40 protein-coding genes and 2 tRNA genes (1 of these 42 running past the window's edge) are annotated in these 57,671 nt (G+C 62.4%); 18 read left to right on the top strand and 24 right to left on the bottom strand.

Going from position 1 to position 57,671, the window contains the following annotated elements; genetic code table 11:
* The 3 genes from pglZ to QP305_RS06870 all read left to right on the top strand — a co-directional run.
* Positions 1-1,262 carry the 3' portion of a BREX-1 system phosphatase PglZ type A gene (gene pglZ / locus QP305_RS06880; RefSeq protein WP_284904681.1) on the top strand. Its footprint begins 1,231 nt before the window's first position, so 1,262 of the gene's 2,493 nt are visible here — the last part of the coding sequence; its start codon lies off the left edge, out of view; the stop codon is at positions 1,260-1,262.
* 8 nt (positions 1,263-1,270) lie between these two features.
* Positions 1,271-3,382 carry a BREX system Lon protease-like protein BrxL gene (brxL, locus tag QP305_RS06875; protein WP_284904680.1) on the top strand — a complete coding sequence of 704 codons (2,112 nt, stop codon included), beginning with the start codon at positions 1,271-1,273 and terminating at the stop codon, positions 3,380-3,382.
* Between the two features lie 179 nt (positions 3,383-3,561).
* Complete coding sequence (locus QP305_RS06870) at positions 3,562-4,335, top strand: hypothetical protein (RefSeq protein WP_284904679.1); 774 nt, start codon at positions 3,562-3,564, stop codon at positions 4,333-4,335.
* Positions 4,336-4,400: 65 nt separating this feature from the next.
* Here the strand turns inward: QP305_RS06870 and QP305_RS06865 are convergent, their stop codons facing one another.
* Together QP305_RS06865 and QP305_RS06860 are read right to left on the bottom strand one after the other, a co-directional pair.
* Complete coding sequence (locus QP305_RS06865) at positions 4,401-4,613, bottom strand: hypothetical protein (RefSeq protein ID WP_284904678.1); 213 nt, start codon at positions 4,611-4,613, stop codon at positions 4,401-4,403.
* A gap of 50 nt (positions 4,614-4,663) precedes the next feature.
* Positions 4,664-6,418 carry an ATP-binding cassette domain-containing protein gene (locus tag QP305_RS06860; protein ID WP_284904677.1) on the bottom strand — a complete coding sequence of 585 codons (1,755 nt, stop codon included), beginning with the start codon at positions 6,416-6,418 and terminating at the stop codon, positions 4,664-4,666.
* A 386-nt stretch (positions 6,419-6,804) separates the two neighbouring features.
* On the opposite strand from QP305_RS06860, the gene QP305_RS06855 reads away from it, so the two are divergent.
* Complete coding sequence (locus tag QP305_RS06855) at positions 6,805-8,448, top strand: RNA-binding domain-containing protein (protein WP_284904676.1); 1,644 nt, start codon at positions 6,805-6,807, stop codon at positions 8,446-8,448.
* Here the strand turns inward: QP305_RS06855 and QP305_RS06850 are convergent.
* Positions 8,445-9,368, bottom strand: coding sequence for a trimeric intracellular cation channel family protein (locus tag QP305_RS06850; RefSeq protein WP_284898950.1), 924 nt, complete (start codon positions 9,366-9,368; stop codon positions 8,445-8,447). The two genes, QP305_RS06855 and QP305_RS06850, sit on opposite strands and share 4 nt — an antisense overlap.
* 231 nt (positions 9,369-9,599) lie before the next feature.
* Between QP305_RS06850 and QP305_RS06845 the strand changes: the two genes are divergently transcribed.
* Together QP305_RS06845 and QP305_RS06840 are read left to right on the top strand one after the other, a co-directional pair.
* Positions 9,600-9,830, top strand: a complete 231-nt coding sequence (locus tag QP305_RS06845; protein ID WP_087070256.1) for a hypothetical protein — start codon at positions 9,600-9,602, stop codon at positions 9,828-9,830.
* A complete protein-coding gene (locus QP305_RS06840) occupies positions 9,811-10,449 on the top strand; it encodes a hypothetical protein (protein ID WP_284904675.1) in 639 nt (212 codons plus the stop codon). The genes QP305_RS06845 and QP305_RS06840 overlap by 20 nt, the downstream gene beginning before the upstream one ends.
* Positions 10,450-10,480: 31 nt before the next feature.
* Here QP305_RS06840 and QP305_RS06835 read toward each other — a convergent pair whose 3' ends face one another.
* Both QP305_RS06835 and QP305_RS06830 read right to left on the bottom strand, forming a co-directional pair.
* The gene (locus QP305_RS06835; protein ID WP_284904674.1) at positions 10,481-11,506 is read right to left on the bottom strand and encodes an endonuclease/exonuclease/phosphatase family protein; all 1,026 of its coding nucleotides are present in this window, start codon (positions 11,504-11,506) and stop codon (positions 10,481-10,483) included.
* A 22-nt stretch (positions 11,507-11,528) separates the two neighbouring features.
* On the bottom strand, positions 11,529-13,598 hold the full coding sequence (locus QP305_RS06830; RefSeq protein ID WP_284904673.1) for an acyltransferase family protein: 2,070 nt from the start codon (positions 13,596-13,598) through the stop codon (positions 11,529-11,531).
* 162 nt (positions 13,599-13,760) lie between these two features.
* Between QP305_RS06830 and QP305_RS06825 the strand changes: the two genes are divergently transcribed.
* Positions 13,761-14,813 carry an ABC transporter ATP-binding protein gene (locus QP305_RS06825; protein ID WP_284904672.1) on the top strand — a complete coding sequence of 351 codons (1,053 nt, stop codon included), beginning with the start codon at positions 13,761-13,763 and terminating at the stop codon, positions 14,811-14,813.
* Positions 14,810-15,721 (top strand): hypothetical protein, encoded by a 912-nt coding sequence (locus tag QP305_RS06820; RefSeq protein ID WP_284904671.1) that lies wholly within the window; start codon positions 14,810-14,812, stop codon positions 15,719-15,721. Before QP305_RS06825 ends, QP305_RS06820 begins: the two co-directional genes overlap by 4 nt.
* A gap of 355 nt (positions 15,722-16,076) precedes the next feature.
* Here the strand turns inward: QP305_RS06820 and QP305_RS06815 are convergent, their stop codons facing one another.
* Positions 16,077-17,267, bottom strand: a complete 1,191-nt coding sequence (locus QP305_RS06815; RefSeq protein WP_284904670.1) for a Fic family protein — start codon at positions 17,265-17,267, stop codon at positions 16,077-16,079.
* 438 nt (positions 17,268-17,705) lie between these two features.
* On the opposite strand from QP305_RS06815, the gene hrpA reads away from it, so the two are divergent.
* On the top strand, positions 17,706-22,226 hold the full coding sequence (gene hrpA, locus QP305_RS06810) for an ATP-dependent RNA helicase HrpA (protein WP_284904669.1): 4,521 nt from the start codon (positions 17,706-17,708) through the stop codon (positions 22,224-22,226).
* A gap of 166 nt (positions 22,227-22,392) precedes the next feature.
* Here hrpA and QP305_RS06805 read toward each other — a convergent pair whose 3' ends face one another.
* From QP305_RS06805 to QP305_RS06785, 5 genes are all read right to left on the bottom strand, one after another.
* Positions 22,393-23,091: a hypothetical protein gene (locus QP305_RS06805; RefSeq protein ID WP_284904668.1), complete on the bottom strand. Its 699-nt coding sequence runs from the start codon at positions 23,089-23,091 to the stop codon at positions 22,393-22,395.
* A 53-nt stretch (positions 23,092-23,144) separates the two neighbouring features.
* Positions 23,145-24,275, bottom strand: a complete 1,131-nt coding sequence (locus QP305_RS06800) for a hypothetical protein (RefSeq protein ID WP_284904667.1) — start codon at positions 24,273-24,275, stop codon at positions 23,145-23,147.
* Between the two features lie 86 nt (positions 24,276-24,361).
* Complete coding sequence (locus tag QP305_RS06795; protein WP_284904666.1) at positions 24,362-25,015, bottom strand: low molecular weight protein-tyrosine-phosphatase; 654 nt, start codon at positions 25,013-25,015, stop codon at positions 24,362-24,364.
* 397 nt (positions 25,016-25,412) lie between these two features.
* Positions 25,413-26,534 (bottom strand): ABC transporter ATP-binding protein, encoded by a 1,122-nt coding sequence (locus QP305_RS06790; RefSeq protein WP_016441963.1) that lies wholly within the window; start codon positions 26,532-26,534, stop codon positions 25,413-25,415.
* A 286-nt stretch (positions 26,535-26,820) separates the two neighbouring features.
* A complete protein-coding gene (locus QP305_RS06785) occupies positions 26,821-27,774 on the bottom strand; it encodes a LysR family transcriptional regulator (protein ID WP_158319014.1) in 954 nt (317 codons plus the stop codon).
* A 424-nt stretch (positions 27,775-28,198) separates the two neighbouring features.
* Here QP305_RS06785 and QP305_RS06780 point away from each other — a divergent pair, with 424 nt between their 5' ends.
* A complete protein-coding gene (locus QP305_RS06780; protein WP_284904665.1) occupies positions 28,199-29,728 on the top strand; it encodes an MFS transporter in 1,530 nt (509 codons plus the stop codon).
* Positions 29,728-30,762 carry an L-idonate 5-dehydrogenase gene (locus tag QP305_RS06775; RefSeq protein ID WP_284904664.1) on the top strand — a complete coding sequence of 345 codons (1,035 nt, stop codon included), beginning with the start codon at positions 29,728-29,730 and terminating at the stop codon, positions 30,760-30,762. Before QP305_RS06780 ends, QP305_RS06775 begins: the two co-directional genes overlap by 1 nt.
* A gap of 593 nt (positions 30,763-31,355) precedes the next feature.
* Here the strand turns inward: QP305_RS06775 and QP305_RS06770 are convergent.
* The 9 genes from QP305_RS06770 to QP305_RS06730 form a co-directional block, all read right to left on the bottom strand.
* On the bottom strand, positions 31,356-32,768 hold the full coding sequence (locus QP305_RS06770; RefSeq protein ID WP_284904663.1) for an N-acetylglucosamine-6-phosphate deacetylase: 1,413 nt from the start codon (positions 32,766-32,768) through the stop codon (positions 31,356-31,358).
* The gene (locus QP305_RS06765) at positions 32,769-33,539 is read right to left on the bottom strand and encodes a glucosamine-6-phosphate deaminase (protein WP_026429182.1); all 771 of its coding nucleotides are present in this window, start codon (positions 33,537-33,539) and stop codon (positions 32,769-32,771) included. It abuts the gene before it with no gap.
* Positions 33,540-33,636: 97 nt separating this feature from the next.
* On the bottom strand, positions 33,637-34,311 hold the full coding sequence (locus QP305_RS06760) for an N-acetylmannosamine-6-phosphate 2-epimerase (RefSeq protein ID WP_284904662.1): 675 nt from the start codon (positions 34,309-34,311) through the stop codon (positions 33,637-33,639).
* Between the two features lie 137 nt (positions 34,312-34,448).
* Complete coding sequence (locus tag QP305_RS06755) at positions 34,449-35,537, bottom strand: ROK family protein (RefSeq protein ID WP_284904660.1); 1,089 nt, start codon at positions 35,535-35,537, stop codon at positions 34,449-34,451.
* A gap of 9 nt (positions 35,538-35,546) precedes the next feature.
* Complete coding sequence (locus QP305_RS06750; protein ID WP_026429179.1) at positions 35,547-36,467, bottom strand: dihydrodipicolinate synthase family protein; 921 nt, start codon at positions 36,465-36,467, stop codon at positions 35,547-35,549.
* Positions 36,468-36,471: 4 nt separating this feature from the next.
* Complete coding sequence (locus QP305_RS06745) at positions 36,472-37,344, bottom strand: ABC transporter ATP-binding protein (protein ID WP_087070239.1); 873 nt, start codon at positions 37,342-37,344, stop codon at positions 36,472-36,474.
* A gap of 16 nt (positions 37,345-37,360) precedes the next feature.
* Positions 37,361-39,469, bottom strand: a complete 2,109-nt coding sequence (locus QP305_RS06740; protein WP_434736389.1) for a dipeptide/oligopeptide/nickel ABC transporter permease/ATP-binding protein — start codon at positions 39,467-39,469, stop codon at positions 37,361-37,363.
* Between the two features lie 2 nt (positions 39,470-39,471).
* Entirely contained in the window at positions 39,472-40,428 is a 957-nt protein-coding gene (locus QP305_RS06735) for an ABC transporter permease (RefSeq protein WP_087070237.1), read from the bottom strand.
* 163 nt (positions 40,429-40,591) lie between these two features.
* Positions 40,592-42,193, bottom strand: coding sequence for an ABC transporter substrate-binding protein (locus QP305_RS06730; protein WP_087070236.1), 1,602 nt, complete (start codon positions 42,191-42,193; stop codon positions 40,592-40,594).
* Positions 42,194-42,495: 302 nt separating this feature from the next.
* Between QP305_RS06730 and QP305_RS06725 the strand changes: the two genes are divergently transcribed.
* Together QP305_RS06725 and QP305_RS06720 are read left to right on the top strand one after the other, a co-directional pair.
* Positions 42,496-43,500 (top strand): FadR/GntR family transcriptional regulator, encoded by a 1,005-nt coding sequence (locus QP305_RS06725; protein WP_284904659.1) that lies wholly within the window; start codon positions 42,496-42,498, stop codon positions 43,498-43,500.
* Between the two features lie 711 nt (positions 43,501-44,211).
* Positions 44,212-49,545, top strand: a complete 5,334-nt coding sequence (locus QP305_RS06720) for an exo-alpha-sialidase (protein WP_284904658.1) — start codon at positions 44,212-44,214, stop codon at positions 49,543-49,545.
* Between the two features lie 224 nt (positions 49,546-49,769).
* Here the strand turns inward: QP305_RS06720 and QP305_RS06715 are convergent, their stop codons facing one another.
* A complete protein-coding gene (locus QP305_RS06715) occupies positions 49,770-50,972 on the bottom strand; it encodes a sialidase family protein (protein ID WP_284904657.1) in 1,203 nt (400 codons plus the stop codon).
* 479 nt (positions 50,973-51,451) lie between these two features.
* Here QP305_RS06715 and QP305_RS06710 point away from each other — a divergent pair, with 479 nt between their 5' ends.
* Together QP305_RS06710 and QP305_RS06705 are read left to right on the top strand one after the other, a co-directional pair.
* Positions 51,452-52,012: a GNAT family N-acetyltransferase gene (locus tag QP305_RS06710; RefSeq protein ID WP_284889966.1), complete on the top strand. Its 561-nt coding sequence runs from the start codon at positions 51,452-51,454 to the stop codon at positions 52,010-52,012.
* A 57-nt stretch (positions 52,013-52,069) separates the two neighbouring features.
* Positions 52,070-52,157, top strand: a tRNA-Ser gene (locus QP305_RS06705).
* A gap of 292 nt (positions 52,158-52,449) precedes the next feature.
* On the opposite strand, the gene QP305_RS06700 is transcribed toward QP305_RS06705, so the two are convergent.
* Entirely contained in the window at positions 52,450-53,106 is a 657-nt protein-coding gene (locus QP305_RS06700; protein WP_284904656.1) for a DUF3800 domain-containing protein, read from the bottom strand.
* A 178-nt stretch (positions 53,107-53,284) separates the two neighbouring features.
* On the opposite strand from QP305_RS06700, the gene QP305_RS06695 reads away from it, so the two are divergent.
* A complete protein-coding gene (locus tag QP305_RS06695; protein WP_284904655.1) occupies positions 53,285-53,458 on the top strand; it encodes a hypothetical protein in 174 nt (57 codons plus the stop codon).
* Positions 53,459-53,575: 117 nt separating this feature from the next.
* On the opposite strand, the gene QP305_RS06690 is transcribed toward QP305_RS06695, so the two are convergent.
* The gene (locus QP305_RS06690) at positions 53,576-53,860 is read right to left on the bottom strand and encodes a type II toxin-antitoxin system RelB/DinJ family antitoxin (RefSeq protein WP_284904654.1); all 285 of its coding nucleotides are present in this window, start codon (positions 53,858-53,860) and stop codon (positions 53,576-53,578) included.
* 282 nt (positions 53,861-54,142) lie between these two features.
* Here QP305_RS06690 and QP305_RS06685 point away from each other — a divergent pair.
* Positions 54,143-54,215: transfer RNA gene (locus QP305_RS06685), tRNA-Arg, on the top strand.
* A gap of 87 nt (positions 54,216-54,302) precedes the next feature.
* Here QP305_RS06685 and QP305_RS06680 read toward each other — a convergent pair.
* Positions 54,303-54,746: a hypothetical protein gene (locus tag QP305_RS06680; RefSeq protein ID WP_284904653.1), complete on the bottom strand. Its 444-nt coding sequence runs from the start codon at positions 54,744-54,746 to the stop codon at positions 54,303-54,305.
* Positions 54,747-55,049: 303 nt separating this feature from the next.
* Here QP305_RS06680 and QP305_RS06675 point away from each other — a divergent pair, with 303 nt between their 5' ends.
* Positions 55,050-57,440 (top strand): YPDG domain-containing protein, encoded by a 2,391-nt coding sequence (locus QP305_RS06675; RefSeq protein ID WP_284904652.1) that lies wholly within the window; start codon positions 55,050-55,052, stop codon positions 57,438-57,440.
* Positions 57,441-57,671 lie beyond the last annotated feature (231 nt).

Below are 57,671 nucleotides of genomic sequence, written 5' to 3'. Positions count from 1 at the left end.
TTGATTCCGCTGACAGGTGGCAGAGTAAAGAGCTGAGCTTCCAAAAAGATTTCTATGAAAAATATGTTCGCGCTCTCACGAAAAACGGGGCAAAGAAGGCAGTCATAATTATTTCCGACGCACTCAGATATGAGATCGCAGAAGAGCTTGGCTCCCGCATCCGCCAAGAAGATGGCTATACGGCTGAACTCACTGCGATGCTAGGTGTTCTACCTAGTTATACCCAACTTGGTATGGCGGCACTACTGCCCAATCACGAATTGTCCTACTCTACAGATGCGAAAACGGTTCTTGTTGACGACCAGCGGTCCGACGGAACCATCAACCGCGCCAAAATCCTTAACACTGTGAATGGCACCGCGATCCAAGCTGAAGATGTCTTTCGCATGAAAACTGGAGAACTACGCGAGTTACATAAACAACATCAGTTTATTTATGTTTACCACAACCGAATTGACAAAGCAGGGGACGATAAGGTATCAGAACATACTGTTTTTGAGGAAACCGAGGCAACTATTGACGAACTCGCGATGCTCGTTACGAAGCTAACCAGCGGTAACGCTACAAATTTCTTTGTTACTGCCGACCACGGATTTTTATACCAGTACAAACCACTTGACGATAGCGGCTTCCTCTCCAATGATCCTCACGGAGATAACCTCCTCGTGAAAAATCGTAGATTCGTTATTGGCCACGGGCTTAAAGAGGATGACTCCTTCAAGAAGCTCACAGCTTCGCAAATCGGAGTACAAGGGGACCTAGAATTCCTTATCCCTAAATCTATCCATCGGCTCCGGAGAAAAGGCTCAGGCGAACTATATGTTCACGGGGGTGCCAGTCTCCAGGAAATCGTTGTACCAGTTCTCGCCATCAATAAGAAACGCGCGAGTGATACCCGAGAGGTCGAAGTCAAAATCCTCCCTGAAACAAATAAGATCACAACTGGCCAGGTAGTGGTACAGCTATTGCAAGCCGAAGCCGTTACCGACAAGATCAAACCTCGTACACTGCGGGCGGCTATCTATGCGGGCGACGTACTGATCTCGAGCAGACAAGAGCTCCTCTTCGATCAGACATCACCCGATGTTAGGGATCGCTATCAAAGCGCCAATATTCTTCTCACTCAAGATGCAGATCAGTTCAATGCGGCAACCGTCCAATTCCGTTTGGAAGAACGAATTCCCCATACCACTCAGTGGCGCCTGTACGCGAGTGCACCGTATACACTCCAGCGGTCTTTTACAATGGATTTTGATTTTTAGGAGAAACGATGAGTGCTGATGATTTTCTCGCTGGGGATGTGACCGTTCCTGAGTCTCGCGAGCAGAGCGTGTCGCTACATATTGATCTTGATAAAAAGATCAATACGGCGTTTCCCGGAGTCGTTGTTCGCAAAGATCTAGTTAAAGCGGTAAAAGGCAACGCGATTGTACCAACCTATGTGCTTGAGTACCTGCTCGCTCAGTACGCGGCAACTGATGACGAAGCCACCATCCAAGCGGGCATCGATGCGGTTCGTAAAATTCTAGCAACCCATTACGTTCACAGGAATGAAGCCGAGCTAATCAAGTCGACGATTCGGGAGAAGGGCCGCCACCGCATTATCGACCGCGTAAGCGTCACTCTCAACGAAAAAACCGATACCTACGAAGCGGCATTCGAAAATCTTGGCATTCGGGGAGTGCGCATCAGCCCCGAGACGGTCAAAGCAAATGAAAAACTACTCGTGGGTGGGGTGTGGTGCATCTGCGATATGGAGTACTTATATACCGACAACTATAAGGACGTTCCCTGGCTCCTCGGCTCTCTCAAGGCGATCCAGCTTTCCAGATTTGACTTTGACGGCTACCTTGCCGCACGAGCCCAGTTCACCACCGAAGAATGGATCAACCTGCTCATCCAGTCAATAGGGTTCGATCCCGAGCTATTCGGATACCGCGCTAAACTCCTTCAACTCACTCGGCTTGTACCGTTCGTTGAACGCAACTACAACCTCATTGAGCTCGGCCCCAAAGGGACTGGAAAATCCCATATATACTCGGAATTTTCGCCACATGGCATGTTGATTTCGGGCGGAGAAGTAACTGTTGCCAAGCTATTCGTCAACAACAGCAGCGGAAAAATTGGATTAGTCGGCTACTGGGACGTAGTAGCATTCGACGAATTCGCCGGCGCGCAAAAACGCACCGACAAGGCACTCGTTGACATCATGAAAAACTACATGGCTAACAAATCCTTCTCTCGCGGCGTGCAGACACTCGGAGCAGAAGCGTCTATGGCTTTTGTAGGCAACACTAGCCATACCGTCCCTTATATGCTTAAGAACACCGATCTTTTCGACGAACTTCCGGCAGCGTACCACGACTCAGCCTACTTAGACCGCCTGCACTGCTACCTTCCGGGATGGGAAGTGGATACGATCCGTGGCGAGATGTTCTCGCAAGGGTATGGCTTCGTTGTCGACTATCTTGCCGAAGTGTTGCGATTCATGCGCAACACCGATTTTTCCGATAAATACCAGCAATACTTCACCCTCGGCTCCGATATTTCAACACGTGATCGCGACGGAATCCACAAGACATTTTCCGGCCTGATGAAGATTATCCACCCGACCGGTGCAGCGACAGCGGAAGAAATTGAGGAACTCCTCCAGTTCGCAATCGAGGGACGCAAACGCGTCAAAGACCAAATTTTACGGATTGACGCCACCATGCCTGCGGTGAAATTTGGATACACAGGCCCCCGCAACCAATGGCACGCCGTCACGACATTGGAAGAGGAAGAGTATCCGGCATACTATAACGGGAGAGCAGACGAAGAACCTGAAGAGGTATCGCATCTGCCCGAAGTAACTTCCGAATCCACCCATATTCGTAAAGAATCTGAGCTCTACGAAGGCCATCGGGATTTTGCGGAAAATCAACGTGGCGTATCTTTCGAAAAAATTCTCCTTCCCTACCTACGTGGTTCCAGCGAAATTGAGATCCACGACCCCTATATCCGCCAGCCTTACCAGGGACGCAATCTTGCAGAACTTCTCGCTCTTCTTGCCTCCGCAAAAGACCCTGCCCTGGAGTTGGATGTCACAGTGTATACCGCATCAGACCAGGACAAGAAATACCTTATCCAGCAACAAACTATGTTCCGACAGATCTGGACTTCTGCTAGGCATCAAGGAATCAACCTGAGGGTCGTGCACGATCCTACAGGTCACGATAGATGGATTACGACCGATACCGGTTGGAGAATCACCCTGGGCCGGGGGCTGGATATTTTCCAGAGGTCTAATGATGACTGGTATGACCTGGCAACGAGCCGGCAAGAATTCAGACAAGTAAAGGCCTTCACTATTACCTATACCCGAGAAAACCGGGCGCAATAGCCGCAACTCGATATGTGCGAGAACACCTAACCACACGACTTTTACTTGCCAAATTGGCGCGTGGCTACTGCTTGAGGAACATGTTTCAAGGCGGTGCACATGTCGGGGCTGAGGCGAGCAAAGAGCCTGGCCTGACCTGCCTGGAATCTGGACAGTCCGTTGCGGCGATAGGATGAAGCATGGCATGGAACAATGTGGCCCGCGGCGTGGCGGGGATATGCGCGGTGTGCTTGCTGGGGGCGTGCACGAGTAGCGGCCAGGCCCCCGCGGCGGGATCGCGGAGCGAGACCGGCGCGGCGTCGTCGGCCTTGAAAGAAAAAGCGGGCGGCGGCGCAAACGCTGCAAGCCCGATCTCCTCGGAGGCAGAACAAAATGCATACAGCGGTGACACCAGCGAGGCGATTGCCCGCGAGGCGCTGACGTTCGTGGACGAACTCGCAGAAGCGGAGATGGGAATTATCCACTGGGACAACGCCAAGGGAGGCCCGGAGGACCTCAATTACGTGGGCGAACGGCGCATTGCGGTGACTTACTCGGGCGACGAGGCGAGTGACTATACCGTGCGCACGCGAGTGCCGGACGATGCTGACGGCGGCCCCGTTCTGAAAAGCGATATGCGTTTCCTGATTGAGCATGCCGATTTTGGGATGGCGGACGAGAGGGGTGTCTCCCACGGGAGCGTGCGCGAGGGAACCGCGGTGCCGGCAGCCGATACTCGCCTCCTCGAGGGATGCTCGGAGGGCGACGGGTGGATGATCACGCGGGGGTGGGTGGCATACAACCGGAACACCGATGTGATTGAGTCTTTCGACTTCACGGTGAAAAAGCCGGGAGCCACTATTGCGGTGCGCCAGTCGGATGGATCAACGCGGGAGGAAACTCCGGCCTGCACCGTGGTGTGGGACTTTACCGCGGCGAACGGACGGGTGATCGAGAAGCCGATGCCGAATTAGGGCGCATGAGGAGTGGGGAGGTGGCGGGGTGTGGAAATGGTGCTGCCGCTTCAGAACGGGTCGACTTAGACGAGAGTGTCGAGGAAATTGAGGGCGTCGCGGAGATTATCGAAAACGGCGCCGTCTTCTGGAAGTTCGCCCGCCATGATCTTCTCCGCGTGTTCAATTACTTGCTCGGTGAGTTCATTCGGTACGTATGACTCACGTGGAGTACTTGGAGGTGCCTGGCCGCTGGCATGTGTATCGGCCTGAGGAAGCATCGAATCTGGAAACTCCATTGGGGACCACCCCTTTCGCACGGTCGGGATTGCGGTGTGCAAGATTGAGACTACCGGGTGCGGGCGGGGAGGTGAAGCCCCTTCGATTCCGGAACGGTAAGGCGCGAGTCTGGTAGGTGGAGGCGCGGGCCGGGCCAGTGGGTAATAAGCCAGCGGTCATGGGTGGCGAGGATGATCGTACCCGGCCAGCGGGTCAGGGATTCCTCGAGGGCGTGCATGGCGGCCAAGTCAAGGTAGTTGGTGGATTCGTCGATGACGAGGACAGCAGGCTGGGCCGCGAGCGCGAGGGCAAGCTGGGCACGGCGCTGGTTACCGGCCGAAAGCTCGGATATCGGGGTTGCCCACATGGACGGGTGCAGGATTCCGGTACCCCGCTCGCCAATGCCGGAATTCCAGACCTCCGGAGTGAAGCCGGGATCTCCGCAGCGCGGGAGGCGTTGCGGGACGAAAGCCAGCGGGCCCGCGCAGGAGAGAGTGCCGGAAGGCTGGGCGGTGACATGCTGCGCGGCGGTAGAAGACGCGCTGCGGTGCGGAGAGTCGGGCGATACCGCGGCGAGTGGTGTGGCAGACGGCGGAGTACCGGTGGCGATCCAGGTAAGGAGCGTGGATTTACCGCTGCCATTGGCGCCGGTGACGAGGAGATGCTCGCCGTGAGAAAGGTCGAAGGTAACCGGGGCGAGGCGGCCGGGAACCGCTGCCGCGCGAGCGGATACCGCCAGGCCGGCGGATTGACGGGCAGGTACACCGGCGTAATCCGGGAACGCGAAAGTGTAGCTGCGGGGTTTGCGTACTTCCCGGGTGGCGAGGGCTTCGAGTTTGCGGTCGTCGTGGCGGGTGCGGCGGGTGGCCGTGCTCTGGGCGCGATCCGCGAAGAACTTCTTTGCCTTGCCCTCCGCGCTTGCCAAGCGCACCCCGCCCCGGGCAATGCCGCCGGCTGCCTGGCGGTGCGCGCGCAGCTGCGTCTTTTCTTCTTGTTGGGCCAGGTAGAGCGCCCGGTAGCGCTGCTCCGCATCACGCTTGGCTGCAAGATAATCCGTGTAGGTACCGCGGCACTCACATACCCCGCACACCTCGCCGCCACCTTCGGCACGCGCCAGCTGCGCCCACACGCTCACATCCATATCCACGATGATCGTGGCAACATCCTCAATAAAAGCCCGGTCATGGCTGGACATGAGCACCGGACCCGGCCAGGAACGCAGCATATGGCTGAGGTACGCGCTCGCCTCCGCATCCAGATGATTGGTGGGCTCGTCCAAAATCAGGACCTGCGGGCGGGCCACCAGGGTGACAGCCAAGTTCAGCCGCGCGCGCTGGCCCGGGGAGAGCGTCACCAGCTCCCGCGAGCGCCCACTCCCAGCCAACATATCCAGGCCCAGACCAGCCAAAGCGTCGTCGACCCGATCCTCAAGGGACCACAGGTCCAGGCGGGTGATCACGGATAATAGCCGGTCGTATTCGGCCGCGACCGGGCCGCCCTCCCCCAGGCGTGCGCTGAGCGTTTCGAAACGGGCGAGTAGTTCCCGCGCGGGCGCGAAGGTGCTTTCGAGGAAGTGCGCGACGGTCGCGGCGGCGGCGTCGTTCGGCACGGGGTTCCATGGGATGGTGCTGGCGCCGGTGCGGGTGACGGTGCCGCGTTCGGGGCTGAGGTGACCTGCGGCGATACGCAGCAGGGTGGTTTTGCCGCAGCCGTTCGGGCCGATGAGGACGGCGCGGTCGGCGGTGGCGAGGCGCAAAGTGATGCGGTCGAGGAGCGGGCGGGCGGTGTAGGAAAATGAAATATTGTCAAGAATGAGGGCAGGCATGGTGATCTCCTTGGACGCGGGTGCTGGGTGCGGCGTCTCAGCGGGGCTGAGTGGGGATCACAGCGACATCGGAACGATGGCCTCCTTTGGCGTGGGTTGTAGTCCCGGTTACATAAGTAAATGTAGCGACGGCGCGGGCGGTGGGTCAATGGTTAGCGAATAGCTCGTGAATGGTGCGGCAGTGGGATGCGCGCAGACTGAAAGTCTGGACGCCAGACTCATAGTTAGACTTATAGTTAGACTCATAGTTTCGCAGTCTTATTGAGAGTCTGCGATAGATTTTAATAGTCTTGGCACTAATTTTGACCGTCTAAGCAATAATTCGCGCCCCAGACTTCGATTTAGACATTGAAAAGCATTGTGACTCATAATAGTCTATGAGTGTGATGTCGAAGTTAGAAAGCGAAGAAGAGCTGCTTGCCCTCCTTGCTCGTTTGCGCCTGCACTGCGGGGACGACACGTTTTACGAGGTCAAAGCCGCACAAGGCGGCCTTCCGGAAGACCTCGGGAAAACAATCTGCGCCTTCGCTAATATGCCTGAGGGCGGTTTCATTGTTTTAGGAGTCTCGGAGCCTAATTTCGATGTTATCGGTGTTACGCGCCCCGCAGACATTGAAGCAGGGGTCGCCAGCGTTGCACAAAACGCGGTCGTCCCGGCACCATCGATTACAACTCGAACTCTGACGGTCAACGGCACATTCGTTGTAGTGGCTCAGGTGCACCCGCTCGCTGTCATGCATAAACCCGCCACGTTCCAGCGAAGCCCTTACCTGCGCCAGGCCGACGGTGATTACGTTATGCCGGCCAACGAACAGCGGATGCTGGAAGTTGCCAAGCTGACGGACCGCGACATTGATTCGCCAGACTCACGGGTAGTGGCGGATACGAGTGTAAGTGACCTCCAAACCGACCTCGCGGAGAAATATATACGTGCGTGCCGGCGTGAGGTTCGCTCGTTGAGTGAAAACTCCGATGAAGAAGTGCTGCGGAATACTCGCGTGGTGCGCGAGGACCAGCTCACCCTCGCCGGACTATACGGATTAGGTGCGTTCCCCCAGGGGGCCTGCCCCGCCCTCACGGTAACCGTAGCCGTCCGGTACTCGGGTACTCGCGCGACGGCCCGAACTTCTGGCTTAAAGCGGTTCAACGGGCCGGTTCCGGAACTCTTCGACGCGGTGATGGATTGGATTCGCCAGAATCTCACGAGTTACCAGGTTTACCTCCCGAGTGGTGACCTGCGTTCCATCCCCGAACTTCCCCTCAACGCGATTCGCGAAGCAGTGGCCAACGCTTTGGTTCACCGAGATCTCGGTCCTGACACAGTCACGGAAAAAAGCATCGATATCCGCTTGGAGCCGCGAAAACTTATTATCTCTTCCCCCGGCGGGCTCAAGTCGCTCACAGTTTCCCAGTTACTGAGCGAAGAGCTCACCCGCGTGCAGGTCAACCAGCACCTCTACCGCATCGCTACCTATATGACCGACGCCGATGGAAATAATATTATTGAAGGCGAAGGGGGAGGCATCCAAACGATGCTCCGCGAAATGAAACGGTACGGGCTTGACGCTCCCACAATTATTGATACGGGAGTCAAAGTCACTGTAGTTTTCCCGCGCCCGCAATCTGTCGATGATATTGACGTGGATGCGGTTCTCGGATCTCCTGCACGCATCTCACCGTTCGTGGACCCGGGGCCGGTTCCTGCCGAAATTCTCCTGCAAGAAAATACCTCGAAAGAAGTTGCTTCGCCTACTGCGAGCGGCCCACTCTTGGCGTCGCGGGATACCGATTCTTGGCTCCGCGAACTGAGCCGGAACGCGCCCGCTATTGTCGCGGCCTTGCGCGCTCACGATACGGCGCTGTCCACCGGAGAGCTCGCTCTACTGACAGGGCTGTCCATCGCACAGGTCCGCTACGCGCTCAAGCCGCTCCAGGAGGAAGGCGTGGTTCAGCGCGATGGCGGGCAAGGCGTGAAAACCACGACGTATACCCTTTGCGAACGGGGTGTTGCACAAGGGGGCGCTGATTAGCTCCCTGAGGATTGCCCGCCGCTGGAAGGCTTCCCTGAGCCGCTCGGCCCGGAATCGCCGGAGCCGCCTGATCCGGAAGAATTCGCTTGGCTCTTCTTGCTCAGCGCCCGCGCGCGAAGCGACTGGCGGGATTGGTTGCGCCGTCGTACCGCACGTTCCTGGCGTTCCGCGCGCGCCTGGCGGCGATGCTCCTCATCACGCAACCGATGCATCCGGCGACTGAGCGAAGAACTCACGTGCTGGAGCGTGTCGTTAACGGAATAGTCGCGGTTCACGGGCAGCGACCACTCGAAAACGCGAGCCAGAATCACCAGCAGGGAAGCGAGCAGCGTAGAAACCGCCATCGCAAGCATCGGCGCGTGGTTGTACCACAGCACCACCGCCGGGAACGCCGCGATCAGCGAAGCCGTGGCGTAGAGAGTATTGCCGCCGAAAATCACCGGGGTGCGGCCCACCGTGATGTCGCGGATGAGCCCGCCACCCACCGCGGTAATCATGCCCATCATGACAGCCGGCATCACACCCAGCCCCGCGTTGAGAGTTTTGATCACGCCGGTGGCAGTCCAGGCACCCATGACGGCGGCGTCCATGACCGTCATGAAACGCCGCACCCATTTCCCGCGCAGGCGCAGCAGATAGGCCACCAGCGCCCCGAGCAAGGCGCAGCTGAGATAGTAGGGATTGGTGAGCGCCACCGGCGGTTCCTTGAGAAGCGGCGCCTGCTGGATGAGTACATCGCGCAGCATGCCGCCGCCCAGAGCGCTGATAATCGCAACGATAACGAAACCGACGATGTCGAAGGATTTTTCGCGGGCCACCATGCCGCCGAGGATGGCCGCCACGAACACCCCGAAAATATCTAAGAGGTCAAAAACAACCGGAGACCATTCCGAGAGCGTATCCAAATCCACGTCTTCCATTCTAGGGGACTGAAGTTTTCAAGGAGTGGGATTGGGGTGGTAGAGGAGCGGGCAGAGGCGTTGAAAGTAATGGAGGAGGCGATCACAGCGGTTTGGACGTTATCCACAGAATTGCTCCCCGGTTTTCCACAGGTTGTGGATCTGTCTTTTTTGCGCTTGCATACCATGCAAGAATGACGGAGAAGCACACAATAACTACTTCGCCGTGAGGCGATTGAAGGAGTGAGACATATGGATATTGCTGAGGATCGGCTGTGCTTACCAGATCGTGTTTACAACTCGCTGGAAGAGGTTCTCGAGCGCAAGGAAGAAATCTTGCGTGAGGTCAGAATGACCCGGGAAGAATTCGACTGGCGCGCTGATAACTACCAGCTTGGACCAAAAGAAACTAACGCCTACTTCGAAATGGAAATCCTGGATCGCTTCGAGGAGTTGTACCGTGGTGAACGCACATTTGAATGAGTGCGCCGATAAGTTCGCGGCGCATCTACAGCTAATTGGGGAGCTAATTGACCCCAGTTTCTCGCTAGTGAAACACGAAACCGCAAAGGCGGCTTTCCCGTCAAAAATCTTGTCGGGTGATATTCGCGTTGATCGTTTCCTCATTGTCCGCTTCGATTACGAGGTGTTCCTCAATTCGAAAACCGGTTTACTCGCTGTTAATGAGTCAACCTTCTCAGTGATTCACGGAAGGGTTGGAAAAGAGCCCCTGGTGCGGTGGGATTATATTCGCTCGCCGCGCTCAAATATCCCCTGTGCGCATGTCCAGGTTCATTCCCATCGCGATGAATGGACTCACGCCTTGCTCCTGGGCGGCAAGCATTCCCGCCGCTCGCGCCGGCGCCTCAAAAATGCGCTGCGCACTCCCCGGATTGCTGATGTCCACTTCCCGGTGGGCGGGCGCAGGTTCCGGCCCTGCCTGGAAGAAGTTCTTCTTTTCGTTATTGACGAGTTCGGAGCAGCATGCACATCGCAAGCACGCGAAGCGCTCCAGCGCGGCATGCGGGAATGGGAAGAGATTCAGGTGCGCTCCGTGGTGCGCAACAACCGCGCCATCGCACTCCAAGCTCTCGCGGAGTGAACCACCCACGTTTGACGAGCCTGTCTAAGGATTAATAGGCAGGCTTGAGCCGCACGATGATGCCGCGGTGGTCGCTGGCGTTATCAGGATCGATGATCTCCCCGGCCACCCCGCGGTAGGCCCCCGAACTCATGACCCGATCAATCGGCGAGGCCAGCAGCGCGGGCACCGTGGTGGGCCAGGTCCCCACCGCCCCGATTCCGGCGTCGGCCCCCAGGTCGCGGCAGGTAGAGCCGGGGCTGAGGGCAGCCTGGTGGTCCGCCGTCGAATTAAAATCCCCTGCAACAACCGCATCCGGCACGGCCTCGCACACTCGGTACAGCGCCCGCGCCTCCGCGCGCCACAGGTCCATATACGCAGGTACCGGCGCCGTGGGGTGCCCGGCCACGAACATCGGAGCATCCGGGCGCGCCCCGCCGCGCGGCGCCGCCGCCACCGCGCGCGACACATCCTCCCCGTACGTCTCGCTCAGATCCACCGCTTCATACTCCCCGCGCGTGGCGGACACCAGCAGCACCGAGGACCGCCACGCCGCGCTATACCGCGACACCCCGCCGTCAAAAAGCTGATAGTCCGCCCCGCGCGCGGCCAGCTTCTCCTGAATCTCCGCGCCGGCCTCGCTCGACGTTTCAATCAGCGAGACCGCATCCGCACCCACCCGCACAATCGCATCGGCCAGGTGATCCAGGTCCACACGCCCACCCTCCGTGTTGTACTGCACCACGGTGAGCTCGCCGGCCGCGGGCGCGCCGAGGGCCTCCCGCTCCAGCCCGCGCCCGCTCAGGGTTCCGGCATGCGCCAGGGCCACGAGTAGTAGCACGACGGCGCAGCTCACCGCCACGCGCCCACCCCCAAAATACCTGCGGACCGCGCCGAGCAGCCCCACCGCGAGCGCGGCGATGAGCATCCCGAGCGCGAGTGCCCCGCGGCTGGACATGATCTGAGCCCCGGGCACCACGGTGGCGAGCCGGGCAGCCGGGCCGAACCAGGCCGGCTGCACCGTGAACACCGCGAAAGCGGCCAGAAGCAACCCGAGAAGAGAATTGAGAACGCGCACCGCGCCTACCTTTCCGGCTGGCTTAGGCCCCGCACAGGGCCTGCTGGATAAGGGTAGCGAAGTGCTGCTGCCCGGTGGGTGTGAGATGGATGCCATCGTCGCGCAGGAATTCTTCGTGGCCTTCGGTGGCGGCCCACCAGTCGATAATGCCAACGTTGGGGTGGGAGGCGGCATAGGACTTGAGCAGCTCGTTATTCGGGTTTTGGGCCTCCAGCGGGCTGCGGTTCGTGACGAAATAGACGGGGAGACCCTGGGCGGCATCCACGAGTTTCTGAATATCCGCCTCGCTGCCGATGAGCCCGTTCGAACCGAGCGCATAGATAAGCACCCGCGGTTTCTCCCCCAGGGCTTGGCGCTGGGCGAACACCTCCGCGCCGGCGGCGAATTGGCGGCTGACCTTGCCGTCCACCACCGAATTGGGGAGGACCTCCTTGAGGGCCTCGGTGGCGCCCAGGGTGACCGAATCGCCAATCATCACGGCGTTTGCGGAGCAAACGCCGGTGGCCGGGTCCTTGGCCCAGGCCGACGTATCCAGGTTGGCCGGGACTTGGGTGGCGATGGGTTGGAGGGCGCCCGGCGTAGGAGTTGGGTTGGGTTCCGGAGCGCTGTTCGGGCTGGCGGAAGCGGCCGGGTTAGCCGGGCTACCAGGGTTGCCAGGGTTGGTCGAAGCGGCTGCTTCGCCGGGTGCCGCGCCACTGGCTGCCGGAGCGGAGATAGCAGGCGCGGGCGCGGCGAGCTCGGGGCGCAGCGCCACCGCGCGGGAATCCGCGAGGCGCTGCCAGGGAATCGGCGCGAAAGCCAGCAGAGCCACAAGAAGAAGAGACACCGCGCTGAGCACCACGAAGAGCGTGTTGCTGAGGTGGTGCTTGCTCACCAGGCCGCGCCAGTTGCGCCAGCTGCGTGGGCCGGTGCGCCACGCGCGAATGTCGCTGCGCCACGCGCGCAGGCCAGTCCACCAGCTGCGCAAACCCGCGCGCCAGCCGGCCCGCGCCAGGTGTGCGCTCGGCTGCTCCACGCAGCGATAAAACAGCTCCGCCACCAAGCCCACCACCAGCAGCTGCCCGATCTTGGCCACCCCGGAAATCTCCGCGGTGCGGGTAGCCGGATTCATGAGGAGGAGCAGCGGATAGTGGACCAGGTACAGGGAGAAGGACCGCGAACCCACATAGGCAAAAGGCGCACTGGCCAGCACCCGGCTCAGGCCCAGCCGCGGGTTGTGCACGGTGAGCACGATAAGGGCGGTCAGGAGCGCCGTCGTCGTTAAACCACCCGCGTACGTGAGGGCCGATTCGCCATCCGCCCATACAGCCAGCGCCAGCAAAGCCAGGAGAGCGGCGCCGGTGCCCACCCGCAACCCGAAAGCGGCGGTGGCGGAATGCGCGGGAGGCTGCGGCGTCGTCGTACTATCCGCGCGCGGCCACAAAGACGCAACATACGGCGAAACGAGAGCCGCGAGCGCGCCGATGAGGAGTTCGGCGGCGCGGGTGTCCAGGCCGTAGTAGGCGCGGGTGGAATCCGGGCCCGCGAAGAACAGCACGGCCATGAGCAGGGCGGATGCAAGGGCCAAGCCTGCCACGATCCGGAGCGTCGAATAGCGCACCCGGCGCAGGGCCAGCAAGATAAACGGCCAGACCAGGTAAAACTGGGCCAGGACCCCCAGGTACCACAGGTGGGTGAGCGGGGACGGCAGACCGGAGGCCGCGAAATACGGAACCTCGCGGAAAATATAGACCCAGTTACTCGCGAAAAGCGCGGCCGGGAGGGCATCAGCCTGGACTTTCGGGAGGAGGCTGGGCGCGATGAGGTAGCTGAGGAGCGCGCTCCCCGCGATGGTCACGAGGACCGGGGGCCACAGGCGCAGGAGGCGACGGTGCAGGTAGCGCCGGTAGGAGAAACGGCGTTCGCGGCTCAGCTCGCGCAGCACGCTGCGGGTGATGAGGAAGCCGGACAGCACGAAGAACACCGTGACGCCCACGAAACCGCCGGTGAGGAGCGCTGGGCGCATGTGATAGAGCACCACCGCGATGATCGCGAGCGCGCGGATGCCGTCGAGGGCGCGGATGCGGGTGGTGGTGCGTGAGGATTGCGGCATAGGCACATTCTAGGACTGCGCGAATACGGGGCGGCGAGACACGGGGCGGCGGTGCGTCCATGAGATGAGCGCCACCGGGGAGCGGGCGGGGCGGCTGTAGAATGGGCGGCGCGAGTGCCGGCGCGGCCGGGCACTCACCAATCCAGCACGAAAGGACTGCCTGTGATAACAGTCGAAGCCCTGACGAAACGCTACGGTGCGACCACCGCGGTTGATAACCTGAGTTTCCAGCTCCAGCCCGGGAAAATCACCGGGTTCCTCGGCCCGAACGGTTCGGGCAAATCCACCACAATGCGCTGCATTATGGGGCTGGATCGCCCCACTTCCGGGCGCGCCCTCATTGCCGGGCTGCCTTACGAGCAGCTTGCCTCCCCGCTCACCACGGTGGGTGCGCTGCTGGACGGCAAGGCCTTCCACGGCTCGCGCAGCGCGCGCAGCCACCTGCAGATTCTGGCGGCCACCCACGGGATTCCCGCGCGGCGCGTGGACGAAGTGATCGAGCTGACCGGGATCGGGAGCGTGGCCAAGCGCAAGCTCAAGGGCTTCTCGCTGGGCATGGGCCAGCGGCTCGGGATTGCCGCGGCGCTGCTGGGCGACCCGGAAGTGCTGCTCTTTGACGAACCCGTAAACGGCCTGGATCCGGACGGGGTGCGCTGGGTGCGTCTGCTCATGCGCACGCTCGCGCAGCAGGGCCGCACCATTTTGGTCTCCTCGCATCTCATGAGCGAAATGCAGCAAACCGCCGACGACCTGCTGGTCATCGGGCGCGGGCGCATGATCGCCTTCGGGCCCATCGAAAGCTTCACCGAGGCCGCGGCGAATACCACCGTGCTGGTGGCTTCCCCGAACCGGGCTGGCCTGGAGAGCGCGCTGCGCGCGGCCGGGCTGGAGTTCCAGGATGCTAGCGAGGTTGCGGCACCCGCACCGGGCACAACCGCCGCACCCGCGCCGGGCACATCCGCCGCGCAGTCCGCAGCAGCCGCGCCGGGCACATCCGCCGCGCAGTCCGCAGCACCCGCACCCATCGCCCGCTTCGCGATCCCGGGCGGTTCGCGCGCGGACATCGGCAAAATCGCCTTCGAGGCGGGGGTGCAGCTGGACGAACTGGCCACCATCCACCGCTCGCTGGAAGATATTTTCATGGACCTGACCGGCCACGACGTCGAATACGGCGCGGGCCGCCCCGCCACGAACCTCCCGGGAGGCCACCAATGAGTACTACTTATGTCCCCGCCAGCCCCGGCGCGCACGGCCCCGGCGCTCCCGGTGCCGCCGCGCCGCAGCTAGCTCAGCTCCCCCCGCGCATCAGCCAATTCGCTGCGCCGAGCTACCGCGTCACGCTGGGCCGCTCGCTGCGTTCCGAACTGCGCAAGATCCTCACGCTGCCCTCGCTGCGCTGGACGCTCATCATCGGCACCCTCTTCTCGCTGGCCATTACCGCGCTAACCGCCTGGGGTTCCAGCGAGCTCGAACTCAACACGTACGCCACCGCGATGGGCGCGGAGCATTCGCTCGCCGCCTACGTCCTCATCAGCGCGAGCACCATTTTCCAGATCATCATGGTGGCTTTCGGCGCCGTCACGGTGTGCTCGGAATACGCCGCGAACACCATGCGCTCCACCGTGAGCGCCGACCCGCGCCGCTGGCGCAACGTGGCCGCCCGCACCCTCGCGCTCAGCCTGGTTGCCCTGGCCACCACCCTGGTGCTCCTGGTGCTGGGAGCCGTGGTGGGCACCCTCTTCGGCCTCACCATCGGTTTCAGCGGCGACGCCTGGTGGCTCTACCTCAACTTCATCATCGCCATGGTCACCTCCGCGTGGATGGCCCTGGGAATCGGCTACCTGCTGCGCAGTTCCGCCGGCACCATCGTGCTGATCCTCGCGGTGATGATGCTGTCCCCGGTGCTCGCGCTTATTCCCTCGGAGTTCGTGCGCAGTTTCGTGATCCCCTACCTGCCGCCGATGCTCCTCACCGCGGCGCTCAGCCCGCCCGGCCTCAACGCCGGCGCCGATGTCACCTCGTTCACGGTTTCCAGCCCGGCCATCGGTCTGGGGTTGTGGTGCGCGCTGGCGGTGGCGCTGCTCGCGCTGGGTGGCTGGCGCTTCTCGCGTTCTGACGTGTAGTCGCGCCTGAGCCGCGGCGCTTTCCAGCGCGGCGTTTTTTAGCACGACGACGCAGGTGGGAACCGGGCAATCGCCCGGTCCCCACCTGTTTCACTAGCCCGCGGCCAACCCCCACCGGTAGGAAGCTCCGGCCTGACTTGCACAGCCTTAGTGACCCACCACCCCTCAGCAGCCGGCAGTCGGGTCACTAATCTGCACGAGTCAGGCAAACCGGCGAATGATGGACAAGGGGCGCTTCCCCATCATTCATCGGCACTTGTGATGGTAAACCAGCAGGAGAAGCACACCCCTCACAGCCGGAAAAGCCAGCCGAGATGCCCGCCAAAGCGCCCCGAAGGCCACTGTCGGCTCAGGCTCAAACCAACACCCGAACGATCGCAGGCGCGAAATACACTTTCGGCCGAGCGCTCTCGTTGACGGCGGCCAAGATTTCCAGATTCTCTAGCTGCCTAATTAGCTCGCCCGCTCGCGCCACTGAAAGATCCAGTTCTTCCGCTAGCGCCTTAGTCGTGAAAGTGATTTTCGCGATGGCTAAATCGACCACACGCAGACCCGCTTCTGAACGTAGACCAGAATCACGCACTTTGCCTTTGAGCACATTTCGAACACGCATCAGCTCCTGCACCTGGCGCAAGGCCTGGCTGGCCGATTGCCCTATTCCTCTGGCGAAAAATTCGATGTACTCATCCCAGTTACCGGCGGTACTTACCGCACGCAGCCGGTCATAGTATTCTGCTCGACGGGCTTCAAACCAAGGCGAAACGGAAAGCGTCGGCTCGGAAAGCACACCCTGAGACATCAAGTGCAGAACTATCAGCAGCCTACCGAGCCTGCCGTTGCCATCCATAAACGGATGTAGAGTCTCAAACTGATAATGCGACATTGCGGCGGCGACCACGGGGTCTATCCGCTCAGAATGATCCTGCCCTATCCATTCCACCAGCCTTTCGACGCCCGAAATCAGCAAGTCCCCCGGAGGAGCTGGAACAAACCTAGAGGAAAGTATCGCTGGCTCATTTGCTTTGGCGCTACTTCGCTTACCTATGACAACCTGACGCTCTCGCAGCCGTCCGGATTGCCCAGCCAGTCGAGTGCCTTTCATCAGCTCCCCCTGCAGGGCAGTAAGCATCCCAACAGATATTTCTCTCCCGTAACTCAACCATTCAAAAGCCGCATAGGACATATCCAGATAGTTGACGATCTCACGCATGGTCTCGTCTTCTGGCGAGTCAACATCAGTTGTCATGACTCGCTCCAGAGGAGCATATATGCCTTCCAAAGCAGAGGTGCTTTGCGCTTCCCGACGAAGAACAGAACTTCTGAAAAGAGCAGGGTTAAGAAGCTGTAAGGCAACAGCGTCCAAAGCAGCCAAGCTAGACCTGGCATTTGCGACTTGGACGACAGTCCGCCCAGACAGCTCAGGCATCTCAGAAGGAAGCACGGCGGGCACGAACGCCTTGTGCTCCCAACTACCCAAAATGGGATCACTGCCGGCAATGTCCACCAACGAACCCATCTGCGGGGCAGTAAAGTCTTCAAGCCTCATGACGTAAATTTTAGGTCACCGCGACGCACAAACCCAGGCTCAATGATGGACAAGTGCCACTTCCCAAGCAAAACCACTAGCAAATGATGAACAAGAGGCACTTCCCCATCATTCAGCAGCTCCATTGATGGTAAACCAGCAAAGCCGAAGCCGGCCAAGAAGCGGAGGGGCTAATAGACAAATGGGGGTGCGCGCTGGCGGTGGTGCTGCTCGCGCTGGGTGGCTGGCGCTTCTCGCGTTCTGACGTGTAGTCGCGCCTGAGCCGCGGCGCTTTTACGTACGGCACCTTCACGTACGGCACTTTCCAGCGCAGCATCTTTAAGTACGACGACGCAGGTGGGGCCCGGGCAATCGCCCGGGCCCCACCTGTTTCACTAGCCCGCGGGCAACCCCAACCGGTAGGAAGCTCCGGGGAGGCGTGGAATAATGAGGCACGATATGGATAAGTCTCAGGAACCCGCAGCGCCCTCCGGCAAGGGCGAGGCCAACCGCCACGCCCGCACCGACCAGCGCAACGGTGATGGCTCGACCAACCGGCGGGGAGGTGGCGCTTCGCGCCGTCGTCGTTCCAACCGCCGCAACCGCACCAACCCGCGCGGGCCGCGGCCCTTCACCCCCGCGCAACTCGAAGCGCGCCGAACCGCCGTCCCGCACATCACCTACCCGGAAACTCTGCCCGTTTCCGCTCGGCGCGCGGAGATCCGCGAGGCCATCGCCGCGAACCAGGTGGTTATTATCGCCGGGGAAACCGGCTCCGGGAAAACCACGCAGCTGCCGAAAATCTGCCTGGAGCTGGGCCGCGGCATCACCGGGCTCATCGGGCACACCCAGCCGCGGCGCATCGCCGCCCGCTCGGTTGCCGAACGCATCGCGGCCGAACTGGGGCAGAAAGTCGGCGGCGCCGTCGGCTATCAGGTACGTTTCACCGAAGAAGTGGGCCCCACCACGCTCGTCAAACTCATGACGGACGGCATCCTGCTCGCGGAAATCCAATCCGATCCGCAACTGCTGCGCTACGACACCCTCATCATCGACGAAGCGCACGAACGCTCCCTCAATATCGATTTCATCCTCGGCTACCTCGCGCGCCTGCTGCCCGCGCGCCCCGACCTCAAAGTCATCATCACCTCCGCGACCATCGACACCGAGCGCTTCGCCGCGCATTTCGGCGAGCACCGCGCGGGCGGCCGCCCCGGCGACACCGCGCCCATTATCGAAGTGTCCGGGCGCACGTATCCGGTGGAAATCCGGTACCGGCCCCTCGATGAGGAACAGGACGCTGACCAGGATGAACAGTACGACGACGCCGGTGCGCAGCGCGTAACCGCGCCGCGCACCCCGGGCCGGGCGGGGGCACTCGATCAGGTGAGTGGAATCGTGGCGGCTGCCGAGGAGCTCATGGCGGAAGGTGAGGGGGATATTCTGGTTTTCCTCTCCGGGGAGGGCGAGATTCGGGATACCGCGAAGGCGCTCGATGATGAGCTCGGGGCACGGTATGTGGCGCCCGGGGGGAGTTCCAGCGCGCCGGGTGCCGTGGAGGTGCTGCCGCTGTTTTCGCGGCTTTCCGCGGCGGAACAGCACCGAATTTTCCAGCCCGGGCCCTACCGGCGCATTATCTTGGCCACGAATATTGCGGAGACTTCGCTGACGGTTCCCGGCATCAAGTACGTGATTGACCCGGGCACCGCCCGCATTTCGCGCTACTCGAATAAAACGAAGGTGCAGCGCCTGCCCATCGAGCCGATTTCGCAGGCGAGCGCTAATCAGCGGTCGGGGCGGTGCGGGCGCGTTGCGGACGGGATCGCAATCCGGCTCTATTCCGAGGATGATTTCCTGGCTCGGCCCGAATTCACCCAGCCGGAGATTCAGCGGACTTCGTTGGCCGCGGTGATTTTGCAGATGCTCGCGCTCGGGCTGGGCGCCGTCGACGATTTTCCTTTTATCGACCCGCCCGAAGCGCGGGCGGTGCGGGCCGGCACCCAGCTCCTCGAAGAAATCGGAGCGATAACGTACGGGGCTGCGGGCGCCTTCGGCGCGGACAGCCGCCACGCCCCGCGCCTGACCGCCATCGGGCGGCAGCTCGCGCGCCTGCCTATCGACCCGCGCCTGGGCCGCATGCTGATTGAGGCGCAGCGCAACGGGTGCGCTTCCGAAGTGTTGGTGCTGGTGGCGGCGCTGTCGGTGCAGGATGTGCGCGAGCGTCCCACTGAGAAACGCGCCCAGGCCGATCAATTCCACGCGCGTTTCACGGCCGGCTCCTCGGATTTCCTCGCGTATCTGACGCTGTGGCGCTATCTGCGCACCCAGGCGCGCGAGCTGTCCGGTTCGGCGTTCCGGCGCATGTGCCGCGCGGAATTCCTCAACTACCTGCGCTATCGCGAGTGGGCGGATGTGGTGGCGCAGCTCGAGCAGATGGCGCGGCCGCTGGAGCTGACGATCCGCCGCCTGGCGCTGCCCAGCCCGAAGCAGATTCGCGCCGCGGCTGATGCGGGTGCGGGGGCACCTCAGCTGGGCGGGGCGCCGAATTCCGGGGCGGTGGCCCACGCGTGCCGTGAGCTCGGGCGCGGTTCGGATACCCCGGAGTCGGGGGCGATTCACCGATCGCTGCTGGTGGGGCTGCTTTCCAATATCGGCAATTATTCCCCGCGCAGCCGCGATTACCTGGGAGCGCGCGGCACCCATTTCGTGATCTGGCCGGGCTCTGGCCTGCACCGGCGCACTCCCGATTGGGTGATGGCCGCCGAGCTGGTGGAAACTTCCCGGCTTTTCGCCCGCACCGTGGCCGCGATCCAGCCGGAGTGGATCGAGCCGCTGGCGAAGAAGCTGGTGCGGCGTTCCTATTCGGAGCCGTATTGGTCGGCGAAGAACGGCGCGGCGATGGTCCACGAAAAGGTGACGCTTTACGGGGTGACCCTGGTGGCGGACCGTCCCGTGCTGCTGGCCACTTCCGGTTCGGATGCGGCACGCGAGCTGGCCCGCGAGATGTTCATCCGCCACGGGCTGGTGGAGGGCGAGTGGCGCACTCACCACGAGTTCCTGGCCCGCAATCGCGCGGCCCTCGAGGAGGCCGGCCGCACCGAAGATAAGCTGCGCCGCCACGGCCTGGTGGCCGATAACGACGCGCTGGCCGCGTTCTACGAGGAACGCATCCCGGAGAGCGTGGTCTCCGGGCGGCATTTCGATTCCTGGTGGAAGAAAGAACGCCACGCCCGCCCCGAGCTGCTCGATTTCACGCAGGATTTCCTGCTGGGCGGGGCCGGCGGAAGCGCCGCGGAAGAGGACTTCCCCACCGAATGGCGCCAGGGCAATATTACGCTGCCCATCACCTACACCTTCGCGCCGGGCTCGTTCAACGACGGCATCACCGTGGACGTACCCATCGCGCTGCTCCCCCGCCTGCGCCCGGACGGTTTCGACTGGCTGGTGCCCGGAATGCTGGGCGAACTCGTGGTCGCCACGATCCGCGCGCTACCCAAACGCGTGCGCCGCAACCTGGTGCCCGCTCCCGACGTGGCCCGCGATATCCGCGCGGTGCTGCCCACGTGGGAGGAAGCCGTGCACGGCGATACCGGCGCACGCGGGGGTGACGCGGACGGTAACGCTACCGGCGGCGCCGCGGCCGGTAGCGAACCAGTTTCGTTCGAAACGGCTTTTCGCGCGGCTACGGCCCGCGTGCGGGGTATTGAGATCGACGACGCCGCATGGCAGGAGGTGAATCTGCCTGCGCATCTGACTGTGAATTTCCGGGTGCGTTCGGAGCGGGGGGCGGTTCTCGAGGAATCAACGTCGCTCGAATATTTACAGCGCAGTCTTGCCCCGCAAACGAAGGCGGCGGTGGAAAACGTGGTAGCCGGGGCGGTGGCCCAAGCCCTCGATGAGGCACGGGCGCGGTTGCGTAAGCCCAGCTCAGCGAAACAGGACACGAAGCACTCCGCGAGTGCACAGTCTGCGGTAACCCCATCCGCCGGCATGCCATCCGCAGGCACGCCGTCCGCGAGCGCGCCAACCACACGTTCGGCCGGCACCACCGGTTCTGCCGGGGCGGCCGCCGCAGAACTCGCGTCCGGGGATGCTTTGACCGGCTGGCCCGAGGTGGAGCAGGGGATTATCCCGGCGGTTATCGAAACTGAGGGCCCGGCCGGGACGGTTCGTGCTTACCCTGCGCTTGCTGACCGCGCCGGAAAGGTTGTGCTGGATGTGGTGGCGGAGCCGGGTGAGCAGGTGCGGGTGCATCGCGGCGGCGTGATTCGTTTGCTCGCGGATGCGCTGGCGCTGCCCGAAGGCCGGATTACCTCGCGCTGGGATGGCGAGCTGGCTTTGCAGCTGGCTGGTAGCCCGGCACCGTCTACTGCGGCGCTGGTGGCTGATCTACAGTGGGCGGCGGCGCGGAATCTCGCCGACCGCTGGGGTGCGGCCAATGATGCCAGCCCGGAGGAGCTGCGTTCCGGGCGTGAATTTGAGGAATTACAGGCGTGGGCTCGTGACGAGTTCGAGGACGAAGTGTTCTTGATCGCGCAGGGTGCGGGCAAGGCCGCGGCTGCCTGGGCTGAAGTGGAACAGCTGGTACGGGATAACCGCTCGGTGGCGCTGCTTGCCACCATGAGCGACGAGCGCGCTCATCTGGATGCGCTCATGCCCGCCGATTTTGTGCGGGCCACGCCGGCAGCCCGCTTCTGGGATCTGCCACGTTATCTCCAGGCCGCGAAACTGCGCATCGAGAAGGCCGCGGTGAATCCGGCAGCTGATGATTCGCTCGCCTGGCAGGTGCAAACCGCGGCGGAAGCGGTGGAAAGTGCCCGCGAAGAAGCCAGCTACGCGGCTTTCGATCCGGGCCGCGCCCGGGTGCTCGACCATGCCCGCTGGCTCCTGGAAGAACTGCGCGTCTCGCTTTTCGCCCAGCAGTTGGGCACCAAGGAAAAGGTTTCCGTCAAGCGCATCCAGAAGCTATTGGCCAGCTAAGGGCTCTAAGAGCCGCGCACATCTCAGGATTCACACCGGTCACAAGAATCCCAGCGGGGGTGCTATGTGTTGTCCGAGATGTACTTCATTTGTCGTACATACGAAGTACACCTCAGAAAAACACCCCGCCCAGCCGGCGCGGAATGCGTCGTCGTACTTCTTGGAATTACAGCAGGCTGACGATGCCCATGATGACGGCGGCGAGCAGCGCGCCGGCGATCATTCCGCCCCACCATTCCAGCTGGTCCCCGGTGGTGACGCGGTCGAGGGACTGCGGCTTGAACGGCAGCACCGGCGCGGTATTGGGCAGCAGCTTGGGGCGCTGTTCCAAGGAACGCATGAGGGCTTCTTGTTCCGGGCTGGCTTGCTCCACGTTGGCGAGCCCGCCGTAGCCCTTTTCGGTTTGGCGCAGCGGGAGCAGAGTGCCGGGCTTGCTCTCCGCAAAGCCTGCCTGCTCGGCGCCATGCACCGCGATAACAGTGCGGAAATCCGCGGATTTATCCACCGGGCGAACCACCACCGGCACCATGAGAGCCTGCTTGCGGCGGCTATTGCCAACCGTGCGCATGCGCCGGCTTTCGTCGGTGCCCAGCACCCGAGCAACCACGTCCACGCCGGGCGCGACCGGTGTTTTATCGCGGATCAGCCACGGCAACGCCAACAGGAAAGCCACCACCGCGAAGGCAGGGATCAAGTAGAACGCACGCGAACCGACCAGGGCATTCGGGAAAGCGATGAGTCCGAGCACCACGCCCGCGCCCAGGCCCCACAGGGTGCCGGTGCATACCCGCCGGGCATGATCGATAGGCCGCGCCGCCGGGAGGTTGCCTTCCCGCCAAATCTCAGCCACAACGTTGGTGCTCATACGTCCTTCCTCTTCTCTCGCGCCGTTATTAGCGCTTTCCATGGTAACCCGCGCTAGCGCAGGCTTTCACTTTCGAGCACCACGTCCCCGTTCTCGACCCGGAAGCGCACCGCGTGCTCCCGCTCGAAAACCCGCGCGGTATCCGAGCGTTTCTCCCAGCTCAGCGGGGCAAGAAGCCGCCACTCGTAGCTGCGCTCCAGCACGCCTCCTCGCACGCTCACGGTTCCACCCAGCCCTTCCACGGACGCACTCACCTGCGGCTTCTCTTTCCAGCTCAGCTTCTCCTTGCGGGTATCCCCGAACGTACGATCCTTGCGGAAAGCGGCCGGGCAGCCAGCTGGCGGCGTCGTCGTACCATCACCGCGCACGCAACTTTCCACGAGGCGTTCCACCAGTTCCACGGCGCGTTCGCCCGCGGCCGGGGTGGCCTGGGCGCTGAGACGCGCGGTCGCGGTCTGGCCGGGGCGCACCGTGGCGGTGGCGCCGGCCCAGAAGGTGAGGTAACGCGAATCGCCGGGCGCCGCGACGGTGTAGTCGCCGGGGAAGGCCGGGGCGGATTCCTGGGGCGAGAGGGCGATGGGCACGGCGTTGATGCTGGTGAGAGCGGGAGGGGTGGAGGCTGGGCCGCTGCCCGCGGTTGGCGGTTCGCTGCCGGTAGTGGGCGTGGTGCCGCTGGAAACTTGATCAGCTGCATGTTCTAGGCGCAGCTGGCCGAGGGCGCCCTCGCTCACCTGCCAGCGCGGGCTCAGGATCGGGGTGGTGCCGCGGCGCACCAGGGTGAGGCTCAGGGGTTCTTGGGTGCCGTTGTAGCTGACGACGCCGTCTACGCGCACGCTGGTTTCGGCGCCATTGCTGGGTCCAACGGCATTGCCGGAGTCGGCGCCATTGCCGGAGTCAGCACCATTACCGGCACCGGTTTCAGTTTCGATACGGCTAGTTTCGCGCACCTGGAAATGGGCGGGGCGGCCGGGAACAGCGCGATAGACTTCGTCGCTCAGCAGGGCGAGGGAGCCGGAAAGAGCACCGGGATCGGTGAGGTCCAGGGCCTCGCGAGCGCGGCCTTCTTCAAGGGCGGTCATATATCTGCTGGCCACGGCCGCGGGCGAATAGTAAGTGGCGGCCAAAACCTGGCGCACGGCCAGCACGGCCACGGCAATCAGCACCACCGCGAGCACGCCGAACAAGACCCTCCGCCGCCGCATAACTATACGGGCGCGCACCGTGGGCTGCGTGCTCACCGCGGGCTGAATGCCCACTGCGGGCTGCGCGCTCACCGCGCCGCGGGCAGGTGACCGCGCAGCAGCTCCACGAGGCGCTCGGAGCCGGCTTCCACGCAGGCGAGCGTCGCTTCGAATTCGCGCGCCGACCCGCCCCACGGATCGGGCACATCGTACTCGCCGGATGAATAATAAAAATCGGAAGAATGCTGGCGGCCCGAAGCGCGCCCGGCGTCGTCGGAAAGAATGCCGCCGTGCCCGAATACGCCCTCCGGCGCGATCCCGACCTCCGGCAGCGCGAACTCGGTCCACAGGTGAATATTGGTCAGCGAAAGCGAGAGCGATCGGCACAGCCGGCGCACCGCCCGGGCGTGCCCGGTGGTCATGGCCAGAATCAGGCCGGCGTTTTCCAGTTCCTCGGCGGTGACGCGGTGGGCCCGGTGGTGATCGGGCAGGTCATAGCCGTGTTCGGTGAGAGTGCGTTGCGCGGGCGGGTAAATCGGGTTGCCGGATTCCTCATTCGAAACCCCCGCGGATGCCACCGCAATATCAATACCGGCATCGCGCAACCGCTGGCGCAGCACGATTTCCCCCATGGGAGATCGGCAAATATTCCCGGTACAGACAACAAGAATGCGGGGCCGTTCCGCCAGCGCGCGAACGACGCCCGCACCGGGGTAGGCAGCGGGAGTGGCACTTTCCGTCATGCTGGCAAGTCTAGGCACCGCGCCTGAAAAGTTTTGAGCAGTAGGTCTCATCGAGTGCATACTACGCTGAAAGTATGCAGAATCCCGGGATAGAAACGCCCGGGCACGTGTGAGCGGGCGGCCCAGATCACCCGTGTTGAACTGCGGAAAAGTCACGTCCGGGCAGTTCCGCGCCGCGGTTATGCATAATCCCAGCTGAAAGCGCGTGATTTTCGCCACGGCCTATGTGGGGCACGATGGCGCGCTCATTATTGAGTAACGACGACGCAGGGCCGGGGCGCGTGCGCCCCGGCCCTGGAGATTAGGCCACTGCCTTAGCAGCCTCGCATCGCCTACATAATGCGGGCACTAACCCGGGAGAGGCGATGCGGTGCTACCCCCGCGGGTGCTCCCCCGGCTAGTTGATGCGGGTGCCATCCCCGGCATGGAACACATGGATAGCATCCAGGTTCGGGGTGGCGTACACGGTGTCACCCACCGCGGGGGCCTTGAATGGCGGGATCCGCACAACCACCTGGGAGGAGCCATCGCCCGAGCCGAAGCCGGACTTCTCCACGCCGGCGATCTCGCCATATACGTAGTTATCCGAACCCAGGTTCTCCACCATATCCACCACGATCGGCACCGAGCTTTCCCCGGGCTCGCGCGTGAGCTCCGTGAAGGATTCGGGGCGCACGCCCAGGATGACCTTGCCCTTGTCATCCGGGGTGATCGCATCGATCACCGCGCGGGGCAGGCGAATGCGCGCTTGGCCCAGGACTGCGTCGTCGCCCTCAATATTAAAGGTGCCGAGGTTCATGGCCGGCGAACCAATGAAGCCCGCCACGAAAGCGTTTTGCGGCCGGTTGTACAGCTCATCCGGGCTGCCTACCTGCTGCAATACCCCGAAGTTGAGCACGGCGATGCGGTCGCCCATGGTCAGCGCTTCGGTTTGGTCGTGGGTGACGTACACCGTGGTGGTGCCCAGGCGGCGCTGCAGGGTCGCGATCTGGGTGCGGGTTTGCACGCGGAGCTTCGCGTCCAGGTTAGAGAGCGGTTCGTCCATGAGGAAGACCTGCGGGTTGCGCACAATCGCGCGGCCCATCGCCACGCGCTGGCGCTGCCCACCGGAAAGCGCCTTCGGCTTGCGATCCAGGTACTCGGTCAGGTCGAGGATCTGGGCGGCTTCCTTGACGCGCTTGTCGATTTCTTCCTTCGGAGTGCGCGCGATCTTGAGCGCGAAGCCCATATTCTCCGCCACCGACATATGCGGGTAGAGAGCGTAATTCTGGAACACCATCGCGATATCGCGGTCCTTAGGCGAAACATTGGTGACATCGCGGTCCCCAATATAGATACGCCCGTCATTAATATCTTCCAGCCCGGCGAGCATGCGCAGCGACGTTGATTTACCGCAGCCGGACGGGCCAACAAGAACAAGGAATTCCCCGTCAGCAATTTCAAGGTTGAGCTGATTGACAGCCGGGGTATCCGACCCCGGGTAGATACGCGATGCGTTCTCAAATGTTACAGATGCCATTACTGGTCCCTTCACCGGCAGGTACGTGCCGGACGATCCGAGTGAAGAGTGCCGTTGCGGGCACCCGAAGCTCCAGCAGTTGTGGTACGACGACGCCGCCCCTTGGCAGGCCGCAATGCCCCCACGCCCGGAAACCCGGGCCATGCATACATGCTGTTACTTCAGAGTGTCCACTCTGACACGGTCGCCCTGTGCGACATACCCAATTTTGCCAGGCGCCGGCGCGGATTTCCAGCTCCGCTGCCATGTTTTGCGCAAAGCTTCCAGGCTTTTCCCGGGTTCGGAACTAGCTGGTATCCCCCGCATCACTCCGCTGCGGCTGGAGGGAACGCACGCCGGCGGGCAGCGGAATAGCCAGGATCAAATCGCGCACATACTGGCCAATCGGGGTGAGCGGCACCGCGGTATTCGCCACCACGGAAACTTCCCGCCCGTAATCACCCGCGATAGCAATCGCGCGCAGCCCTTCGTGATCGCAACTGCGAAAAGCCAGCAGGTTGATAACCGGGGTGAGCAGCCCGGCCTTGCACATATTAAGGAGAGTCTGGGGTTGCTCGGTACGGAAGTCCGCGATGCGCGGCTCCAGCTCCCATAAATCAAAAGCGGCGCGCATTTCCGGGTCGATGCTCAGGCCCGGTGCGCCGGTCAGCCCCAGGGTGACCTCCGCGAGATCTCCGGGAGCCACCACCTCCACGCCCTGGAAATCCGGGGAATTCTGGCGGACCACCGCCACGTACGGCTCCCACCACAGGCGCTGTGAATCAGGAATGGAGGGCAGCGAACTAAATTGCGAAACGATGGCGAGCTGCGCGTGCCCGGCCCCCACTTTCTCCAATAATTCCGCGGAGGTGCGTTCCAGCAAATTAACGGAAATACCGGGCTCCTCCAGCTGTAATTGCGCCAGCATTCCCGGGCACAGCACCGCCGAGATAGAAGGAATCACCCCGAGAGTAACCGCGCCCACCAGGCTGCCCGATTCGGTATTGAGCTCATCGACCGCATCGCGCAGCTTCACCAAGATCTCCTCGGCGCGCGGTAGGAACGTTTCCCCTTTCGCGGTGAGGGTGCAGGGAACATGGCTGCGATCCACCAGGGTGTGGCCCGTCGCCCGCTCCAAATTCGCAACGTGGAGCGATACCCGCGACTGACTGCTGTGGAGCAAACGAGCCGCCCGCGAAAAGGACGATAATTTCGCAACGGCAACGAAAGACTCCAACCATTCAAGTCGGTCGATGCGCATAAAACCCTCCACGACTGTGTGGCACCAACGAGCTCTCCGATAATTTACCTGGCGCATTTCAAGTTCTTTCGCGGCGAGTCGGCTCCCCCGGCGGCGCGCGGCTGCGCGCCGCCGGGGCGGCGTCGTCGTTCCACCACTGCCCGCACCCACCCGGGTGGGCGAGTTATCCGCGGAATCTCGCGGCACTCCACCCGCGTTACCGCCCTGCCACGCCCACCGCAAACGCACCGCTCCCACCCCGCTCGCGTATCGCTATTCGAAATCCGCATATGACATATCGAAATATCGCCGCCTCTCGGGCGTGATTTCGGCGTATTCCCGCCGCGATACTGAAGCCATCGGAGCTCGCTTATCCATCCGGCTATCCGCCCGGAAAGCAGCTTCTTCTCAGTCAACACAACGAAGTGAATGTGGAAGGCACCTCATGTCCAAACAACACCCGCCGGGAACAGTAACCGCCCCGGTGCCCACGCGCTCAACCTCGGACCTGGTCAAGGCCGCGGTTTCCGGCTGGCTCGGAACAGCTCTGGAATTCATGGACTTCCAGCTGTACTCCCTGGCCGCCGCGCTCGTCTTTAAAGACATTTTCTTCCCCGCCGGCCACCAGTCCATGGCCATCCTCGGGGCCATGGCCATTTACGGCGTGGGCTACGTGGCCCGCCCGCTGGGCGCCTGGTACTTCGGGCGGCTCGGCGACCGCATCGGCCGCACCAAAGTCCTCTTCATTACCATCGCCATGATGGGCGTGGCCACCACCCTCATCGGCTTCCTCCCCACCTACCAGGTGGTGGGCATTTGGGCGCCGATTATGCTGGTGATTCTGCGCCTCATCCAGGGCTTCGGGGCCGGCGCGGAAATTGCCGGCGCCTCCGTAATGCTGGCCGAATACGCCCCGCGGGAACGCCGCGGCATTATTTCCTCGCTGGTGGCCCTCGGCACCAATACCGGCACCCTGGGCGCCGGCGCGATCTGGGCAATCATGCTCGCCACCATGGGCACCGACACCGTGGTCGCGTGGGGCTGGCGTATCCCCTTCATCGCCTCGGTTGTGCTCATGGGCCTGGCTGTGTTTATCCGGCTGCACCTCAAGGAATCGCCGGTATTCGAGGCGGCTACCAGCGGGGAGATTTTGGACGACGCCGCCCTGGTGGCCACCTACGACCAACCGCTTCCCTCGCGCGCCGAGCGGAAGGCGGCGGCTGCTGAAGCTGCGGCTGCTACTCAGCGGGAAGCCGCGGCCGCCCAGCGCGAAGCCGCCGTGGAAGAACTCGCCAAGACCCCGAAGTCTTTCAAGGCTTTTATGGCGGCCTTCCTGCTGCGTTTCGGCCAGTCCGGCAATTCCGGCATGGTGCAGACCTACCTCATTACTTTCCTGACCGCCCAGATTCTGGTGGCCAAGGACGTGGCGTCCGCCGTGGTGGTCTACTCCTCGCTAGCCGGCTTCATTACCGTGCCGATTATCGGCTGGATCGGCGACCGCATCGGCCGCGAGCGCACCTACCGCCTGGTCACGGGCCTGGGGATTCTCCTCATTATTCCGTGCTTCCTGCTCATGGTCTCCCCGCGGTTCCTGGGTGAACTCAATGCGCCGGAGCTGGTGGACGGGCAGATGGTGGACCATTACGGTACCCCCACCCTGTTGTTCTTCATCGGGTACATCGTGCTGCACAACATCACCGTGCTAGCCATGTTCTCCCTGGAAAACATCACGATGGCCGAATGCTTCGGCTCCGCGCACCGCTACGAGCAGCTGGCGCTCGCCAAGGAAATCCCGAATATGATCACCGCCGGTTTCGGCCCGCTGATCGCCGCTGGCCTGGTGCAACTCTTCGGCGGTTCCTGGATCGCTTGCGCGATTCTCATGTTTGTTTACACCGGAGTCACCCATATCACCGCGTGGCTCATGCCCGAAATTACCGGGCGCGACCTCACTCTCAAGGAGGATGCATTCTAATGAAGGCTGTACAAGTTCGTACCGATACCCCCAAGCAGATTCATATCACCGAGGTTCCTGACCCGGTTGCCGGCGCTGGCGAGGTGCGGGTCCGCATGGAATGGGGCGGCATTTGCGGCTCCGACCTGTCCTACTGGAAGAACGGCGCTTCCGGGACCGCGATTATGCGCGAACCGCTGATCCTCGGGCACGAAGTTGCCGGCGTGGTGGACCAGGTGGGCGCGGGCGTTGCCGGAGTTGAGGTGGGCCAGCGGGTGGCGATCTATCCGCCGACCCTCGTGGGCGAGCACGATATCCCGGAAAGCACCCGCGGCAAAGATAACCTGTGGCCCGAGGTCCGCTACTTCGGATCCGCGGCTTTCTTCCCGCATGAGCAGGGCGGTTTCTCCACCTACCGGGTGGTGCGGCCCGATCAGCTCCGTGCGCTGCCGGAGAACGTTTCGACGAAGGAAGGCGCCGTCGCCGAACCTCTCGCGGTGGCGATGCACGCCGTGAGCCTGGCCGGGGATCTTTCCGGGAAGCGCGTGCTGGTGAACGGCGTGGGCCCGATCGGGGCGTTGGCCGTGGCCGCCGTGAAATTCGCGGGGGCGCGCGAGGTTATCGCTTCCGACGTGGCCGCGGAATCCCTGCGGATCGCGAGCGCGATGGGCGCTACCAGCACGGTGAACCGCAGCGCCGGTGAGGAGCTTCCCGCTGACGTGGACGTCACCATCGAAGCGTCCGGCGCCGCCGTTGCCATCGGCGATTGTTTGCTGGCGACCGTGCGCGGCGGCACCATGGTGCAGGTGGGGAACTTGCCGGCCGGCGCGGTCTCCGTGGTGCTCGGGCAACTGGTCACCCGCGAAATCACGTACAGGGGCTCGTATCGCTTCAACCCGGAGTCCATGGACGCTGCGATTGACGCGATGGCGCGCGGATTGGACGTTTCGCCCGTGCTCACGCACGAATTTAAGATCGACGACGCCGCAGCCGCTTTCGCCACCGCCGATGACCGGTCCACGGGGTCATCCAAGGTGATGCTCCAGCTGAGCTAACCGGAGCAGGCCGGCCTGGCTAGGCGATGCACTCTCGCCCGGCTCGGGCTGGCCTTGCCTCGTGAATCGCAGCGTACATCGCGCGACGCGGTATGTACCTCGCTCATGAGGCGACGAAGGGGCACGGACTTACGGGTCCGTGCCCCTTTTCCGTGCCCTCTCCGTCTCCACACAGTACGCCACGGACATTAAACAGCGGAAAAACTGTCACCCATGTACATTTTGTTAGCCGGCCTGGTCTCTCTCCTCCTCAAAGTGCGCATTTCGAACCGTGGCCCCCGTCAAGTGCGCGTTAGGAACACGAAATCGACCCGAAACGGTGCTCTTACGCGCACTTCACTTTGGGCCCGGAAAGTCCCCGGTGAATCAAGTTCCCAAGTTCCCAAGCCCCCAGGCGGGCAAAGAAAGCGGGGCGCGGGCCTGAGCCCGCGCCCCGTGGAGAGGGGCAGGATCGACACGCCCGATCCTGCCCGAGGGAGGCAGTGAACGCTTCCCGGCTTGTGGTGCTGCCGTGCCCGCTAATGCTTCCAACGTGGACCATCGGCGAGTTCCGGCGTAGGAACTCCCGTGGGCCCCGGCGTGGAACCCGGTGGCTAGGAGTGGGAGATTTCCACTCCCTCGCGGACAACCGCCAGCGGGGCCATCGCCTCATTCCAGGCGACCAGATTGACCGGCTTGCCCGGGGTGAAGTCCACCGTGACACCGGGAGCATCCCAGGCGCCACCGGCGTAGACCGGCCCGGCCACCGTGGCCCGCACCAGCTGTGGGAGCGTGAGCTTCCCGCGCCCGGCGAAGAGGGCCACCTGATCAGCCAGCACCGATGCACCCCCGGCCAAAGTATCGGTACCTTCCAGGTAGCAGGCGCCGTCGCGCACTTCCACCGCGAGCCCGCCCAGGGTGTACTTCCCGGGAGGCATACCGGCAGCGGCCAGCGAATCCGTGACGAAGAACGCCCCGGGAATACCCAGCTCGGCCGCACTCGCGGCCCCAAGATCCAGCTCATCAAGGTAATCCACCACATCCTCGACGAGGTCGGGATGCACGTGGTAGCCGTCGGCAATCACTTCCGCGCTGATGAAACCGCGGCGCGCCGCTTGAATGTACTCGCGGATCGGGCCGGGAGCCCGGTGCGTAAAAGCGGTCATCGCGTTGAAAAGATGCGTGACAGTTTGTGCGGCTTCCTGCCCGACGGCGCTACCGGCGACAGTCCCGGCGCCACCGGCTTGCCGCGCATCCGCGCCCGCGCCCGAACCGGCACCCGTGCCAGCCCCAGCAAGCACCGCCAGCGGCGTGTACCCGTGCCGGCGCGCCACTTCCAGAGTGCGCGCGATCTCGGCCCGGGTGACCGCGCCATCCCCGTGGGAATGCCCCCAGGATGGCTTACCGCCATATTCAAGCAGCAGCTCGGCGGCGCGCTGGGCGCCTTCCGCTTCCGGGGCCACCGTCATCGTCTTAATCCAGCCGCGCCCGGCCTCCAGCCAGGAACGCAGCTCGGCCTCGTCCACCGCGCGGATCACCTCGGGGTTTTGCGCCCCGCACTTTTCCCGCGAAATATACGGGCCCTCCAGGTGGATACCGGCCAGCTCCCCGCGCTCGCAGAACGGCACCAGCGCCTCGATCTGCGGGAGCGGGTTCGCCAGCGATACCAGGGAAGCGAACATCGCCGTGGTCCCCCCGCGCTGGTGGGTGCGGATCGCCGTCGCGATCTCCTCCTCCGCATAGTTATCCGGGAAGGCGAAACCGCCACCGCCATGGCAGTGAATATCCACGAGGCCCGGGGTAATAACATGAGCCCGACGCACCCGCGGGCTATCCGCACCCAGCCCGAAAGCCTCCGCGGCCCGAGCTTCAATCCCGCGCGACTCCCGTTCCGCAGCCAGCCCCGCGGTTACCGCGGCGGCCTCCTCAGCGGTGAGCAGCCGAGCCAGCGTACCGGCGTCGTCGATCTCAATACCGTACCCAACCTCGCGGCCGTACCCGTTGAGAACGCGCCCCAGGTAAAACACTTAGATCATCTCCCAACGCGCGCGGTACAGATCCGTCAGCTTGAGCTGCGCGGCGGCCGCTTCGTCCAGGAGCACGGTGACATCCGGGTGCATCTGAATAATCGTGGCGGGCCAGAAGGCGCTGATGGGGCCTTCGCACAGCTCGCGCACCGCATCCGCCTTATTCGCACCGAAAGCGAAAAGCACCAGCTTCTTCGCCTCCATAATGGTGCCCAGGCCCTGGGTGATGCAGCGGGTGGGGACGGCCGCTTCGTCGCCGTCGAAGAACCGCGCATTATCCTTGATGGTTTGCGGGGCCAGCGCCTCCACGTGGGTGCGCGAGACCAGCGAACCACCCGGCTCGTTGAAGCCGATGTGCCCGTCCGCGCCAATGCCAAGGATCTGCAGATCCACCCCGGCCGCACCGATCTTCGCATCGTAGTCGGCGGCCGCGGCCTGCGGATCCGGGTTCTGCGCATCGGGCGTATTGAGGCCCTCCTCGGTCAGGCCGGTCTTATCCTCCCCCACGAGGTTGCGGCGCAGCACATTGCGGTAGGACTCCGGATGCTCCGGATCCAGCCCCACGTACTCATCCAGGGCAAAAGCCTTGGCGCCGGAGAGGTCAAATTCGCCGGCCGCGTGGGCCTCGCGCAGCGCCGCGTAGAGGAGGTCCGGCGTGGAACCGGTGGCCACCCCGAGCGTCGCGTGCGCGTCACGCGCGAAAAGATCCTGGATAATACGTGCGCCCTCGCGGGAGGCTTCTTCCGCGGTGGCGAAAATTCCGATATGCATGAGTTCGTCCTTTCCCGGGCGCGTTTCACGTGAAACGCGGCAATGGTCAGTGCTCGCGGGCCCCGCGCTTCGGTTGCGCGGGAACCCTGGTGAAGTTTTAGTTTTCGACGGCCTCGCGGAACCACGTGGTGATCGTGGTTGGGTGCGTAATAGCAGTTCCGACGACGGCCGCCCAGGCGCCAGCTTCCATGACAGCCCGCGCTTGCTCCGGAGTGTGGATGCGCCCTTCGCAGACCACCGGGATCTCCGGGAATTCCGCGACCATCTGGGCCAGCAGTTCAATATCGGGGCCGTCCGTCTTCGGGCGATCCCCGGAGTAGCCCGCCAGGGTGGTGCCGAGGATATGGCAGCCGGCCTTGGCCGCCACCCGGGCATCCTCAATCGAGCCGCAGTCCGCCATGACGAGCGCGCCGTCGTCCAGAAGAGCAGCCACGGTTTCCGCGAAGCTCAAGCCATCCGGACGCGGGCGAGACGTGGCATCGAGCGCCACAATATCGGCGCCGGCGCTGATGCAGGCGCGGGCGTGGCGCAGGGTCGGGGTGATGAACACGCCTTCGTGGCCCTCTTTCCACAGGCCGATGACAGGCACTTCCACCTGGCCTTTAATCGCGGAAATATCCGCCAGGCCCTGGCAGCGAATCGCCGCCGCTCCCCCGCGCTCGGCGGCGAGGGCCATCTGCGCCATCGTTTCGGGGTGGCGCAGCGGTTCGCCCACGTACGCCTGGCAGGACACGACGAGGTGCCCGCGGAGAGATTCGATCATCGGATGCACGGTAACTCCTAAGTTATAACGAGAAATGCAGAAGTGTAGTTATGCGGTGCGGCGCGCTTGGGGCGCGGCCTGGGCCGGCGCGCTCGGGGCGGGGCGGCGCGGCTGCACGCGCGGTTCGGCCCGCCCCGCGCGCCGCGCTAGCCCGCGGTGTGCAAGAAGTGGACAGCCGCGCCGATCAGCGGGGCCTGCGATCCCAGGCTACCCTCCACAATCGAGGTGGCGGCGGTGCCCACCATGGCATCGCGCCGGTAGCCCTCGCGCAGCGCGTCCATCCAGAACTCGCCCACGTGAACGAGCGAGCCAGAGAGGATAATAACGTCCGGGTCGAAAGAATTCGCCAGCCCGCCCAGGGTCTGCCCGAGCGCGAAAGCACCGTCCGTGAACACCTCGCGCGCGAACATATCGCCCGCGTCCACGAGGGCTTTCAGTTCCCGGCCTCCACGTACGACGACGGGGCGCTGCGCGCCCGGGGCCCGCAGGTAGGCGCTTTCGGGAACATCGGCGATCCCGGTGAGGGAAGCCGCTGCCGCGGCAGCGTAACTCGCGCCCTCCACGTGGGCTTCGGCCTGGCGCTTGGCGTAGAGGCGGGCCGCCCCGCTGCCCGAGGCCACCGATTCCACGTGGCCATCGCGCCCACAGGAGCACACCAGCCCGGCGGCGTAGGGATGGTGAATATGGCCGAAGTGGCCGGCCACCCCGTGCGCGCCGAAGAGGATGCGCCCGTCGATCACGGCCGCGCCGCCCAGCCCGGTTCCCACCGCGATGACGAGGGCGGTACGCGCGCCGGCGCCCGCCCCGTAGGTTGCTTCCCCGAGGGCGTGGCCGTGCACGTCATTGAGGACGCGCACCGGCAGGCCGCAGCGTTCGGCAAGATGCGGGCCGAGGGGCTGACCGCCCCAGCCGGGCATGGTGTCCGTGGCGGAAGCGATGCATCCGCTCTCCACGTCCACCACCCCGGCGCTGGCGATAGCAATTCCGCGCACCGGCGTTCCGGCGGCGCTGGCTGCCGCGATCTGGCGTTCCGCGAAATCCGCGATATCCGCCAGCACGCGCGCTCCGCCGCGCCGCGCTTCGGTAGGAATACTGGCTTCGAGGGAGATGCGCGGGGCATCATCGCCCGGGGCGGTGGCCGCAAAGGTCACCACCGCCCCCGCGATTTTGGTTCCCCCGATATCCAGTCCGAGCAGCGAGAACTCAGACCCGGGCTGGAACGGTGCTACCTTCATGAGTGCTCCTTAGAGCAGCCCGCAGCTAGCGAGCACGCCGCGAATAGCTTCGACGTTCTCACCTTCGAGGGCCTTGACGGGCCGCGGCATCTGGTTGGAGGCGATAACCCCCAGTTCCTTCATGGCCGCCTTGAAGGCGCCCACGCCACCCGCGAAGCCCTGCACGCCCTTGGGCACCATAACGATGCGCATGAGGTGGGCGAGCTCGTTCTGCAATTCGGCCACGCGAGCCCAGTCCCCGGCCTGCGCGGCATCCCACTGCTCCACGTAGGGGCGCGGTGCCACATTGGCCAGGCCCGGAACGGAGCCGTCCGCACCGCCCATGTAGGCGCCATCAACAACCACTTCGTGACCCGTAAGGATGTTGAGCGGCTTACCGGCGGCCTTGTTCTCCTCCAGCAGGAAGCGGAAGTTAACGTCGTCGCCAGAAGAATCCTTGACGCCGGTCAGCACGCCTTCGGTACCCAAACGCATGAGCAGGTCAATGGAGAGCTTCTTGTGCACGCACACCGGGATGTCGTACGCGAAAAGCGGCAGGTCCACGGCGTCGCGGATGTAACGGAAGTTCGCTTCGATTTCCGCTTCCCCGCCCAGCGCGTAGAACGGCGCGGTGGCGACGATGCCGTCCACCCCAATGGACTGCGCGTCACGGGCGTGCTCGATCATGCGCTCGGTTTGCATATCGATAACGCCGGCGAGCACCGGGACGCGCCCGTTCGCAACTTCCACCGCGGTTTCGAGGATTTCACGACGACGCGCATCGGTGCTGAAAACCACCTCGGAAGTCGAACCGAGCACAAACAGGCCGTGCACTCCGGCGTCGAGCATCCGGTTGAGCGAGCGCGCGAAGGACTCCTTATCGAGTTCGCGTTCTTCGGTCAGCGGCGTCACTGTCGGGGGGATAACGCCGCGGAAACGAGGATCTGACATGGGACTATGCCTCCAATTTCGGATGGAGCAGCGACGGCGCCGCTGCCAAAAGTGTTCTCGTGTAGTCATTTTGCGGATTGTGGAGCACGTCCTTGGCGTCTCCCCATTCCACGATCTCTCCGTGATTCATCACCGCGATCTTGTCCGATACGTAGCGCACCGTCTGAATATCGTGGGTGATGAAAACCATCGCCAGCCCCAGATCCCGCTTGAGATCGGTGAGCAGGTTGAGGATCTGGGCGCGCACGGACACGTCCAAGGCCGAGGTGGGTTCGTCCGCGATAATCGCGTCCGGGCCCACGGCCAGCGCACGGGCAATAGCCACGCGCTGGCGCTGCCCACCGGAGAGCTGCCCGGGCAGCGCATCGAGCGCCGATTTAGGCAGACCCACCATGCCGATGAGGTCCTTGACGCGCTCGTAGCGTTCTTCGCGGGTGCCGATCTTGTGGACCGTCATCGGGTCGAGGAGCTGGTCACGCACCGTCATGCGCGAATTGAGCGCCGTGGCCGGATCCTGGAACACCACCGAGACCACGCGGCCGATGTGGCGGCGCTGGGCAGCGGTACGTTTCGTGACTTCTTCGCCCTTGAAAAATACCTGGCCGCCCGTGGGTGACTGGAGTCCGCACATCACATTGGCCGTCGTCGACTTACCGGAACCGGATTCACCAACGAGACCGATGGTCTGGCCGGGCATCAGGGAAAGGTTGACGCCGCGCACGGCGCGCACCTTATTCGGATTGAAGATGGAACCGGTACGGGTGCGGAAGGTGACGTCGACGTCGCGCAACTCGATAATCGGCACATCGGAGAGGGCAGGCCGGTCAGCGGCGCGCGCGCCGGCAGCGTGACGAGCTTCGGTATCCAGAGTAGTCATGATCTTTCCTCCTTCGTCACTTCTGGGCATCCGGGCCGGCGGGAGCGCCGGCGCTTCCACCAGCGGCATCACCAGCAGTAGCAGCTGCGGCGCCGTTCGCGGTTTCGGCGGGGCTGGACGCGCCCACCGATTCCTTGGGCACCAGGTTGGTGGTGGCCGGATCCGGAGCATCGGGCTGGGCGGCGTAGAAGTGCCACGTCTCGCCCACGCGTTTCATAATCGGGCGGGTGTCCAGGCCCACCGTCGGATGCGAGGACCGCGGGGCGAAACGATCGCCCTTCGGGAAGTCGCGCGGCGAAGGAACCGTGCCGGGCACCTGGTGGAGCCGGCCGGCACCCGCTTCGATGGAGAGCACCGAGCCGAGCAGGCCGCGAGTGTATTCGTGGTGCGGGTCGGTGAGCAGTTCCTTGGTGGATGCCTGCTCCACAACCTGACCGGCGTACATGACGGTAATCGAGTGGGCCACTTCGGCAACGAGCGCCAAATCGTGGGACACGAAGACCATCGCGAAGCCGAGTTCCTTGCGCAGGCGGTTGAGGAGTTCCACCACCTGGGCCTGGACGGTTACGTCCAGCGCGGTGGTCGGTTCGTCCGCGATAACCAGCTTCGGGTCACGGGTGAGCGCCATGGCGATAAGCACGCGCTGGCGCTGGCCACCGGAAAGTTCGTGCGGGTAGGACTCCAGGGTCCGCTTGGGATCCAGGTCCACCAGCTCGAGGAGCTCTTCGGCGGTGCGGGTGCCCCCGCGGCTGGTCAGCTGCTTCATCTGTGCCTTGATGAGCATGGAGGGGTTGAGGGAGGACAGGGCGTCCTGGTAGATCATCGCGATCTCATGCCCGCGCAGTTCATTGTGCTGCTTGGGGGTGAGTTCGAGGAGGTTCTGCCCGTTGAACATAATCTCACCGCTAATATCGGCGGACTTATCGAGCAGGCCCATAATCGCCAGGGAGGTAATGGACTTACCACACCCGGATTCACCCACGAGGCCCATGGTTTCGCCGGCGCGCACATTGAAGGACACGTGGTCCACCACATTGACATCGCCGTGGCGCGGGAACTTGATGCACAGGTCGCGCACTTCGATAACCGGGGCCTCCTGCGAGGTGGGTTCGAAGCGGTCGGTGCGGCGTTCTTCCGCTTGGCGCAGTTCCTCCAGGCGCTGGACCAGCGCATCGTGCTGGGCGGCGTAAGCGGCCACCGGGTCCACGAGGAGGCGATCCTCTTCGCGCTTGGCGTTCGCGTCCACGTTATCGGGAACGGCCGCGGCCTTCGGGGCCGCCACCATGGCGTCCGTGAGACCTTCGGAGAGGATGTTGAGGCAGAGCACCGTGATCATAATGGCCAGGCCCGGGAAGAGCGCCTGCCACCACCGGCCCAGGAGCACGCCGCCGCGAGCGTCGGCGAGGATATTACCCCAGGTGGGTGTGGGTTCGGCGATGCCGGCCTGGATGAAGGACAGCGAGGCTTCGAAAACAATCGCATCGGCCACGAGCACGGTGGTGAACACCATGACCGGGGCGATACAGTTGCGCGCCACGTGCTTGACAAGGATCCAGGGAGCCCGCGCGCCGGAAACGATGACCGCGCGCACGTAATCTTCACCGTATTCGCTCATAACATTCGCGCGCACCACGCGGGTGATCTGCGGAATGTAGAGGAAGCCGATCGCCATAATAATGACGGGCAGGGTATTGCCGAATACGGAGACGAACACCGCGGCCAGCGCGATGCCGGGGAAGGACATGATGATGTCCATGCAGCGCATGATCACTTCGGAAATCCACTTGCGGGACACCGCGGCCAGCGCACCGAAGATCGCACCGAAGAAGAGCGCGAAGGCGGTGGCGGCGAAGCCGATGACCAGCGAGTAGCGGGCACCGTAGATCATGCGGGAGAGAATGTCACGACCCTTTTCGTCAGTACCGAAGAGGAAATCACCGTTGGGTGCCTGACGGGCCACTTCAATGGCCTGCGGATCGTGCGGGGAAATAAGGGGTGCGAAAACGGCCGCGAGGGCGATGAGCACCAGAACGACGACGCACAGCTGGGCGCCGCGAGTCATATTGCGGAAACGCTTGAACCGGACGCCCGGGCGTTCCATCTTTTCCGTGAGTTTACGCCTCATATTTAGACCTCCCGGATACGCGGGTTGATCAGCACATAGAGCATGTCAACCACAATATTGACGACGATGAAGGCCAGGGCCACCACGAGGACCACGCCCTGCACCAGGAGGGGGTAGTTCTGCTGGACGCCTTCGAGGATGGCCATACCCATGCCGCGCAGGTTGAAGATAACTTCAATAACTACAGCGCCACCCATGAGGTAGCCGATACGCAGGCCGAGCACGGTCACCGGGGAGATCAGGGCATTGCGCAGCACGTTGCGGGAAACCACCACGCGCTTGGGGATACCCGCACCGATAGCGGTACGCACGTAATCCTTATCCAGTTCCTCCACCATCGAGGTACGAATAACACGGGTGAGGGAACCGGCCACCGGGACGCCCAGGGCGATAGCCGGCAGCGCCATGCGCGCCAGCCAGCCGGCCGGGTCTTCACCGAAGGGCGGCAGGGCACCGGATGCCGGAAGCAGAGGCATATTGACGGAGAACGCCAGGATCATGAGGACGGCCAGCCAGAAGGACGGCGTCGCGATGAAGGCGATGGAGAAGACGCGGATGATCTTGTCGGGCCACTTGTCGCGATAGAGCGCGGCGAGGACACCGAAGACGAACGCGAGAATGACGGCGATAATAAGGCCGAGGAAGGTCAGCTGCATGGTGATGGGGAAGGCCTCACCCACACGTTCGGCCACCGAAGCTTGGTTGGCGCCGTACGTGCCGAGGTCACCCTGCACGAAGTTGACGAGGAAGTTCCAGAACTGAGCGAGCCAGGGATCATTGAGTCCCATAGTGTCACGATAGGCTTCCAGGGCTTCCTGAGATGCGCCTTCACCGAGGGCCGAGTAGGCCGGATCGATCTTAGAGAAGGACATCAGGAAGAAGACGAGGAAGGCAACGCCCAGAACCATGATCGGGAGCACCAGCAGGCGGCGCCCGATGAGTCTGAGAAGGTTGTTCACTGCGATATCTCCTCGGGGCTGCGGTGCCCCGCGTTGAGTATAGGGGAGTATTTGGGCAAAGCTCGGGCCGGGGGTGGGGTTTACACCACCCCCGGCCCTCGCATTACCGTGTGTTCTTTGAGCCAGCGCCGCGCGTGTCGTCAGCGCTGAGTCACGGGATTATTTACTTTCCAGCCGCGGAGCCAGCGTTGATGAAATCAAGGCCGGTCGTCGAAATCGGGGAGAAGTTGGTGACCTTGTCCGGGTAGTACGCGGTCAGCATCTGACGGTGGAAGAGCGGGTAGAGCGGAACTTCTTCGGCAACGAGGTCGAAAGCCTTGTTCCATTCCTGCTGCTGGGCGTCGCCCTCGAGGGTGACGGCCTTGTCCATGTACTGATGCAGTTCCTTGAACTTCTCGGAGCCGCCCCACTGGGTGCGCTTCTTGGTCCAGGTGTTATCGCCGTACCACCAGCTGAGCAGGAGGTCGGGGTCCTGACCGAAGACCGAGGGGTCGCCGGGGGCCAGGGTGACATCGAAGGTCGGGTTGTCCACGTCCAGGTTATTGGCGTAGAGAGCCGAGGAAGCCTGGGATTCGATGGTCGCGTTGATACCGACGGCAGCCAGGTCGTTCTTGATCTGGGGAGCCAGAGCGGTGATCCACGGGTGATCGGTGGTCAGCAGCTTGATGTCGAGGTTCTCAACACCGGCTTCCTTGAGGAGTTCCTTGGCCTTTTCCGGGTTGTAGGTGTAGACCGTGGAAGCTTCGTGGAAGTTCGGGTGGCTCTCCGGGAGGAAGGACTTAGCGGCCTTCGCATTGCCCGAGAGCGCGTTGGAGATGAGCTTGTCGGTGTCAATAGCGTAGAAGAACGCCTGGCGCACCTTGTTGTTGTCGAGCGGAGCCTTCTTGGTGTTGAAGAGCAGGAAGGGCAGGTTGAAGCCCTGAACCGCGTCGATCACGCCGCCGGCACCCTTGATCAGAGCTTCGGCATCGGCCGGGGCAGCTTCGATAACATCGACGGTGCCCTGCTGGAAAGCGGTGGTACGAGCGGTGTCGTCCTTGAGGATCTCCCACTGCATCGCTTCCGCGGTGGCCGGGAACTGGCCGTTGTAGTTCTCATTCGGGGAGAACTTGATGTGGGCGCTGGTGATCTCGTCGTACTTCCACGGGCCGGTGCCCACGGGCTTGGCGGTCAGATCATCATCACTCATCGAAGCGGGAACGATCTTGACGAGGGCCAGGCGCTCCTTGACCAGCGAGAAGGGGTGCTTGAGGTTGATGGTGACGGTCGTGTCATCCTTCTTCTGCACGTTGTCGATGAAGCTCAGCATCGGCAGGTAGATATTTCCTTCAGCGGTGGAACGCTCGAAGGACTTGACCACATCGTCCGTGGTCACCGGGGTGCCGTCCGAGAACTTCGCGCCATCACGCAGCGAAACTTCGTACTGGGTATCGGTCACCTTGGTGGGAGCATCTTCCTTCGCCAGGGCGCGGTAGGGCTTGTAATCGTGGTAATCCAGTTCGTACAGGCCCTCCACCACGTGCATATTCGCACCGGTTGCCAGCGCGGACGAGGTGGACGAGGGATGGTAGTTATTGGATTCGTAGGCGGCCGCCGCGCGAATGGTGCCACCCTTTGCCGGCTGTCCCGAGGGAACTGCGGCCTTCTCGGGTGCATCTCCACCGCTCTTGCCGGTGTCAGATCCACCGCCACCGCAGCCGGACAGCGCCAGCACACCAGCGGCCAGCACGGCCGTGGCCTTGGCGCCCCACTTCATGCGTGTCATTGAAGTGTCCTCTCCTTTGAGTTCTTCCGGAAATTCACTGCCGAATTTCCGCTATTTTTTCGCGTGCGACAACCATCTTTAGCGTCGCGTAGCTATGACTCTAGATTGTCTGACAACTTTGTGCAAGCCCGATATCTGGCTTGTGAGCAAACTGTGACCAATTTGTGATGAACCTGAGATACGGGTGCGTGGGCAGCTGTGCGGCGTCGTCGTTCCTGCGCGATACCACGCGTAACGTGACCCTATTCAATATTCCTGCGCACATCTTTTGAAAACATCCGTTTTCCGATACCTTAGGTGTCATGATGCCCGACGACGCGCAGTCACATGCCACGCAGGGCGCTATGCGGGTCACCGGCGGCCACCCCCGTTCCGGCTCGGATCGCGCCGATTTGGTCATGGACGCTTTGAAACAGCGAATTATTGAAGAACGCCTGCAACCCGGCGCGAAGCTCCCCACCGAAGCGGAGCTGTGCCGCGAGCTGGGGGTCTCGCGCTCCTCGGTGCGCGAGGCGCTATCCAAGCTGGCCGCGCTGGATATTGTCACCTCGCAGCGCGGGAAGGGCACCCAGGTGGCGAATATGTCCCTCTCCCCGCTGGTTGAATCCTTGCTGCTGCGCTCCTCCGCGCGGGCCGGTGCGGGCACGGGCGCGGTGGAGAGCGTGGCTCAGCTGCGCGAATACCTGGATCTGGGGATGGCGGAAGGCGTAGTGCGGGCGCTGTCGGGCACGCACCACGATAATCTGCACGACATCGTGGCGCGGATGACCGAAAAGGCGCTGCGCGGGGAAAACTTCCAGCACGAAGATATTGAGTTCCATATTGCGATGACGTCCGCGCTTGATAACGAGGTTGCGTTGGAGATGGTCACGGCACTGTGGGTGGTGCACTCTATTGCGCTGCGCGATTTAAACGACGACGTCGATGAACTTCTCCTAGAAACCGCTCAGGCGCATAAACGTATTATTCAGGCCGCCGAAGATGGTGATATTTTCGCGTATCGCGGGGCGGTCATTGACCACTACCGGCCCCTCAATATGATTATTGACCGCCACGAGGCCGCTCAGCAGCGGGCGAACTCCGGGAGTTCCGGGGGAAGCGCGGAAAGTGCGGAAAGCGCGTTCGGAGATTGTGGGGATCCGGAAGCGCCGCCGGAGGCGCTGACCGCTCAGGCGGCTGCCCAGCAGCGCGAGGCTGAGCGGGCCGAACGAGCCGAACGCGCCGCGGATATTGCCGCGCGGGCGCAGCGGGCCGCCTCCTTTGCCGATATTGCGGATCCGACGTCGCGGGTTTCCGGGGTGCTGTGAGGCGGGAGCGCATCTTGTCCACGGCTCCCAAAGCTGGCTAGAATATATGCAATAGTTCAGCCCGCCTCGACTTCGGTCGGGAGTGGGCTGGAGCTCTGTTTACGGCCGGTAGCCCTACCACAACAGGATGCAAATCTACGCACCATTTTGGCCTGATTTCTGCTCTGAGTTTGCACTATGCGACCCTGACCGTCCGGAATTTGCACTATGTTCCCCTCCAACTTAGCGACGAGCCCTCATCACGAACAAAGTGGGCGTGAGAGCACCGTTTTCACCCGTTTTCATGTTCCTTACGCCCACTTTGCTGACCGCACTGTCCAGGACGCCCATTTTGTCTATTTACCCTATTAGCCCGGAATCATTGTTTGGGCATTCCCATCCCGATAGGCTTGTAGCGGAGCCCCGGTGGAGCGCTATCTGGCCATGCCAGGTATTCTTACCGGGGCATTGAACTTCTTTGCGGAAGTACGTGCCGACTGAGCTGCGCCGTCGTACCGAAGCGCGGAGAAATGGACCTACCGCGGCCGCAACCCGCACTGAAACGTCGTCCCGTGCGGTCGAAACGCTGCTTTATGTGACCAGAACGCTGTTCCATTGGGCATTATTGTCTGACAATAACTTTCCAAGCGCAGAGGTGCTGTGCTATTTTCGTTGTTGTCTGACAATAGCGTCAGACGAGACGATGATGTCTGCCAGAAAGGTAACAGCACAATGTCAACTCCTCGCGCCCGGCGTGGGTGGAGTGCATTCGTGGCACTGTCGGCCACGGTTGCTCTCACGGTCACGCCGTTGACAGCGTGGGCCAGCCCGGGGGAAACGCCCCCGCAGCCCGAACCTCAGGCAGCGGAAGTCCTCGAGACTGCGCAGCCGCCGGCCCTCACTGCTGACGAATTAGAATCAGGCACGTCAAGCGCTCTCGCCGCGGAGAGCACGCCAGAAAATAGCGAAAGCTCAACTGAACCTACTAATAGAGCCGCCGAAACTACCGATAGATCCGCCGAGAACACCGAAGCTTCGGAGGCGGAAAATACCGCGGACGCCGCGAACTACATGTCGCTCACCCTTGAACGAACCGATGACAACGGGAATGAGCTCCGCATCGGCCAAAAGATGACGTTCGCAATTACCTACACGAACCACTCGAAACAAAACATCACGGCGTTCCCCTACCAGTCGAACCTCAAGGGTGTTCTCACCAATGGAACACCGAATTGCCGCTGGGCCAATCTCAAACCCGGCGAAACCAAAGGCTGCACGAAGGTTACCTACACGGTGACAGCCGAAGATGCGGCGACCGGCACCTTCACCCCCTTCGTGGAATTCCGCGCCACCGAAGATCGCAACGGCACAAAGGTCCTCCAGGAAGGCATCCGGCAGGAACTCGCCCCGGTGACCCTCATTAATGAGCAAGCGCCGAAGGAGCCGGACCCGGCAACCATCCCCACCGAACGCGGGGATATGGAGACCGTGCGACTGGCGCGCGCGGGCGATAAGGAAGACTACTGCTACCGCATCCCGGCCCTCGCGCAAGCGAATAACGGCTGGATCTTGGCCGCTTATGACGGCCGCCCCGGATCCTGCATGGACTCTCCCAACCCGAACCACATCACCCTGCGTATCTCCAAGGACAACGGGAAATCGTGGACCGAGCCAAAGGAAGTCCTCCAGGGCAAGGGCACGCTTTACAGCCGCGATAAGTACGGATATTCCGATCCGTCCTTCGTGGTGAATGAGGAAACCGGCCGTATTTTCCTTTTCTCCGTCTTCTCCTATGACAAGCGTTTCCAGGATTCGCGCCCCGGCACCGATCCCAATGATCGCAATGTGCTGCACGCGCAGGTCGTCTACTCCGATGACAATGGCGAGACCTGGTCCCAGCCGCGCATCATCACAAAGGACATCACTTTCGATAAGGGCATTCGTTCCCGCTTCGCCGCGTCCGGCGCTGGCATCCAGCTCAAGTACGGCGATCACAAGGGCCGCCTGGTTCAGCAATTCACCATGACCATGCCGAATAACCGCGGTTACGCGGCGGTCTCCGTCTACTCGGATAACAACGGTGAAACCTGGACCCCGGGCGCACCCGTGTACGGCAATATGGATGAGAACAAGGTCGTGGAACTGTCCGACGGCACTCTCATGCTCAATTCGCGCTCCTCGGACAATGTGTGGGCCCGCAAGATTGCGTATTCCACGGACGGCGGGGCAACCTACAGCCCCATGCAGGTCGATTGGCAGCTACCCGATCCGCATAACAACGCCTCGATTATCCGCGCCTTCCCGAACGCGCCGCAGGGCAGCGATAAGGCAAAGATTCTGCTTTACTCGTCCTCGTCCCCGGACGGTCGCGAAAACGGCCTCATCCGTGTTTCTTACGACGACGGCGAAAGCTGGTCAGTGGGCAAGCTCTTCAAGAAAGGTGCTATGGCCTACTCCACCATGTGGGCGATGAAGGATGGCCGTTACGGCATCTTCTTCGAGGGCGATAACAATGACATGCTCTACGCCCACTTTGGCTTCGATTGGCTGAATTCGGTGCCGCTCTCCACCACTCCTGAACGCGTGGTGGTCAATCGCGGTGAAGCGAAGGTGAAGATTAGCGTCTCCAACCTGGGCACCGCCGCCATCGAAAATCCGGTTATGGCGCCGCTGTGGCTGCCGCGCGGGTGGTCCGCTGAGCCGGTACAGATCGGAAAATTGGAGGCTGGTGAAACGCGCACGGTCGCGATTCCGGTCACCATCGGTGATAGCGCTGTCGCGTACGACGACGATATCGGGCTCGACTTCGTTGTGAATGTGGAAGGCAAGGTCGGGGTGAACGCCAGCGCGATTGCCCGGCTGGAGGAACGCGAAGGGGAAACCCCCGCGCCGCAGCAGTACATGACCGTGGACTTCAAGCGCACCGATGACGGCGGGGAACCGCTGCGCATCGGCCAGGAACTGACCTTCCGGGTTTCCTATACGAATACTTCGGATCGCACGATCACGGCATTCCCCTACCAGTCCAACCTCAACCGCTTCCTGACCACCGGCACCCCGAATTGCCGCTGGGGTAATCTGGCAGCCGGGGATACCAAGGGCTGCGATACCATCACCTACAAGGTGACCGCGGAAGATGCCGAGCGCGGTAGCTTCACCCCCTACGTGGTCTTCCGCGCTACCGAGGATCGCGATGGAACCCAGGTGCTTCAGGATAATATCCGCGCTGAACTGCCCGCCATCAAGGTGATCAACGAGGAGATTGGTAAGCGGCCTGACCCGGCTACCGTCCCCACCGAACGTGGGGATATGGAAACCGTGCGCCTGGCGCGCGCCGGCGATAAGGACAACTACTGCTACCGCATCCCGGCCCTCGCCCAGGCGAATAACGGCTGGATCCTCGCGGCTTATGACGGCCGCCCGGATTCCTGCATGGACTCCCCCAACCCGAACCACATCACTCTCCGCATCTCCAAGGACAACGGAAAGTCGTGGACGGCACCCGAGGAAATCCTGCAGGGCAAGGGGCATATTCGCGACGCGGATAAGTACGGCTTCTCGGATCCTTCCTTCGTAGTGAATGAAGAAACTGGCCGTATTTTCCTCTTCTCGGTGTTCTCCTACGATGTGCGTTTCCAGGATTCCCAGCCGGGCACCGATCCGGATAACCGGCGGGCCCTGCACGCGCAGGTGGTCTACTCGGATGACAACGGCCAGACCTGGTCGAAGCCGCGCCTCATCACCAAGGACATCACCTTCGATGAGAATATTCGCTCCCGCTTCGCGGCCTCCGGCGCTGGTATCCAGCTCAAGTACGGCCCGCATAAGGGCCGCCTCATCCAGCAGTTCACGATGACCATGCCGAACGGCAAGGGCTACGCCGCCGTCTCCGTCTACTCGGACGACAACGGCGCCACCTGGACCCCCGGCCAGCCGGTCTACGGCAACATGGACGAGAACAAGGTCGTGGAGCTCTCCGACGGCACCGTCATGCTCAACTCGCGGTCCTCGGACGGCATTATGGCCCGCAAGGTCGCCTTCTCGAAGGACGGCGGCCAGACCTACACCCCGATGCAGGTCGAATGGCAGCTGCCCGACCCGCGCAATAACGCCTCGATTATCCGCGCGTTCCCGAACGCACCGGAAGGCAGCGCACAGGCGAAGATTTTGCTTTATTCTTCGTCGTCCGCGACCTCGCGTTCGAACGGCCTCGTGCGTATTTCGTACGACGACGGACGCACGTGGTCAGTTGGTAAGCAGTTCAAGCAAGGTGCCATGTCGTACTCCACGATGTGGGCCATGGATGATGGCCGGTATGGCATCTTCTACGAGGGCGATAACAATGACATGCTCTACGCGCATTTCACCCTGGATTGGCTGAACTCCCTGCCTGTTTCCGCGGTCCCCGCGGAGAACGCCAAGGTGTATCGCGGTAAGTCCACGATTCCGCTGTCGGTAACCAATATGGGCAGCGAGGATCTTGCTGGCGTGGTGGCCACCCCCGGTGAGCTGCCCGCGGGTTGGGAAGCCGAAGCCGTGGAGCTGGGCACCCTCAAGGCCGGGGAAACCCGCGTTGTTCAGGTGCCGGTGACCATCGGCGCGAAGGTGCTGGCCGGTGACGGTAACCAGACCATCCCGTTCCGCATCACCTCCGGTGACAAGGTGGCGGCCAATGGCTTCGCCGAGGTCACCCTCATCAACCGCGAATGCGAATCGCGGCCGGTCTACGTGCCGGGCGTGAAGCTCGCTAACGAGGTGGCGGCGGAAACCGCCCGGGAGGATAACGGCACCGATAACCTCTTCGACGGCGATCTCAATACCATTTGGCATAGCCCGTGGAGCTCCACGATTAAGCTGCCGCTGGATATTGATCTGGCCCTGCCCCAGGCTGAGAATATCGGCCGAGTGGATGTGCATCCGCGCAGCGCCGGCGGGGATAACGGCCGCATCCGCTCCGCGGAACTGTGGGCCGGTAAGGACGCTGAGAGCGCGGTGAAGATTGCCGAAGGCACCTTCGAGAATTCGCCGGAGCCCGCAACCTTCTTCGTGGACGCTAAGGACACCCAGTTCCTGCGCCTGCGCATTACCGGAACCTACGGGCGCACCGCCGATTCCCTGGCTTCCGCCGCGGAAATCGCGGTGTACAAGATGACCGAGGTTTCTGATACCTGCGTGGAGCCGAGCCCCGAGCCCAGCCCCACGCCCGGTACCGAGGAGCCGACGCCGGGTACCGATCCCACCCCGGGCACTCCCGATCCGAGCCCCAAGCCGGATCCGACGCCCGATAAGCCGGCGCCTTCGCCCGAGCCGACTCCTGGTACCGAGGATCCGACTCCGGAGCCGAGCCCGACTCCCAGCCCGGAGCCGAGCGAACCGGCGGTTCCCGAATCCAACGGAAACTCCAACTTCCTCTCGAACTCGTGGACGTCCACAGTTGCTGATCTCGTCTTCTCCTATGGGCGCGCCGGCGACGAACTCCTCGTGGGCGATTGGACCGGAGATGGCCGCAAGTCCGTGGCGGTGCGCCGCGGTAACCAGTTCTTCGTGAAGAACTCCCTGGGCGGCGGCAATGCCGACACCGTATTCTCCTACGGCAAGGCCGGCGACAAGGTCGCGGTGGGTGACTGGGATGGCGACGGCAAGTCCACCTTCGCGGTTATCCGCGGCAATAAGGTGTTCGTGAAGAACTCGCTGACCAGCGGCAACGCCGATAGCGTCATCGCTTACGGCAAGGCTAGCGATACCCTCATCTCCGGCGATTGGGATGGCGACGGCATCGCGACCTTCGCGGCGGTGCGCGGCAACCAGTTCTTCGTGAAGAACTCCCTGGAATCCGGAAACGCGGACGCAGTCTTCAGCTTCGGCCGCGTGGGCGATGAGGTCATCGTGGGTGATTGGGATGGCGACGGCGTGGACACCGTTGGGGTGCGCCGCGGCAACGTCATCTACACCGCCGATGCGCAGGGCAATACCGTGATGAGCGTCGCCTACGGCAAGCCCGGCGATCAGCTCATCATCGGTGACTGGGACGGCGACGGCATCGACACGCCTGGCGTGCGGCGCTAAGCGCTTCCCGTCTCGCGCAGAGGCACCTCATCTCATTGAGATAACACCTCATCTCGCTGAGGTAGCGCTGCGGTGATGCAGCACCTTCGCATCAGGTAGCGCCTCGCGCCGAGAAGCACCTCGCGACGCGAGAAGCGAGATACAAACCGGGGCCGGGTGGGCTGGATTTCCAGCTCACCCGGCCCCGTTGCGTGGCGTGCCACGCGGGTACGTTCCCGGCTTAGTTAGCGCAGTTCACTGCCCGGGATAAGGTCGAGGTAGAGCGAGTTTTCGCGTTCAAAAACGACGGCGAGGCTATCCGAGAGCCACACCGCGTCCGAGTAACCGAATTCGCCCGGGCCCAGGGAGCGGAGTAGGCGTCCGGCGTCGTCGACAATAGCGCCGTTCTCCCGGGCGGTATCCGAATGCGGGTGGATGAGGATGGTGCCATCTCCGCAGGTGATGAGCTTGGCATTGCATCCCGGATCGGGGAGGCTGAGGGGCTGCGGCGCGGACCAGGTCAGGCCGTCGCTCGAGCGCGCCACCACGCGCCCGCCGCGGCCCTGGAGGCGGATATTCGCGATGACCTCGCCGCCGCTTACCTCGAGGGTGGTTTCGTCCAGGCCCGGGGTGCCGGCCGGGCGGATTGGCTCGGAAATCGCCACAATCCGGCCCGCGCGCACGTGCACCACGTAGATCACGGCTTCCCCGCCGCGGTTCGTGACATACGGCAGGAGCGCGGTATCGCCCAGCAGCGGCGTGGAGCCGGAGGTGGCGAAGAGGCCATCGCAGCGCAGCTCGCTATAGAGCTCGTCGTCAACACGGGTATGGGTCAGGGAGTCGAGGCTGGTCCCCCAGGCAATCCAGGCTTCCAGGCGCGGCCCGGCGAAGCGCGAGCCGAAGTAGCCGATTTCTTCCGAGGCGGCGTAGGCCAGGGTAATGCCGGCGTCGTTCCCATCAGAGTTCCTGGCATCGTTCCCGGCGTCGGTTTGCGCTGCGGCATCCGCGCCCGTAGCACTGCATACCGGCGCACCAGCCACGCACGGATCCCCGCACACCGCCGGCGTTCCCGGAACCGGAAGCGGAGCGGAGAATTCAAGGTCTTGCGCGCGCAGCGCAGTGCCGGCGGCAGGCGCTTCCGAGTCCGCGGCGCTCACCCCCGCATCGGCGGGAAGCTCAGCGGTGATATAGCAAATCCGGTTGGGATTGGGCAGGTCGGCGGCCATGGCCCCGCCCAGGTTTTCCCAGTCAAAATCCCCGCTCGGATGCGGGCGTTCATCGAAGAAGACGGTCAGCTGGTTATCCCGATGCAGCACGGCCGGGATGCGGAAATCACGGTCGGCGGTACGGGTGACGAGCGCGCGGGCCGAACAGCCAGCCGCGGCGCCAGCGCTGGGCGCGGTGGCCTGCGCACGATCATTGTGCGGGTCCTTATGTAGAGAAGTCATGGCACCATCCTATGTGGTTGTCAGACTTAATGCCGCGGGCCGGGCGCCGGGCTGCTGCCACGCACTTTTCCGCGGGATAACAGGGCTGGTGGGCGGTAGGCGCGGCGTCGTCGCCCTTCTTGAAACGGAGGCACGTGCCGGTGGTGCACACCACGTTTTGACAGGGCCGCCGCGCTGTGTAAAATCCTGTGTGCAGCAAGCGAGGCCGGGAGGTACCACCCGCGTTTCCAGCTGTTCGCGTACAGCAACGATACCGATTCTTGACCGTTACTAGAGCTTGCACTGAAGACTTTTCTTGTTTTACGCTGAGGTTCAGCGGCCCATGACCGCGTGACACCCCCGGTGTTTCGTCCAGTACGACGACGCCACCCCCAACCCAACCTAACAGCAGCGCATGTTTGCCTGATACATACCAAGCGCTGGCTAATTCCTGACCGAATTTCCCCTGTGGGACCGAGTTGCGGAGGACGACGACTCTCATGACCACTCAACTGACTCGCCTAACCCGGTGCACGCGTGAGGACATCCCCACCCTCGCCACCATCCGCCGCACCATTGAAGAAACTATGGCTGCCGCCGGCAACAGTCAATGGCCTCTCGGCTCGCTGCCGGTGTGGAAGATCGCCGAGCAGGTAGACGCCGGCGAATTCTGGGCTTTGCGCGCGGCCGATGGCACCATCACCGCCGCCGTGCGGGCCCTGCATTCCGACCCGCTCATCTGGTTCGACGATATGCCCGCCCTCTACCTGCACACCCTCATGGCCAATCCGGCCGTTGCGGCGAAGGGCGCCGGGCGGGCCATCCTGGCCGCAATGGCTCAGCTGGCCGTCACCTACGGCTACGACCGGGTGCGCCTGGATTGCGTGGGGCCGCTGCGTGGCTTCTACGCTCGCCAGGGCTTTGAGGACACCGGCATGACCCATTCCGGTAACCACTCGGCGGATATGGATGCGCATCTGATGGAGCGCATCCTGCTGCCGGAGTTCACGCCGGTGGGTGAGTTTGGGGCCGTGCTCGAAGCAGCTGCGCCACTGGTGTAGCAGCGCGCGAAACTACGCTAAACTAGCCTTTTGCAGCCCGCGTGGGCGGCGCTGCTTGGAGAGTTGTCAGAGCGGCCGAATGAGACGGTCTTGAAAACCGTTGTGCGGCGACCCCGCACCAAGGGTTCGAATCCCTTACTCTCCGCTTATGCTACAAAAGCACGCCGGACCTTCGGCATGCTTATGAGCGTTCCCGCTTTACCACCTATGCTTTAGCGGATTTTCGGACCTGTTGCTCATGAGAGAGAATATGACAAATATGGTACAGTGCTAGGGGTACTACTGGTAAGTGCCCCATTGAAAACAGGGACTTTTTATACAGCGCTCCAGCTTCGGCTCCAGGCGCTAGCGAGACAAGATTACGCTCTGATACAATTTAGGTGCCGGCGAAAAGAGGGTCAGGGATCCTCTTCCCCCACCGAGGGGATAGCTGGCTCCTACTTTTTTACCCGCCCCCACGGATACTCGACACTGGCAATGAGTGGCTCAACGTAGGTCGAGTAGTTCTTCAATGCGCGCCCCTGGGTGATGCGGTGGGTAGCCCAAAGAAGATAGTCTGCTACCTGTATACCCCACGCGGTTTTAGCATCCCATACGCAGGGGATGATTGTCGGCACCATTTGATTCGCGATATCCTCAATCGCTTCCTTTGCTGCGTCCTTGAAAGACGCAGCACTAAATGTCGCTAACACGACATACAGGCGGTCTTCGGCCTTAAACTGCGAACAAACTCGTTGCAGGTGCAAGAAAAGGGCTATTTTATAAAGCCTGCTTTTACCCCTGCTTTGGACATACGGGAAGGCGTTCGCCTTATATAGAAAAGTCGCATCGAACCTCAAAGGTTGGGTGGAGATGAGTTTGAGGACAGCTTCCCGGGTCGCCCACGAATCGTTTTTCGCGTGGAAACCATGAGGTAGATTGACTTTTTTGGCTTCGAGCGCGGCGCGGAGTAGGTGGCCTTGCCATATTGCGTCTCGGTGTTCGCCGAGGAACATTGCTGATCCGAATCCAAAAAATGGGGATTCAGTTTCATTTGCCGGTTCAAGGAAGTCAAGAGTGCCGCTTTCGTCGAGGTAGATGAAGTAGTCCGTCACGGCTGCCCTTTCTCCTGAGTATGATTGTTAAAAGGTATCAGGGGTGAATGCGGTGGGCTGTGATCAAGATTAAACACTCCTTGCAATCGCAGTAGACGACTGCTATTTACAACTGCGGGAACATTTTTCACGCGATGAAGGCTCAAAGATAGCTTCTTGAACGGAGATACTTATAACAATGAGAACAGACGCGGAATTACTCGCTGAAATTGAAAGCGATGCGGACATTGATCCTGAACGGCTCATCACCGATCCGGATCTTGTCAAAGCTGCCGCCGCTCCCATTCAGATCAAAATCGCGCAAAGAGCTCAGGATAAGGCAGCCCTCCACGGAGCCGTGCACGAAGGTTAGCCGCCGCAGCACTTACCCAATTGGGCCAGGCCCCGGGATAGGGGGCAGCAGCATGCTTGCCGGACCATCTTGAACAGCACCTTGGCATCGCGCTTGAACTGATTCGTACGGAAGACGCTAGTCAGCCTCATTGAGATCCGCCATCAGTTCAGCGACGCTACTAAAGGACGCGCCGGTGCGGGACTCAACTTCAGCTCTCGCCACGGCACTGGCCGAGTTCCCGCGATGCGGCGTGAACGGAATGCCGTTGCTGGCAATCGACTGCCGCAAAAACATATTGATGGCAGTACTCATATCCAACCCGAGATCACGGAACAACTCCGCAGCCTGAGCCTTCGTTTCATCATCCGTCCGGAAAGATACATTTGCCACCACAACCACCCCACTACACGCAATCAACATTACTCTGTATATACAGTAGCATTGACTGCGCAAGATCGTGAGAGCTTTCTGACCGAGTTCCGTTGAACGCACTTACACAGCCGGGCAGCACACTTGCCGCCACTACCCAGCACCGACCGCAGACCCAGCCAGCCCAGATGTGAAACATAACGCACCTGGCCTGTAGATTTTGCTCTCGCCGGGGAACGCGGTAAACTCTTATCTGTCGCAAAACGAGGCGGGTTAATCGCTCGCCTCCTCAATTTTTTATTGAGGAGCTTGTGGTAGCCACCTCGTGACTGTGCGCTCGTAGCTCAGTGGATAGAGCATCTGACTACGGATCAGAAGGTCGGGGGTTCGAATCCCTTCGAGCGCGCGAAGCTCCTCCTCGGTGACTCAAATCCCGGTGGGGAGCAATTTCTTTTTCCGCGCCCGAAGCCCCAAGCCCGGCCGCAAAACCAACCTAACGCGAATGCCTCAGGAACGCCGGCAAATTGACCGGGTTGAAACTGAAAACTCCCGGATGGTTAATATCCGCTTCCCAGGTCTGCGCCTTGCCCTCCGCGGTCCAGCTAATAAGCGCGGTAGTGGCTTTGCGCTCCACGTGAAAATCGATCACGCTCTCCCACGGGTACCGCTGGAAACGCTCGCCGTCCGCCCGCGAAATATTCGACAGCCCCGACTTCCCCTCCGGATTGATCACAATAAACTCGGCATCGGTCACCACCAGCACCCGGATCACCGCCGCGTCGATTGCATTCCACAGGTTCGACACCAGGAGCTTGCCAATTCCGCCCAAGAAACTTCTATACTTACGCACCACCAGGTAGTTCGCGCCAGCCTCAATGCCGTGCTCGCGAAGAAACGCGAGAATATCTTCTTCCGTCACGCCCCGAATAACGCCCATGACCGTGCACCCTTCTCGCGACTACCGCGATGCCCGAGGAGACCCCTTTCCCCGCACCCTTGCGCGAAGTTTGTCACCTCAATAATTTGAGTTTATACCTTTTTACGACGACGCACACCCGCTTCACGCCTCCTTTTCGCACAGCACCGCCGATTCACACCCAGCCCTACCCAACCCCTCCCCGCGCCAGCCATTCACTCAGCTCGCGCTGCTTGAACATTGTCCTACCAAGATCGCTTTAGCTAACACTAAATTTCATTTAGGGTTAGAAGCATAAGTAACCACAACTCTGGATAGGACATCATGGCAAAGATGCGCAAGCTCGCTGTCGGAACACTATCCGCCCTCACGGTCCTGGGATGCGGAATCGTAGCCCCACTCGCCGTGGCGGACGTTCCCACAGCGGATAACCCCAGCCCGGCCATCGTTTCGGGCCTGGCAGTCGGTGATGGCAGCCTCATCACCCCGCAAGATAAGAACGGTAAAGACGCAAAATTCAGCGTAGGCATGCAACTGCGCGCCGCCGACGGCTCGGCTTCCAACAATTTCCCGATGCCGGGCGATCCGCAGCGCGATACAGGCAACCGCCTCAATTGCATGCGTAATAACCTCATCGATCTCACCAAGACCACCGAGCTCACCGCGCGCATCCAGGTGCGTAATAACACCACCTCTCCGCTCTACGGACTCAGCTACCAGGTCGGATGGATGGATGGCGACGCCGCATACAATACCTCCGGCGCCCCGGCAGACGCTTCAGGTTTCGTCGTCGATGGCCCCAAGCTCAAAGAAGCCATCACCGCCTCCGGCGTATCCACCAAGGTCACCATCTGGCTCATCCTCAAGGACGGCACTCAAAAGACCCTCGATATGATGGCTGATGCGGATTGGGATAACGTGGCAACGGTGTGGCTCCGCGGCACTCTCCCGGCTTCTACCGGCCCGGACGATGTGATCACCCTGGACGTCCCGCTCAAGTTCAATCAGGATGTTGCCACGGTCAAGGGTTTGATGCCGGTGGCGTCGCTCAAGAACCACACCCTCACCCTCTCGGGAACCGACTATGGTGAAGCGATGTCGAAGAAGCCGCAGGGTTATATGCGGATTATCCGCTTCCGCGGCTTCACCCCACTAACCGAGCTGGATAACGGCGGCGCGGCCAGCCAGCACGGCACCACCGGTAAGTTCGTGGCGGTGGCAAAATCCGATGCCGCCAATTACAGCGACCTCTCCGGCCCCTTCACCCAGGTTCCCCTCGCCGTGCAGCAGGCCATGCCCACGGTGAAGCACCGGGATGTGGATGCCGAGAAGAAGGTGCCCTTCGCTGACGGTTTCAACCTGCAGTACCAGGCCACCTACGCCAATGGGCTACGCTCGCAATGCGAGGGCTACGAGAGCATGATCTCGAAGATTTCAACGGCCACGGTGAATTCCTACCAGATCGACCTCATGCCGATTCGGGATGCGATTCGCGATAAGGGCTACTCGGTCGGGGCAACCGCTGACCAGATTATGCCGGTCTACACCTACGGGATGTCCGCCCAACAGCCCAGTTTCGTGGACGCCCAGGGCAATCCCATAGCGATGAACGAGGGTGCTTATGCCCCGCTCGCCGCGGAGCTCTCCAACGCGCACGTGCGCCTGGTCAAGGTTGTTGAGGCCAGCGACATCACGATTCCGCAGTACAGTGCTTACAATTCCCGCGCCCAGCTGAGCACAATCCGCGGCCTCGCGGAGCAGGCGGCGCAGGCGGGTAACCTCGACCTGGCCACCCTCACGAGCGACCGCAATCCGCAGGCGCTCACCGATGCGAAGCAGGTCATCACCTATTCCACCGCGAATTACGATGCCCCGGACGGAACCGACATTCCCACCCGCGTGATTATCGACGCGTCCCAGGTGGATACCGCCACGCCCGGCGTCTACCCCGTCACCTACAAGCGCGCCGTGAAAACGCAGGACGCCGCGGGTACCTGGGTGGAAGATATTGTGTCCACAACGGCGCAGGTCACCGTCACCGCGGTGAACGCTGCTTACCAGCCAGCCTCCGCCGCGCGCGAGAATCTGGATCCGGTCACCGTGAACGTGCCCGCTCCGAGTTTCACGGATGCGAACGGCGCTGCGGTCACGCCCGCGCTCAGCGTGAACGGTGCTTACGCGCTCAATGACGGCGCGACCCTGCCGAAGGGCTGGGATGTTGTGGTTAATCCGAACGACGGCGCACTTACCGTGACACTGGGTAAGGACGCTGCCACCGGAACTCACGAGCTGCCGATCAAGGTGACTTTTGCCGATGGGAGCAGCACCGTTCTCAACGCGCAGGTGAGCTTCACCCAGAAGACTGCGACGCTCACCCCGGGAACTCCGATCCCGCCGGAACCCACGGTTGAACCGACTGTTGATCCAACGGTGGAACCGACCACCGAGCCGACGGCAGACCCGACTGTTACTCCGACTGTTGATCCAACGGTAGCGCCCACAACCGCTCCGACCACCGAGCCGACCGTTGCGCCAACATCCGAACCGGCGGCCCCGAGCACCGCACCCGCGCCGGCCGAACCTACGGCGCCGAGCAAGCCCGCCCGCGTCGTCAAGAAGAAGCTGACCGCCACCGGCGCGGAGAGTGCCTGGCTGCTGGCTGGTGCTCTCGCCCTGGTGGGAACCGGTCTGCTGGCACGGCGCCGGCATAGCTAAGCAACGCCCAGCCAAGCACGGCACAACTAGGTGCGGAACAGCTAAGTGCAGCGCCTGGCTGAGCACAGTACCCAGCTGAGCAGCGCCTAGCCAACTACAAACAGGTGTGGCCCGGAACCTTCGCGGTTCCGGGCCACACCTGTTGAGCAACACTTTTGACCAGGCAACGTCCCTTGGCGGGCAAGGCCACTGCCGGCTAGCTGCGCCGTCGTACTAGATAGAAACCGCGGC

Origin of the sequence: Actinotignum timonense (genome assembly GCF_030216305.1) — a bacterium.
In the GTDB taxonomy this organism is placed as follows: Bacteria; Actinomycetota; Actinomycetes; order Actinomycetales; family Actinomycetaceae; genus Actinotignum; species Actinotignum timonense_A.
This window is presented reverse-complemented; position numbering and strand designations above follow the sequence as displayed.

Excerpts from the sequence above, each read along its gene's own strand:
- brxL (WP_284904680.1), top strand. The coding sequence starts at position 1,271 with ATGAGTGCTGATGATTTTCTCGCTGGGGATGTGACCGTTCCTGAGTCT.
- QP305_RS06715 (WP_284904657.1), bottom strand. The coding sequence starts at position 50,972 with ATGACTTCTCTACATAAGGACCCGCACAATGATCGTGCGCAGGCCACC.
- QP305_RS06750 (WP_026429179.1), bottom strand. The coding sequence starts at position 36,467 with ATGTCAGATCCTCGTTTCCGCGGCGTTATCCCCCCGACAGTGACGCCG.
- QP305_RS06820 (WP_284904671.1), top strand. The coding sequence starts at position 14,810 with ATGAGTACTACTTATGTCCCCGCCAGCCCCGGCGCGCACGGCCCCGGC.
- QP305_RS06860 (WP_284904677.1), bottom strand. The coding sequence starts at position 6,418 with ATGCCTGCCCTCATTCTTGACAATATTTCATTTTCCTACACCGCCCGC.
- QP305_RS06755 (WP_284904660.1), bottom strand. The coding sequence starts at position 35,537 with ATGAAGGTAGCACCGTTCCAGCCCGGGTCTGAGTTCTCGCTGCTCGGA.
- QP305_RS06745 (WP_087070239.1), bottom strand. The coding sequence starts at position 37,344 with ATGACTACTCTGGATACCGAAGCTCGTCACGCTGCCGGCGCGCGCGCC.
- QP305_RS06785 (WP_158319014.1), bottom strand. The coding sequence starts at position 27,774 with ATGCGCATCGACCGACTTGAATGGTTGGAGTCTTTCGTTGCCGTTGCG.
- hrpA (WP_284904669.1), top strand. The coding sequence starts at position 17,706 with ATGGATAAGTCTCAGGAACCCGCAGCGCCCTCCGGCAAGGGCGAGGCC.
- QP305_RS06850 (WP_284898950.1), bottom strand. The coding sequence starts at position 9,368 with ATGGAAGACGTGGATTTGGATACGCTCTCGGAATGGTCTCCGGTTGTT.
- QP305_RS06775 (WP_284904664.1), top strand. The coding sequence starts at position 29,728 with ATGAAGGCTGTACAAGTTCGTACCGATACCCCCAAGCAGATTCATATC.
- QP305_RS06830 (WP_284904673.1), bottom strand. The coding sequence starts at position 13,598 with ATGCCGCAATCCTCACGCACCACCACCCGCATCCGCGCCCTCGACGGC.
- QP305_RS06780 (WP_284904665.1), top strand. The coding sequence starts at position 28,199 with ATGTCCAAACAACACCCGCCGGGAACAGTAACCGCCCCGGTGCCCACG.
- QP305_RS06845 (WP_087070256.1), top strand. The coding sequence starts at position 9,600 with ATGGATATTGCTGAGGATCGGCTGTGCTTACCAGATCGTGTTTACAAC.
- QP305_RS06740 (WP_434736389.1), bottom strand. The coding sequence starts at position 39,469 with ATGAGGCGTAAACTCACGGAAAAGATGGAACGCCCGGGCGTCCGGTTC.
- QP305_RS06690 (WP_284904654.1), bottom strand. The coding sequence starts at position 53,860 with ATGTTGATTGCGTGTAGTGGGGTGGTTGTGGTGGCAAATGTATCTTTC.
- QP305_RS06725 (WP_284904659.1), top strand. The coding sequence starts at position 42,496 with ATGATGCCCGACGACGCGCAGTCACATGCCACGCAGGGCGCTATGCGG.
- QP305_RS06815 (WP_284904670.1), bottom strand. The coding sequence starts at position 17,267 with ATGAGGCTTGAAGACTTTACTGCCCCGCAGATGGGTTCGTTGGTGGAC.
- QP305_RS06795 (WP_284904666.1), bottom strand. The coding sequence starts at position 25,015 with ATGACGGAAAGTGCCACTCCCGCTGCCTACCCCGGTGCGGGCGTCGTT.
- QP305_RS06870 (WP_284904679.1), top strand. The coding sequence starts at position 3,562 with ATGGCATGGAACAATGTGGCCCGCGGCGTGGCGGGGATATGCGCGGTG.
- QP305_RS06790 (WP_016441963.1), bottom strand. The coding sequence starts at position 26,534 with ATGGCATCTGTAACATTTGAGAACGCATCGCGTATCTACCCGGGGTCG.
- QP305_RS06695 (WP_284904655.1), top strand. The coding sequence starts at position 53,285 with ATGAGAACAGACGCGGAATTACTCGCTGAAATTGAAAGCGATGCGGAC.
- QP305_RS06855 (WP_284904676.1), top strand. The coding sequence starts at position 6,805 with ATGTCGAAGTTAGAAAGCGAAGAAGAGCTGCTTGCCCTCCTTGCTCGT.
- QP305_RS06865 (WP_284904678.1), bottom strand. The coding sequence starts at position 4,613 with ATGGAGTTTCCAGATTCGATGCTTCCTCAGGCCGATACACATGCCAGC.
- QP305_RS06680 (WP_284904653.1), bottom strand. The coding sequence starts at position 54,746 with ATGGGCGTTATTCGGGGCGTGACGGAAGAAGATATTCTCGCGTTTCTT.
- QP305_RS06720 (WP_284904658.1), top strand. The coding sequence starts at position 44,212 with ATGTCAACTCCTCGCGCCCGGCGTGGGTGGAGTGCATTCGTGGCACTG.
- QP305_RS06675 (WP_284904652.1), top strand. The coding sequence starts at position 55,050 with ATGGCAAAGATGCGCAAGCTCGCTGTCGGAACACTATCCGCCCTCACG.
- QP305_RS06805 (WP_284904668.1), bottom strand. The coding sequence starts at position 23,091 with ATGAGCACCAACGTTGTGGCTGAGATTTGGCGGGAAGGCAACCTCCCG.
- QP305_RS06765 (WP_026429182.1), bottom strand. The coding sequence starts at position 33,539 with ATGCATATCGGAATTTTCGCCACCGCGGAAGAAGCCTCCCGCGAGGGC.
- QP305_RS06730 (WP_087070236.1), bottom strand. The coding sequence starts at position 42,193 with ATGACACGCATGAAGTGGGGCGCCAAGGCCACGGCCGTGCTGGCCGCT.
- QP305_RS06710 (WP_284889966.1), top strand. The coding sequence starts at position 51,452 with ATGACCACTCAACTGACTCGCCTAACCCGGTGCACGCGTGAGGACATC.